Origin of the sequence: uncultured Aquimarina sp. (genome assembly GCF_947492405.1) — a bacterium.
Classification (GTDB): Bacteria; Bacteroidota; Bacteroidia; order Flavobacteriales; family Flavobacteriaceae; genus Aquimarina.
On the sequence record NZ_CANLMP010000003.1, the window covers coordinates 519,045 to 576,715 of the forward strand.

The 57,671-nt window shown below is 32.9% G+C and carries 48 protein-coding genes (2 of these 48 cut by a window edge); 36 read left to right on the plus strand and 12 right to left on the minus strand.

The genetic code is table 11. The annotated features are described in order from the left end of the window. From Q0829_RS13765 to Q0829_RS13810, 10 genes are all read left to right on the plus strand, one after another. Positions 1 to 700, plus strand: partial view of a PKD domain-containing protein gene (locus Q0829_RS13765; protein ID WP_298543897.1) — the 3' portion only. It extends 6,248 nt beyond the left edge of the window; 700 of the gene's 6,948 nt are visible here — the last part of the coding sequence; its start codon lies off the left edge, out of view; the stop codon is at positions 698 to 700. 205 nt (positions 701 to 905) lie between these two features. Next, entirely contained in the window at positions 906 to 4,307 is a 3,402-nt protein-coding gene (locus tag Q0829_RS13770; RefSeq protein WP_298543899.1) for a PKD domain-containing protein, read from the plus strand. Positions 4,308 to 4,494: 187 nt separating this feature from the next. Beyond that, complete coding sequence (locus Q0829_RS13775; protein WP_298543902.1) at positions 4,495 to 7,743, plus strand: RICIN domain-containing protein; 3,249 nt, start codon at positions 4,495 to 4,497, stop codon at positions 7,741 to 7,743. Between the two features lie 403 nt (positions 7,744 to 8,146). Then, a complete protein-coding gene (locus Q0829_RS13780) occupies positions 8,147 to 12,514 on the plus strand; it encodes a carbohydrate-binding protein (protein WP_298543903.1) in 4,368 nt (1,455 codons plus the stop codon). 216 nt (positions 12,515 to 12,730) lie between these two features. Beyond that, the gene (locus tag Q0829_RS13785) at positions 12,731 to 15,001 is read left to right on the plus strand and encodes a carbohydrate-binding protein (RefSeq protein ID WP_298543905.1); all 2,271 of its coding nucleotides are present in this window, start codon (positions 12,731 to 12,733) and stop codon (positions 14,999 to 15,001) included. Positions 15,002 to 15,367: 366 nt separating this feature from the next. After that, entirely contained in the window at positions 15,368 to 17,539 is a 2,172-nt protein-coding gene (locus tag Q0829_RS13790) for a glycoside hydrolase family 9 protein (protein WP_298543907.1), read from the plus strand. A 419-nt stretch (positions 17,540 to 17,958) separates the two neighbouring features. Beyond that, the gene (locus tag Q0829_RS13795; protein ID WP_298544388.1) at positions 17,959 to 19,350 is read left to right on the plus strand and encodes an MATE family efflux transporter; all 1,392 of its coding nucleotides are present in this window, start codon (positions 17,959 to 17,961) and stop codon (positions 19,348 to 19,350) included. A 142-nt stretch (positions 19,351 to 19,492) separates the two neighbouring features. Beyond that, entirely contained in the window at positions 19,493 to 20,563 is a 1,071-nt protein-coding gene (locus Q0829_RS13800; protein ID WP_298543911.1) for an OmpA family protein, read from the plus strand. 120 nt (positions 20,564 to 20,683) lie between these two features. Next, positions 20,684 to 20,911 carry a hypothetical protein gene (locus Q0829_RS13805; protein ID WP_298543913.1) on the plus strand — a complete coding sequence of 76 codons (228 nt, stop codon included), beginning with the start codon at positions 20,684 to 20,686 and terminating at the stop codon, positions 20,909 to 20,911. Between the two features lie 47 nt (positions 20,912 to 20,958). Continuing rightward, positions 20,959 to 21,525: a phosphatase PAP2 family protein gene (locus Q0829_RS13810; protein ID WP_298543916.1), complete on the plus strand. Its 567-nt coding sequence runs from the start codon at positions 20,959 to 20,961 to the stop codon at positions 21,523 to 21,525. Between the two features lie 21 nt (positions 21,526 to 21,546). On the opposite strand, the gene Q0829_RS13815 is transcribed toward Q0829_RS13810, so the two are convergent. Beyond that, positions 21,547 to 22,476 carry an expansin EXLX1 family cellulose-binding protein gene (locus tag Q0829_RS13815; RefSeq protein WP_298543919.1) on the minus strand — a complete coding sequence of 310 codons (930 nt, stop codon included), beginning with the start codon at positions 22,474 to 22,476 and terminating at the stop codon, positions 21,547 to 21,549. A gap of 71 nt (positions 22,477 to 22,547) precedes the next feature. Beyond that, positions 22,548 to 24,809 (minus strand): transglycosylase domain-containing protein, encoded by a 2,262-nt coding sequence (locus tag Q0829_RS13820; RefSeq protein ID WP_298543922.1) that lies wholly within the window; start codon positions 24,807 to 24,809, stop codon positions 22,548 to 22,550. Between the two features lie 292 nt (positions 24,810 to 25,101). Here Q0829_RS13820 and Q0829_RS13825 point away from each other — a divergent pair, with 292 nt between their 5' ends. Beyond that, positions 25,102 to 25,392 carry a hypothetical protein gene (locus tag Q0829_RS13825; RefSeq protein ID WP_366141999.1) on the plus strand — a complete coding sequence of 97 codons (291 nt, stop codon included), beginning with the start codon at positions 25,102 to 25,104 and terminating at the stop codon, positions 25,390 to 25,392. A 359-nt stretch (positions 25,393 to 25,751) separates the two neighbouring features. Next, positions 25,752 to 28,325: a M4 family metallopeptidase gene (locus tag Q0829_RS13830; RefSeq protein ID WP_298543924.1), complete on the plus strand. Its 2,574-nt coding sequence runs from the start codon at positions 25,752 to 25,754 to the stop codon at positions 28,323 to 28,325. A gap of 82 nt (positions 28,326 to 28,407) precedes the next feature. On the opposite strand, the gene meaB is transcribed toward Q0829_RS13830, so the two are convergent. Both meaB and Q0829_RS13840 read right to left on the minus strand, forming a co-directional pair. After that, on the minus strand, positions 28,408 to 29,463 hold the full coding sequence (gene meaB, locus Q0829_RS13835) for a methylmalonyl Co-A mutase-associated GTPase MeaB (RefSeq protein ID WP_298543926.1): 1,056 nt from the start codon (positions 29,461 to 29,463) through the stop codon (positions 28,408 to 28,410). A 93-nt stretch (positions 29,464 to 29,556) separates the two neighbouring features. Continuing rightward, positions 29,557 to 30,117, minus strand: a complete 561-nt coding sequence (locus Q0829_RS13840) for a DUF2911 domain-containing protein (RefSeq protein WP_298543927.1) — start codon at positions 30,115 to 30,117, stop codon at positions 29,557 to 29,559. A gap of 65 nt (positions 30,118 to 30,182) precedes the next feature. Here Q0829_RS13840 and Q0829_RS13845 point away from each other — a divergent pair, with 65 nt between their 5' ends. Next, the gene (locus tag Q0829_RS13845; protein ID WP_298543929.1) at positions 30,183 to 31,802 is read left to right on the plus strand and encodes an NAD(P)/FAD-dependent oxidoreductase; all 1,620 of its coding nucleotides are present in this window, start codon (positions 30,183 to 30,185) and stop codon (positions 31,800 to 31,802) included. 4 nt (positions 31,803 to 31,806) lie between these two features. Here the strand turns inward: Q0829_RS13845 and Q0829_RS13850 are convergent, their stop codons facing one another. After that, positions 31,807 to 32,031 (minus strand): hypothetical protein, encoded by a 225-nt coding sequence (locus Q0829_RS13850; RefSeq protein ID WP_298543932.1) that lies wholly within the window; start codon positions 32,029 to 32,031, stop codon positions 31,807 to 31,809. 280 nt (positions 32,032 to 32,311) lie between these two features. Here Q0829_RS13850 and Q0829_RS13855 point away from each other — a divergent pair, with 280 nt between their 5' ends. The 5 genes from Q0829_RS13855 to Q0829_RS13875 all read left to right on the plus strand — a co-directional run bounded on the left by Q0829_RS13855 (position 32,312) and on the right by Q0829_RS13875 (position 36,317). Beyond that, positions 32,312 to 32,803, plus strand: a complete 492-nt coding sequence (locus Q0829_RS13855; protein WP_118464003.1) for a sigma-70 family RNA polymerase sigma factor — start codon at positions 32,312 to 32,314, stop codon at positions 32,801 to 32,803. Then, entirely contained in the window at positions 32,787 to 33,398 is a 612-nt protein-coding gene (locus Q0829_RS13860; RefSeq protein WP_298543935.1) for a hypothetical protein, read from the plus strand. Before Q0829_RS13855 ends, Q0829_RS13860 begins: the two co-directional genes overlap by 17 nt. Further along, a complete protein-coding gene (locus tag Q0829_RS13865; protein WP_298543937.1) occupies positions 33,370 to 34,749 on the plus strand; it encodes a hypothetical protein in 1,380 nt (459 codons plus the stop codon). Before Q0829_RS13860 ends, Q0829_RS13865 begins: the two co-directional genes overlap by 29 nt. Before the next feature lie 266 nt (positions 34,750 to 35,015). Beyond that, positions 35,016 to 35,315, plus strand: coding sequence for a hypothetical protein (locus Q0829_RS13870; protein WP_298543938.1), 300 nt, complete (start codon positions 35,016 to 35,018; stop codon positions 35,313 to 35,315). A gap of 363 nt (positions 35,316 to 35,678) precedes the next feature. Next, positions 35,679 to 36,317 carry a hypothetical protein gene (locus Q0829_RS13875; RefSeq protein ID WP_298543941.1) on the plus strand — a complete coding sequence of 213 codons (639 nt, stop codon included), beginning with the start codon at positions 35,679 to 35,681 and terminating at the stop codon, positions 36,315 to 36,317. 98 nt (positions 36,318 to 36,415) lie between these two features. Here Q0829_RS13875 and Q0829_RS13880 read toward each other — a convergent pair whose 3' ends face one another. Then, the gene (locus Q0829_RS13880; protein ID WP_298543944.1) at positions 36,416 to 36,766 is read right to left on the minus strand and encodes a DUF6249 domain-containing protein; all 351 of its coding nucleotides are present in this window, start codon (positions 36,764 to 36,766) and stop codon (positions 36,416 to 36,418) included. Positions 36,767 to 36,917: 151 nt separating this feature from the next. Between Q0829_RS13880 and Q0829_RS13885 the strand changes: the two genes are divergently transcribed. The 7 genes from Q0829_RS13885 (at position 36,918) to Q0829_RS13915 (ending at position 42,277) form a co-directional block, all read left to right on the plus strand. Beyond that, entirely contained in the window at positions 36,918 to 37,505 is a 588-nt protein-coding gene (locus Q0829_RS13885; RefSeq protein ID WP_298543947.1) for an RNA polymerase sigma factor, read from the plus strand. After that, complete coding sequence (locus tag Q0829_RS13890; protein WP_298543949.1) at positions 37,489 to 37,875, plus strand: hypothetical protein; 387 nt, start codon at positions 37,489 to 37,491, stop codon at positions 37,873 to 37,875. Before Q0829_RS13885 ends, Q0829_RS13890 begins: the two co-directional genes overlap by 17 nt. A 90-nt stretch (positions 37,876 to 37,965) precedes the next feature. After that, positions 37,966 to 39,294, plus strand: a complete 1,329-nt coding sequence (locus tag Q0829_RS13895) for an NAD(P)-binding domain-containing protein (protein ID WP_298543951.1) — start codon at positions 37,966 to 37,968, stop codon at positions 39,292 to 39,294. After that, a complete protein-coding gene (locus Q0829_RS13900) occupies positions 39,294 to 39,983 on the plus strand; it encodes a peptidoglycan DD-metalloendopeptidase family protein (protein WP_298543955.1) in 690 nt (229 codons plus the stop codon). The genes Q0829_RS13895 and Q0829_RS13900 overlap by 1 nt, the downstream gene beginning before the upstream one ends. A gap of 356 nt (positions 39,984 to 40,339) precedes the next feature. Then, the gene (locus Q0829_RS13905) at positions 40,340 to 40,981 is read left to right on the plus strand and encodes a hypothetical protein (RefSeq protein ID WP_298543958.1); all 642 of its coding nucleotides are present in this window, start codon (positions 40,340 to 40,342) and stop codon (positions 40,979 to 40,981) included. A 352-nt stretch (positions 40,982 to 41,333) separates the two neighbouring features. Further along, positions 41,334 to 41,672 (plus strand): PadR family transcriptional regulator, encoded by a 339-nt coding sequence (locus Q0829_RS13910; protein ID WP_298543961.1) that lies wholly within the window; start codon positions 41,334 to 41,336, stop codon positions 41,670 to 41,672. Then, complete coding sequence (locus Q0829_RS13915) at positions 41,669 to 42,277, plus strand: hypothetical protein (protein WP_298543963.1); 609 nt, start codon at positions 41,669 to 41,671, stop codon at positions 42,275 to 42,277. Before Q0829_RS13910 ends, Q0829_RS13915 begins: the two co-directional genes overlap by 4 nt. Positions 42,278 to 42,356: 79 nt before the next feature. Here the strand turns inward: Q0829_RS13915 and secA are convergent, their stop codons facing one another. From secA to Q0829_RS13940, 5 genes are all read right to left on the minus strand, one after another. Further along, entirely contained in the window at positions 42,357 to 45,713 is a 3,357-nt protein-coding gene (secA, locus tag Q0829_RS13920; RefSeq protein WP_298543965.1) for a preprotein translocase subunit SecA, read from the minus strand. 234 nt (positions 45,714 to 45,947) lie between these two features. After that, entirely contained in the window at positions 45,948 to 46,169 is a 222-nt protein-coding gene (locus Q0829_RS13925; RefSeq protein ID WP_006989959.1) for a DUF2795 domain-containing protein, read from the minus strand. A 141-nt stretch (positions 46,170 to 46,310) separates the two neighbouring features. Continuing rightward, positions 46,311 to 46,886, minus strand: a complete 576-nt coding sequence (locus Q0829_RS13930) for a cob(I)yrinic acid a,c-diamide adenosyltransferase (RefSeq protein WP_298543968.1) — start codon at positions 46,884 to 46,886, stop codon at positions 46,311 to 46,313. 5 nt (positions 46,887 to 46,891) lie between these two features. Then, entirely contained in the window at positions 46,892 to 47,332 is a 441-nt protein-coding gene (locus tag Q0829_RS13935; RefSeq protein ID WP_298543970.1) for a GNAT family N-acetyltransferase, read from the minus strand. Between the two features lie 25 nt (positions 47,333 to 47,357). Further along, complete coding sequence (locus Q0829_RS13940) at positions 47,358 to 47,540, minus strand: hypothetical protein (RefSeq protein WP_298543972.1); 183 nt, start codon at positions 47,538 to 47,540, stop codon at positions 47,358 to 47,360. 165 nt (positions 47,541 to 47,705) lie between these two features. On the opposite strand from Q0829_RS13940, the gene recR reads away from it, so the two are divergent. From recR to Q0829_RS13970, 6 genes are all read left to right on the plus strand, one after another. Further along, a complete protein-coding gene (gene recR / locus Q0829_RS13945) occupies positions 47,706 to 48,326 on the plus strand; it encodes a recombination mediator RecR (RefSeq protein ID WP_298543974.1) in 621 nt (206 codons plus the stop codon). A gap of 45 nt (positions 48,327 to 48,371) precedes the next feature. Beyond that, positions 48,372 to 49,481 (plus strand): glycosyltransferase family 2 protein, encoded by a 1,110-nt coding sequence (locus tag Q0829_RS13950; RefSeq protein ID WP_366893339.1) that lies wholly within the window; start codon positions 48,372 to 48,374, stop codon positions 49,479 to 49,481. A 90-nt stretch (positions 49,482 to 49,571) separates the two neighbouring features. Then, a complete protein-coding gene (locus Q0829_RS13955; protein WP_298543977.1) occupies positions 49,572 to 50,915 on the plus strand; it encodes a dihydrolipoamide acetyltransferase family protein in 1,344 nt (447 codons plus the stop codon). 187 nt (positions 50,916 to 51,102) lie between these two features. Continuing rightward, on the plus strand, positions 51,103 to 51,867 hold the full coding sequence (locus tag Q0829_RS13960; RefSeq protein ID WP_298543980.1) for an SH3 domain-containing protein: 765 nt from the start codon (positions 51,103 to 51,105) through the stop codon (positions 51,865 to 51,867). Positions 51,868 to 52,089: 222 nt separating this feature from the next. After that, complete coding sequence (locus Q0829_RS13965) at positions 52,090 to 52,461, plus strand: nuclear transport factor 2 family protein (RefSeq protein WP_298543983.1); 372 nt, start codon at positions 52,090 to 52,092, stop codon at positions 52,459 to 52,461. A gap of 165 nt (positions 52,462 to 52,626) precedes the next feature. Further along, the gene (locus tag Q0829_RS13970; RefSeq protein ID WP_298543986.1) at positions 52,627 to 53,409 is read left to right on the plus strand and encodes an SH3 domain-containing protein; all 783 of its coding nucleotides are present in this window, start codon (positions 52,627 to 52,629) and stop codon (positions 53,407 to 53,409) included. 151 nt (positions 53,410 to 53,560) lie between these two features. Here the strand turns inward: Q0829_RS13970 and Q0829_RS13975 are convergent, their stop codons facing one another. Beyond that, entirely contained in the window at positions 53,561 to 54,370 is an 810-nt protein-coding gene (locus tag Q0829_RS13975) for a DUF1330 domain-containing protein (RefSeq protein WP_298543988.1), read from the minus strand. 87 nt (positions 54,371 to 54,457) lie between these two features. Between Q0829_RS13975 and Q0829_RS13980 the strand changes: the two genes are divergently transcribed. From Q0829_RS13980 to Q0829_RS14000, 5 genes are all read left to right on the plus strand, one after another. After that, a complete protein-coding gene (locus Q0829_RS13980; protein WP_298543990.1) occupies positions 54,458 to 54,817 on the plus strand; it encodes a helix-turn-helix domain-containing protein in 360 nt (119 codons plus the stop codon). 97 nt (positions 54,818 to 54,914) lie between these two features. Beyond that, entirely contained in the window at positions 54,915 to 55,514 is a 600-nt protein-coding gene (locus tag Q0829_RS13985; protein ID WP_298543992.1) for a Crp/Fnr family transcriptional regulator, read from the plus strand. A gap of 67 nt (positions 55,515 to 55,581) precedes the next feature. Continuing rightward, the gene (locus tag Q0829_RS13990; protein WP_298543995.1) at positions 55,582 to 56,478 is read left to right on the plus strand and encodes an alpha/beta fold hydrolase; all 897 of its coding nucleotides are present in this window, start codon (positions 55,582 to 55,584) and stop codon (positions 56,476 to 56,478) included. A 160-nt stretch (positions 56,479 to 56,638) separates the two neighbouring features. Beyond that, positions 56,639 to 57,118 carry a hypothetical protein gene (locus Q0829_RS13995; RefSeq protein WP_298543997.1) on the plus strand — a complete coding sequence of 160 codons (480 nt, stop codon included), beginning with the start codon at positions 56,639 to 56,641 and terminating at the stop codon, positions 57,116 to 57,118. A gap of 98 nt (positions 57,119 to 57,216) precedes the next feature. Next, positions 57,217 to 57,671: the 5' portion of a metallophosphoesterase gene (locus Q0829_RS14000; protein WP_298544000.1), read on the plus strand. 256 nt of this gene lie beyond the right edge of the window; 455 of the gene's 711 nt are visible here — the first part of the coding sequence; its start codon is at positions 57,217 to 57,219; the stop codon falls past the right edge of the window.

Consider the following 57,671-nt stretch of genomic DNA (forward strand, 5'->3'; position numbering starts at 1 on the left):
GCGTACTATTATTGTAAATGAATCAACAGGTACTACTGACTGTAGTTTTGGTGCCCCTATGAGTACTCCATTACCTGCATTACCAAATTTCTCCTATGATCATGTGTATGTTTTAGGAATAGGAGGACCAGATTTGAGTAATGTAACCAATTTTACAATTAATTGGGATTTACAAAATAATGGATTATGGCAAATGGCTATGAATACCAATAATGGTAATCCTAGTTGGTGGATAAATCTAATGACAAGTATAACCGAACAGACTTTTAATCAAACCGAGCCCACGATTACTTTTTCAGGAACGGGAATATCAAATTTTGATGGAGCTTATGATATAACTATGAACGGAGATAATTTTGTGCTGGTTTCCAAAAGCGGAGCATATACGATATACTTCAGTAACGAAAATAGTGCTCCAAATTGTGAAAGCTTATTAAAGGATCCATTTATAGAGGATGGTTTGGAGAAAGTGAAAGCATTTCCAAATCCTGTTACAGAGTATCTTACTATTCAAAGTGATCAAGATTTAAAAGGAAGTTTGATTAGGATTGTAGATATAAATGGAAAGATATTATCATCAAGAAACATTCAAAAAAGCTTAAAAACAATACGATTGGATATGAATATGTTCAAATCAGGGATGTACTTTATACAGATTAAGCACAATAAAAGAACAGTAATTAAACGAATTACTAAATAAAAAAACCAGCGTTAGATCTATAAAGGAAATAGATCTAACGCTGGTTACAAAATAAGAATCTAAAAAATAAACTTTCAAAAAAGAAATAATTTTTAACACTCAAAATAGAGTGATTTTAGAATCGGGGGATTCACAAGTAAGATTAGTTGGAATAATAATTATCAATTCAAATTTTGATTAACACACACAACTAACTCTTTTAAAAATGAAAACTAACATTAAAATTTTATTAATAGCGAGCTTGCTTTTTTGCACGCATCTATTCGCTCAAAAACAAAAAGCTGCTCCCATGGGTTTTGTATATGCAGAAGAAGAAAAATTCATGTTGGACGGCAGGCCTTATTATTTTTCTGGAGCCAATGTATATGATTTTTTTACATATGGATCTTCTAGCGGAGATATCGAAACACAATTCATGGATAAAGATCGTATCGATGAGCATATGCGAAGATTGTATAAAAATGGAATTAGGGTTGTAAGATTATGGGGGTTTAGTCACGAGGATTGGCATGGTTTTGAACCTCAGAAAGGAGTATATAGTGAAGCTCAATTTTCGTTATTTGATTATATCATTAAGTCCGCTGAAGCTAATGGTATTAAATTAATTGTTGCTTTAGAGAATTATTGGAATGATTACGGAGGTATTAAGGATCGTCTTAAATGGGAAGGGATCGATGTGCAAGGAGCAGGAGAACACGATCAAGGACAGTTTTTTACCAATGCATCTGCTTTACAAGGATATAAAGATTATGTAGAATATTTTCTTACGCGTGTGAATCATTATGATAATGTAGAATATAGAAATGATCCTACGATTTTAGCCTGGGAATTAATGAATGAGCCAAGATACCAGGGATTTGGAGATGATGTTACTTCTGATGTTCTTAGAGCTTGGGTTGATGATATGGGAGCTTTTATCAAAACGATTGATCCTAATCATTTACTAGGAACCGGTTTAGAAGCTCACGGAACCAAATATAATTTTGGTGGAGATGAAGGAAATGACTTTATAAAAATTCACGAATCCCCATACGTTGATTTTACTTCTGCCCATCCTTACATTAGAGAAAGTTGGTCCAATTTTACACTGGAACAAACGATGAAGTTGATGGAACAATGGGCAAATGAATCTCATAATATCATAAAAAAACCCTTGTACATAGGCGAATTTAATGTGGAGATCCAAGAGCGATATGAGTGGTGGGAAGAAATGTACACTTTTATTGAGGAAAATAAGATAGGAGCAAGTGGCTTCTGGTGGTTTCTTGATAACAACACGCCTAGAGATAAGTTTGCTGTATTCGAGGGCGATGTAGAAGTAGCTATTTATAAAGAACATGCCTTGAGAATGGAACAGATGTCAGGTGGAGAAGCTATTTACCTATCACTATTGTCTCCTAAGTCAGGAGATACATATGTAACAGGTAGTACCGTTCATATAGAAGCAAATCTATTGAATGAAAATAATACAATTATCAAAGTAGAGTTCTTTAGCAATGGTGAGTTGATAGGAGAAGATACAACAGCTCCTTATGAATTAGATATATCAGGACTACCAGACGGAAATTATAGAATTACTTCTGTAGCAACAGGAATTAATGGAATCACCAAAACATCAACACCAAGAAATATTCAAATAGGAGGAGATGGTGTATTGTCGTTAGAGTATAAGGATGCTTCTGAAGCAGCACTCACCAATGTGATCAAACCACACTTTCGGCTTTTTAATAATTCATCACAAAATGTATCCTATTCAGAACTTAGTATTCGGTATTGGTTCGAGACAGAAGTTGATTTACCTCTTAATTTTTTTATGGACTATGCAATGATAGGAAGTAGTAATGTTAAAGGGCAAATTATCAATACTGAAGGAAATAAACACTATTTGGAGATTACATTCGATCCAGCAGCAGGAATATTAGGAAGAAACGCAGGTTCCGGTAGAATGGAACCCAAAATAGCGAATAGTTCTTGGTCAGAAACAGATCAAACGAATGATTACTCATATGACGGTACCAAGAAAGAATTTGCAAAGTGGGAAAGAGTTGCTTTATATCTTAATGGGAAATTGGTAAGTGGTCTAGAGCCAGGAACAAATGTCAATACTCCAACAGCAGTAATTAATGCTTCTACTATTAGTGGAGATGGACCTTTATCGGTTACATTCGATGCATCAGGATCAACAGATCCTAATGGAGATACGCTTACTTACAATTGGGATTTTGGAAATGGAGATACCGCCACAGGAGTAACCACCTTATATGAGTTTACTGAATTTGGTGAAGCATTAGTTACATTAACGGTAAATGATGGAAACGGAAATTCGGATACAGAAACAATTACGATTATGGTAACCGATCCGAATGTTGCTCCCGTAGCTATATTTACAAGTGATACCGAAACAGGAATTGCGCCGGTACTGATTACTTTTGATGCTTCTGGATCTACAGATGCAGATAATGATATCTTATCTTATTTATGGGATTTCGGAAACGGAGATACTGCAACAGGAGCAATCGTTATATATCAATTTGAAACAATAGGAGAATTTGATGTGAAGCTTACCGTAAGCGACGGAAAAGCGGAGGATTCAATAACAAAAAAAATCATTATTTCTGATGGGAATCCTATTGCAAATGTTGTTGCTGATGTAATTTCAGGTCCTGCCCCTTTAGAGGTTACATTTGATGGTTCAGCGTCTATAGACCCTTCTGGTAATGCATTAAGTTATTCCTGGAATTTTGGAGACGGTACGACAGGAATAGGTCAAACAGTTGTACATACTTTCGATACAGTTGGATCTTATGTAGTAACGCTTGAAGTAAATAACGGACAAGGAGGAATAGATACGGATACGATCACCATTCAAGTACAAGAAATACTCCCAATTTCAGATATATCAGTAGAATATAAAGATGGAGGTAATGGTAATGCAACTGATAATATGATCAATCCTCACGTAAGAATCGTGAATAACAGTAACGCTGCCGTTTCTTATCAAGATATTACTATACGATATTGGTTTACTTCGGAAGATAATAGTATTCTTAATTTCTGGTGTGACTGGGCGCAATTAGGAACAGGATTTGTAAATGGAGCTTTTGGCCAACAAAATGGTATGGATTATCTCGAAATTTCATTTGCTGCTGCAGGATCTATTGCCTCACTTGGTACTTCAGGAGACATACAAACAAGATTTGCGAAAGCAAATTGGAGCAATTTTGACGAAAATGATGATTACTCATATCGATCGGTAGGAACAACATTCTCATCAAATCAAAACATAACATTGTATATCAATAATAGTTTGGTTTGGGGTGTAGAACCATCATCTTCTTTTGTTGCATCAAGCATCTTTGATGATATGAAAGTATTTCCAAATCCAACCAAGGATTTTGTAAATATTTCTGGCTTTGAAAAACTTAAAAATCCTGAGTTTAAGATGACTGATTTTGTTGGAAATGTAATAAAACACGAAAAATTGAAAGACCAACAAAAACAAGTTTCAATTTCATTTCAAGGATTACATCAGGGAATTTATTTCTTAGAAATTAAGGACACGGAAAGCCATCAAATAATAAGAAAGAAAATCTTCGTGAATAGATAATTTAAATGAAGTTTAAGGGGGATTTCCTCTATTTGCAATAAGAGATCCCTCTTCTTATCGTTTTCTATTATTCTAACTTTCTCTGAAATACCCAACGTATTCTTTATAAAAGAATACGAATACTAAAATGAAAACATACATAATAAATGTAAAAATTACTTTTAAAAACTAAACTCAACTAACAATCATGAAAAATTTGAAAACTCTTTTGCGGAAATGTATTTTGGTTTTCTTAGTAGCCGTAGTGTCATCTATGAACGCTAAGAACATTTATGTAGCAAAAAATGGGAATGACTCTAATTCCGGAACTCAAACCAGTCCATACAAGACCATAGCCAAAGCTTCTTCGGTAGCACAAGCTGGTGATATTATTATCATTGGACAAGGAACTTATGAAGAGACAATTAAGCCGCCTAGATCGGGTAGAGCTGGCCAACCAATCATCTACACAGCCAAAACTGGCGAAAAGGTAATAATCTCTGCAATGCAAGCTTTAAGTGGTTGGCAGAGAGATAATGGAGCAATCTATAAAATAAAAGTAGATTGGGATTTAGGTCAGGAAAACTTTGTAATGAATGGAAACACTGCGATGGATTTAGCCAGATGGCCTAATAATTCTGATGGTAAACCTTTTACGCTAAATTCTCGTCGAAACGATGGTGGTAGTGGTGCTAATGTGGTGAATGGTGCATTTTTAACATCATCCCAAATTCCTAACATTAACTGGACCGGAGGATCTGTTTTCTTTTATGGAGATAAACCTGGCTCAGGATGGATTGCTTGGAAATCATTTATTACTAGTAGTACGTCTGGAAGAGTAAATTTCAACTTAGATAAAAATCCAAATTGGATACGTACGTTTCATGCGCCAAAAGACAAAGGAGATTTTTATCTGGAAGGAGTAAAAGGGGCATTAGATTATCAAAATGAGTGGTGGTTTAATAGTCAAACAAAAGAATTATTTGTGCAAATGCCCGGTGGAGTAGCACCTAGTAACGGGTCTGTTCAAATGAGAAAAAGAAAAACAGGAATTGACCTTAATGGAAGGAGTTATATCGAAATTCGAAATCTTGCCGTTTTCGGAGGAGCTATTTTGTTAAAAACAAATTCTGATAATAATAAGTTATATGGGGTTTCTTCTTTTTATGGAAATCACACACAAGGAGTTTTTAGAGGTTTTAATGCCGGTAAACCTAGTGTAGAAGTGAATGGTACTAATAATGTTATTGAAAAATGTGAAATAGCTTTTAGTGCTGCAACAGGAGTGCGATTGGGAGGTAGATTCAATATCTTAAAAAATAATTACATCCATGATTTTAACTATTTAGGATCTTATGATGCTCCATTAGTAGCTAGAGGAGGAAATGATAATAAGATTATTGGAAATACAATCTTTAATGGAGGTAGAGATGGTATTAATTTTAATGGAAATCGTTGTGAAGTTGCTTATAATGATGTCTACAAAAGCAATTTAATCGCTGATGATTGTGCAACTTTTTATACCGTAGGTGGACCACAGAATACGGAAATACATCATAATTGGTTTCATGATAGTGCTTCTAGAGGTTCTAAGAGAAAAGCGGCAGGTATCTATCTAGATAATGATGCTGAAGCATTTTCTGTACATCATAATGTAGTGTGGAATGTAGAATGGACAGGAGTCCAAATTAACTGGAATGGTAAGGATATTGATATCTTTAATAATACTTTAGTGAAAACAGAAGGTGGAGCAATGGGAGCTTGGCATAAAGAAGGTACAGCTTTTTCAAATGTCAAAGTATGGAATAACATAGCCGATGTTAGGACTGAGGATGACCCTTCTACCCAGGAAGATGAAGGTACTTTCGAAAGAGATGCTGACAAACAAAACAACGTAATTACCAAGTTTGGATATACTAATTATGATGGTAATAAATTTACGTTAACATCAGGTTCTCCTGCTGTAAACGCAGGGAGGATAATTTCAGGTATAACTGACGACTTTGTTGGAGCAGCACCAGATGCTGGGGCTTATGAATTTGGAGGTGAAAATTGGGTTCCTGGAATTGACTGGAATCCTGTTTTAGGTCCTACAGGTAATGGTTGTTATGGATTACCAGGTGAAGACTGTAATGATACAACTGTTCCGGATGAGGTAGCATTTGTAAATGCAGTAACAACAATTCAACCTCAAACATCATACGATTTCGATATAAAATATAGTGCTCAAACAAATAGAGAGATTGTAGTTGAGTTCTGGTCTGCAACTAATTGGATAGCCCAAAAAATGGTTACTGTAGAAAAAGGATCTGGAACAGTGACGATTACCGTTGATCTTCCTTTAGCTCCAGAAATTGGGTCAGGGTATGTGTATAAAGCACATATAAGACCTGCTGGAACTACCTGGCAAGAAGCTTTAGATAGAGATCAAATCAATAATGTCACTGTAGAGGAACAAATACTCGAAGATAAAGTTTCGTTTAGTAATGCTCCTTTGAGTATTGTTCAGGCAAACTCATATCAGTTTAATATAAACTATGAAGCATCAACTGGTAGAGAAATTATAGTTGAGTTTTGGTCTTCTAACAATTGGATAGCACAACAAAACGAGATTGTTTCTAAAGGAACAGGTGTGAAATCAATTACAGTAAACCTTCCTAATCTACCGCAACCAGGATCAGGTTATGTTTACAAAACTCATATCCGTCCATTAAATAGTTCGTGGCAAGATGCAATTGATCGAGATCAAATCAATAATGTAACGGTCACAGCTGCATTTACTCAATTAATACCAAATGGTTCTTATCATATAGAATCTACACAATCTAATCAAAGATTGTTATCTAGAGCCCTTGATCAACACAGTGCAGTTATGAGTAGTCCATATTCATATAATGATCAAGTTTGGATTTTTGATCATAAAGGCGATGATGTGTATACTATACGAAATTTAGGAACTAATAGATTTTTAGAAGTCCCTTATGCTCGTTGCGGTAATGGAGAGAATGTTGCTACATGGACCGATGCAAATGACAATCATAAAAAATGGAAAATAACTAAAAATGGTACTGGTGTATTTAGTATGAAACCTGTGCATTGTATATCCAGTGCTTTGGATAGAGCAGCAGGTGCTATAAATGCTAATGTTCAAATTTGGGATTTCAATTCCGGAAATAATAACCAAAAATGGAAAATAATCTCGTTAGATAATAGAGAAAAACCAGTCGAGGAAAAGATTGAGCTTATATCGGTTTACCCTAACCCAGCAACAAATTCCATTACAATTCAAGGGGTGGAAGCGAACGATATTCTTATCATATATGATTTAATGGGTAAAATTATTAAACAAACTAAATCAACATCTAATAAAGAATCATTGATAATCTCAGATATAGCATCCGGAGCATATATTTTATCAGTATTTGGTAAAAGCAAAGTGCAATTTATAAAAGACTAAATACTGTATAATAACTCATTCTTATTACACGAAAGAAATGTGAAAAAAAACAGTTAATTAAAAGTTAAAAAAACAATGATTAACAGTAGGACGGAAGTCCATTTGACCTGATAAGATGCCAAAAGCAATTATTACTAATTGATCAAATACAAATCGAATTCTAAATATATTTTAACGAATTCTATTTCATGGAGGTCACTTAATAGTTTTGTGAAAAACGACAAGCTTATGAAATCTTAAATTCGAGAAGTTTTAAATTATTGTATACGTGTTAAAAGCTGTTAACTAGGTAGTTATTGATCTTTTTAACATAAAATTAAATATAATATAAAACGTTCTTTGAATACTTACACTAACAAAATAAATATCTTAAAACCAAACACACACACAAACAATTCAAATCATGAAACTAACTAAACTAAACGTTTTACTAGCATTCTTGTTTCTTGGGTTTTTGCTTCAAGCACAAACACCAGAAGGAGAATTAAAAAGATGGCACAAGGTCACTTTAACTTTTAACGGCCCTAATACATCAGAGACTGCGAACCCAAATCCATTTTCGGATTATAGATTAGAAGTAACATTTACACATTCAGGAAGTAATAGAAGTTATAAAGTACCGGGTTATTTTGCGGCTTGCGGAAATGCAGAAAATAATAGTTGTAATTCCGGAAACAAATGGAGAGTAAACTTTGCGCCAGATCAAACAGGAACTTGGAATTGGTCCGCATCCTTTGTGTCTGGATCTAATGTTGCTATTAATGGTGGAGGATCTAATGCCGGATTTATGAATGGTGATACCGGAACTTTTAATATTACAGAATCAGATAAATCTGGTAGAGATTTTAGAAGCAAGTATCTTGGTAGACTAAAATATGTAGGAGAACACTATTTAAGACATATCGGTACAAACCCAAATAATCCTAATGGAAATTGGTTTGTAAAAGCAGGAGCTGATTCGCCAGAAAATGCACTGAATTATGTAGATTTTGACGCTACTCCTAGCTATAACAATAATCTTAATAAAATAGGGAGCAAAACGTGGCAACCGCATCAAAGAGACTACGTGGCAAATGACGCCAGTTCATATACCTGGGATAGTGGAAAAGGAACTGAAATTTTAGGGATGTTAAACTATCTTTCTGGACAAGGAGCTAATGTAATGTCTTTCTTAACCTGGAATTCTAGTGGAGATGGAGGAGCTGTTTTTCCACATACATTAAAAGTTTCTTTACAAGAATATGGCAACACGGCCCGTAATCAACAATGGAATAAAGTAAATAAAGATCGTTTTGATGTTTCCAAAATGGCTCAATGGGAAAAAGTAATGGAATATGCCGATAAAAAAGGTATTTATTTACATTTTAAAACCATGGAGACAGAAAATGATAATCTAATGGACGGAAATGGTTTTGGTCGTCAAAGAAAGTTATATTATCGTGAATTAATCGCAAGATTTGGCCACCATTTAGCCCTTAATTGGAATCTAACAGAAGAAACAACATTAACAGATAATGTGGTAAAAGCTACAGCAACTTATATCAAAAATGTAGACCCATATGATCATAATATAGTGATTCACACATATCCAAATCAGCAAGATCAAAGATATAATCCATTGTTAGGAAATAGTTCAGACTTAACCGGTGCTTCTATACAAACTGGGAAGAATAATGTTCACAATGATGTGAGAAGATGGTTAGAAAAATCTAGAAATTCTGGTAAAAAATGGGTAGTGGCTAATGACGAACAAGGACCAGCTTCAACAGGGGTTAGAATTTCTGACAAAGAAGTAAGACATAGAATCTTGTGGGCTACACTAATGGCTGGAGGAACAGGAGTTGAATATTATAGTGGATATACAAATGACGATGGTGATATCAATGGAAATGACCACCGAAAGAGAGGTAATAAGTATAAAGAAGGTGGTTATGCACTTAATTTCTTTAATCGTTATCTCCAGTCTGATATGGTAAATATGGTAAGTTCTGATGGTGTAACTTCAGATAATAACGACTATGTATTTGCAAAATCAGGTAGTATCTATGCTGCTTATCGACCAAATGGTGGTTCCACAGGATTAAGCTTGCCTGGAGGAAATAATAAATATGATGTACAATGGTACAATCCTCGTTCTGGAGGTAATTTGTCTGCAAAACAAACTTTAGGAGGTAATTTAGTTGCGCCTGATAATAATGATTGGGTAGCTCTTATTACCAATAAAGATGGAAACAATGGTGGAGGTGATGGAAATTGCGGAACAATTTCAATGCTAGCAATTTCTGATTTCCCAACGATTGCAGTGCCAGGTTTTTCACCTGCTTATAAGGATAATACAAGAAATGCATTAGCAATTGATGCCTCTCAATACAAAGATAAATTTGCCGCTGCAGAAGCTACTTTTAACGGAGAAACTGGTACCTATGATATTAAGTTAACAACACTTACAGAAACCGATGGAGAATCTACGTATAGAGTTTCTATAGATGGTAAGGAAATAGGTGAATTCATAAACCCAGCATCTAGTACTGATTACTCACCATCAGGTACAACTTTCACGGGTATACAAATCAAAAAAGGAGATAAAATAAGAGTAGCGTTTAATTCGCATACTAATGGAAATATTCCAGAAGGTAATGGTACAGCTTACTCGAGAGGAAGATGGACGGCACTAGATTTTACCTGCACTGATGGCGGTGGAGGAGATGGCGGCGGTGATGGTGATTGCGTAGCTTTAGAGCAAAATGGAGTTGTAGCTGTAGAGGCCGAACATTTTGATAGTCAATCCAAAACAAACGATAGAGAGTGGTATGTACTAGATGGCACTGGATCAACACCAACACCAGATCCTGATCCTGATCATTCTTCTGGAGCAAGTGGTGGTGGATATTTAGAGATCTTACCAGATACCAGAGTTACACATAGTGATCCACTTGTTAATGGAGTTAGTTTTAGTAATACTCCAGGACAAGTAGCAATCATTAACTATAAAGTAAAATTTACAACTCCAGGAAAATACTTTGTATGGGTAAGAGCGCATTCTACCGGATCAGAAGATAATGGAATCCACGTAGGTATTGATGGGAATTGGCCAGCATCAGGAGCTAGAATGCAATGGTGTGCAGGTAAAAACCAATGGACTTGGGAGAGTAAACAACGTACCAATGCCAATCATTGTGGAGAAGCGCAAAAAATATATATAGATGTGCCTTCTGCAGGTATCCATACGATTTCTTTCTCTATGAGAGAAGATGGATTCGAAATGGATAAATTCGTGTTATCTAAAAGTTATACAAAACCAACAGGAAATGGTCCTGATGAGGTATTAGTAGATTGCGGAGATGAAAACAAACCTCCTCAAGTATCGATAACTTCTCCTGTAAATGGAGCTAGTTATGAAATTGGTCAAACTATTCCTTTAGTAGCGAACGCATCAGATACTGACGGTACCATTACTAAAGTTGAATTTTTCATCAATAACAACTTGACTGCTACAGAGCAAGTAATACCTTATGAAACTTCTACTACAATTACTAATCCTGGAGATTATACCATAACTGCTAAAGCAACTGATAATGATGGGGCTGTTACTACGTCTCAATCTATAAATATAACTGTTGAAGATGATTCGGTTCCACCTACAGATGCCATTGATATACCAGGATCTTTTGAAGCAGAAAATTTTGAGATAAAATCTGGTAGCGTACGTATAGAAAATACTCCTGGAACTACTTCCGACAAGAACTTAGGATTTATTAGGAATGGAGATTTCGTTGATTATACAGTAAATGTGGAGTCTAGCAGTGAATATACATTTGATATCTATGCTTCGAGTAAAGGTACAGGAGGAAAAGTAGATATCGTTGAATCCGGAACTGTTGTTGGTTCTATAGATATTCCCGTAACGGGACAATGGCATAGTTATAAGAAATACTCTGCTACTGTTTCTTTATCCTCAGGAGAGAAAATACTTAGATTATCATTTAATGGAGGATCTGGATATCTGTATAATATTGATAAAATTGTTACGACAAAGATTCAACCTGTAGAACAAACGGTTACTTTATCTCCAATACATGATGCATTTTTACAGGGATCATCCCGAAATAACTCTGATATGATCCGTGTAGAACTAAATAAAAGAACAGGATACCTTATGTTTGATCTGTCTTCTATCAATGGAACTATTACAAAGGCTGATCTTAAGTTTACAGTATATTCTGATGCAGGGAACGGAAACATAAGTGTTAATAAGGGTAACAGTAATAATTGGACAGAGACGAATCTCTCTAACTCCAATAAACCAGTAAAAGGTGTTCAATTAGGAACGTTAAATGCTAATTTCCCAGTTGGAAGTACTAAGACGATACCATTAAAGACAGCCCAGATTTCAGGGAATAAACTTTCATTAATTATAGATGCGCTTTCAGGTAATGATTTTGCATTTGCATCTAAGGAAAACGGATCGGTTACTCAAGCGCAATTAGTGATTACTTATGACACCAATAGAAGTGATAATATTGATGATTCTAATGAGATTACTTTTTATCCAAATCCTGTAGTCGATGTAATTAATATTTCTGGAGAAACTGCAGGGAAGACTATCAAAATTTATAATACTATTGGGGTTCTTGTAAAACAAGTGGTACTAGAAGAAAGTCAAAATACGATCGATATGAGCGATGTGTCATCAGGAATCTATATCATTAATATTTTAGAAGCTGGTAAAACGAATAAGGTTCTTTCTGCTAAGAAAGTATTGAAACGTTAAGTAAACCCTTTAATCATTATCAAATCGATGATAAAGTTTTAGGGATAGAAGAGTAAAGTAATAAACGATGGATAATGATATCGTTTGCTATTAACTTTGGAGATAATAACACAATCCGAAAATGATTAATGATCATTTCTAGAATTGTGTTATTATTTCTCTTCTTAAAACTTTTTAGATTTTATTCGAATTGATAAAACAAATATGTTCTTAATCATGAAAAATAATATAAATCCATTATTAACCTTGTTGTTATGTTTTGTAACGATAAGTGTTTTTGCACAACCAACTCCTCCCGCTGGAAAAAAGTGGGAAAAGATAGATGTGATGTCTGATGAATTTAATGGGGTCTCTCTTAATACTACTAAATGGGCAATAAATAGTCCACAATGGGAAGGTAGACGACCTGCCAGATTTGAAACATCTTCTGTGTCAGTTTCGGATGGAAATTTAAAAATTTCAGCTTCAAAAAAAACAAATCCTTTTAGTGGATGGACACATAATGGTGGTCTTGTAAGATCTAATACCAGAAACCTATATGGATACTATGAGACGCGTATGAAAGCTAATAAAACTTTTATGTCTTCTACATTTTGGCTAATTAATAAGAGAAATGAATTTACTGGATGTGATTTTAGAACCACAGAATTAGATATCACAGAAACTGTGGGGGTTAATTCTAACGGGGCAAGCTGGGTAAATAACACTATTAGAAATATGAACTCTAATACACATAGCAGAGGGACTAATTGTAATAGCACACCAGTAGGTCAACAAGGAAACAAAGCTCCGCTTGGAGAAGAATCTTGGAAGAATTATCATACCTATGGAGTCTGGTGGAAAAGTAAAAGTGAAATTTTATTCTATTTAGATGGTAAATTTGTTGGGCAAATAAAACCACCAGCAGATTTTAATCTTCCTATGTACTTGCGAATGGTGGTAGAGACATATGATTGGAACCCACCAAAAGATGGTCAGGACGGAATAAATAATTCTCTTAATGATCGTACCACATACTACGATTGGGTTCGTTCATATAAATTAGTTGACGATAATACTCCAAATAATCCACCAACGGTTAAACTAACAGCGCCATCAAATGGTACTACTTATCAAGTTGGTCAAAATGTTTCATTAACTGCTGATGCATCGGATACGGATGGTAGTATTTCCAAAGTAGAATTTTTTGTGAATAATAATTTGGTTGCTACTGAACAAGTTTTACCATATGCAAGTGCTACTACTATTACTAATCCAGGAAACTATACAATTGTTGCAAAGGCTACAGATAATAATGGTGCAGTTACGACATCACAATCAGTAAATATTACTATTAAGGATGATTCAGTTCCGCCAGTGGATATTATTAGTATTCCCGGATCTTTTGAAGCAGAAAATTTCGAGTCAAAATCTGGAAGTGTGCGTATCGAAAATACTCCAGGAACAAACTCAGCTAAGAATTTAGGATATATTAAGAATGGGGATTTTACAGAGTATACTGCAAACGTCGATACAACTAGTGAATATACCTTGGATGTATATGCTTCTAGTCAAGGAACAGGAGGTAAAGTAGATATCCTGGAATCAGGTTCTGTTGTAGGTTCAATAAACATTCCGGTTACAGGACAATGGCATAGTTATAAGAAATATTCTACTACAGTTTCTCTATCTTCAGGAGAGAAAATACTTAGGTTATCTTTTAAAGGAGGATCTGGTTATTTATATAATATTGATAAGGTGGTAACAACAAAAATCCAACCCGTAGAACAGACGATTGTATTATCTCCAATCCATGACGCGTATCTACAAGGGTCAACTAGATATAACTCTGATATGTTACGAATTGAAAAAAATAAGCGTTCAGGATATTTAATGTTTGACCTTTCTTCAATTAATGGGGTTGTAACAAAAGCTGATCTTAAATTTACAGTGTATTCTGATGCTGGAAATGGTAATGTTACTGTCCATAAAGGAAATAATAATAATTGGACAGAAACTAATTTATCAAACTCTAATAAACCGGGAAAAGGAACTCAATTAGGAACGTTAAACTCTAATTTTCTAATAGGTAGTACTAAAACAATACCGTTGAAAACAGCACAGATTTCAGGAAATAAACTTTCATTAATTATTGATGCACTTTCGGGGAATGACTTTGCATTTGCATCCAAAGAAAACGGATCTGTTGCTAAACCCACCTTGATTATTACGTATACCACTAATAGAAATAATGTAAGTAATACTAATGATATTAGGTTGTATCCTAATCCGGTCATAAATACAATTAGTTTCTCTGGAAATGATATCACAGGTAAAATAGTTAAGATATTTAATGTTACAGGAGTATTAATGAAGAAAGCTACCTTAGGAGATGGTAAAAATACTATAGATATAAGTGATTTGTCATCTGGATATTATATTGTCAATGTTTTAGAAGCAGAAAAAACCAATAAAATAATCACTTCTAAAAAAGTGATTAAACAATAATTCAACCACAAACTCAACTGTGGGAAAGGGCTGTCTGAATGTAGACAGCCTTTTCTTTGTATTTGATAAATAAATGAGCATTCCAATTATATTTTGATTCGAAGATGAAAGAAAACATTTGATCTTTTGCTTTTACATACTAAATAAACGTAGCGTAGATATAATTAGGATACGCTTACTGCATAAACCTAATAGTTAATTGTAGGAATTTGTTTGAAGAAAAAGTAGGATATTCTTATAACTATCTTAACAATTAGGCATTAAGTAAAAACGCTACAATAATCAATTTATCCCTGTCGTTTGAAGGCTATTATACCAACAAAAAAATATTAAACTAACAAATTGTAAACACAAATCACTTTTGAAATGAAAAAAAATCAACAAAACTTATTTTTATTATTTTTCACATTATGCTTTGGGCAGTACATTATTGCACAACACAATTACGGAGAAGCTTTACAAAAATCAATCTTATTTTATGAGGCGCAACAATCGGGAGAGCTTCCAGATTGGAATAGAATTAGCTGGCGAAGCGATGCTGGTGTAAATGATGGTCAAGACGTAGGGCTAGATTTAACCGGAGGATGGTTTGACGCAGGAGATCATATCAAATTTGGTTTTCCAATGGCGTTTTCTGTAACTGCATTAAACTGGGGTTTTCTAGAATACAAAGATGGTTATGATGCTGTGAATCAAACGGAACATTTTAAACGAAACATTAAATGGGTAACCGATTATTTTATTAAATGTCACCCTACTAAGTTCGAATTTTATGCTCAAGTTTCTAAAAAAGGACAAGATCATAGCTTTTGGATGCCAGCAGAAATGATAGATGTTCATCCTCAATATGGACAAAGAGAGTCTTTCAAATTAGACACGAGTCATCCGGGAACAGAAGTGGTTTGTGAAACAGCAGCTGCATTAGCATCTGCTAGTATTATTTTTAAAGATAGTGATCCTGCCTATAGTGCTACCTTATTACAACACGCTAAAGATCTATATGAATTTGGCGAAACTTATAAAGGGAAATATACAGAAGAAGGAGGAATCCCCGCTGTAGGAACGTATTCTTCAGGTGGATTTGAAGATGAATTATCTTGGGGAGCATTATGGTTATATAAGGCAACAGGTGATAATACATATCTCCAAAAAGCAGAAACAAATTATTCTGAACCAGATTATTTATGGAGTTTTGTTTGGGATGATAAACGATATGGCAATATGGTTTTATTAGCTCAAATTACAGGAAAACAAAACTATATAGATAACGTAGAAAGACATCTGCAATTTTGGGTTGATAATGGAAACGGAGTGACATATTCTCCAGGTGGTCAAGCGCACCTAACCGAATGGGGATCATTACGTCATTCTATGAATGCGGCTTTAACAGCCTTGATTTATAGTGATAACGTCAATTCTCCTAATAAGCAAGTATACCATGACTTCGCAGTAGATCAAATTAAATATGCATTGGGAGATAATCCTAATAATAGAAGTTTGGTTACTGGTTTTGGAGTAAATCCACCAACAAAACCACATCATAGAGGACAACATTCTAGTTGGACAAGAAGTGAGAGTATTCCAGAAGAGTCCAGACATACCTTATGGGGAGCTCTTATGGGTGGACCAGGAAGCCCCGACGATGTTTTTGTCGAAAATCGGTCTGATTTTCAAGCAAACGAAGTGGCTTGTGATTACAATGCCTGTTATCAAGGAGTATTAGCAAGAATGGTAATGGAATTTGGAGGAACAGAGTTAAACAATTTTCCGCAAGAAGAAACTGCTGGGGTTGAGTTCTTAAATGAAACAAAGATCAATAGTGAGTCCGGAAGGTTTACCGAATTAGCAATCTGGTTGAACAATAGATCGGCTTGGCCAGCAAGAATACCTGGTAGTCTTACAGCTCGTTATTTTATTGATATTACAGAAGGAGTAGATGCAGGATACGCTTCTGATGATTATGAAATTACAGCTAGAGGTAATGGAAGTGCTACAGGAGGATTACAACCTTGGAATCCAGAGAATAATATTTATTATGTAGAAGTAGCTATTGATCAAAATAATATGCCTTTTCCTGGAGGGCAAGGAGAGCATAGGAAAGAGATTCAAGTAAGAGTTTCTGTTCCGAATAATGCTCAGGAAAATGCTTGGGATCCTTTTAATGATTTTTCTTACGAAGGCTTAAGTAGTACTCTTATTGAATCAGAAAAAGTTCCTATTTATGTAGATGGAGTATTAGTTTGGGGAATTGAACCTTCAGCTTCGTTATCTGTAGATGAATTCAATAAATCCGGGCTTGTAGTATACCCAAATCCATCAAAAGATATATTAAATCTATCTGGTAAAACTTCAGTATTACAAAATGGAAAAATTGTAGTCTCCGGAATTCTCGGTAATACAATTTATAGTAGATCGTTAACAAATACTATTTCCGGTGAGGTTTCTATTAATACATCTGATTTTGCACCGGGGGTCTATTTTCTTACTATAACTACAGAAGGAGGTAAGCGTTTGACTTCTAGATTTATAAAAAAATAATAAAGATCTAGTACCAAATAATCAACAAAAACGTATAATAAGAATTAAAGCTGAACGATAATATCATCGTTCAGCTTTTTTAATTTTAATGATATTTCCGTCCCCATTTTTAACATAAAAATTATATGTTATATAGATTCGATATTCCATATTAAATTGTGAAACGAATTCTTTTTGATTAAGCGCGTATTCTAGTTTTAAGTCTTCAAATAATAACTTTAAATTATGAGTAGGCTAGTTAGCGAACTATTTTAGCGTTTTGATAGATAAGATTTAGTAAAACTAACTAAATTATAACAAACTCAATAATAGAAAAGGCTGTTCATATAATGGACAGCCTTTTCCTTTGCTATAAAGTTGAGTTAATGATTGGATATTCCAAAAAGGAATCTCCTTATCTTTGGCAGCGCCAAAAAGAAATAATGTTACAACAGTACACAAAAGAATTTAGCTATAATCTAAGATTAGCAGCACCTGTTATGCTGGGAATGTTAGGACATACTTTTGTGGGATTAATTGATAATATTATGGTTGGGCAGTTAGGTACCGCAGAATTAGCAGCAGTATCTTTAGGAAATAGCTTTATGTTTATTGCAATGTCTTTAGGGATTGGATTTTCTACAGCAATTACTCCTCTTGTAGCAGAAGCAGATGGAGAGGATAATTTTAATAAAGGTAAATCAGCATTTAAACACGGATTGTTTTTATGTACTACACTCGGAGTAGTTTTGTTTCTTGGAGTATTAATTGCAAAACCATTGATGTACTTAATGAAACAGCCTGTTGAGGTTGTAGAGTTGGCAATTCCTTATTTGGATTTGGTTGCAGTTTCTTTAATTCCTTTAATAATTTTTCAGGCTTTTAAACAGTTTTCAGATGGATTATCTATGACAAGATATCCAATGTATGCGACTTTGGTAGCTAATATTGTAAATGTAGTTTTAAATTATTTATTGATTTTCGGAAAATTCGGTTTTCCTGAGATGGGTATTGTTGGTGCCGCAGTCGGGACATTAGTGTCTAGGTTAGTTATGGTATTATTTTTATGGATTTTTCTTAAATACAAAGAAAAGTCAAAAGCGTACGTTACCCACATTAAATTCTTCGTTCTTCAGAGTAGTATGCTAAAAAAAATAATAACATTAGGTTTTCCGTCGGCATTACAGATGTTTTTTGAAGTTGCTATTTTTACTTCAGCCATTTGGATTTCAGGAATTTTAGGTAAAAATCCACAAGCAGCTAATCAGATCGCGTTAAATCTATCAGCAATGACATTTATGGTGGCTATGGGATTAAGTGTGGCAGCAATGGTACGTGTGGGAAATCAAAAAGGATTGTTGCAGTATAAAGAATTAAGAAGAATTGCATTTTCAATTTTTTTACTGACGTTTTTTATCGAAATCGTATTTGCCTTATGTTTTATTATTTTTAATAACATATTACCTGAGATTTATCTAGACGTTAAAGATGTGGAGAATTTTGCGGACAATACAGAGGTAATCGGTATTGCAGCTAAACTTTTAATAATTGCTGCTTTGTTTCAGATATCGGATGGTATACAAGTGGTCGTTCTTGGCGCGCTTAGAGGTTTGCAGGATGTGAAAATACCTACTGTAATCACTTTTTTTGCATATTGGATTATAGGTTTTCCAATAAGTTATTATTTAGGTTTACATACAGAATACAAGAGTTCTGGTATCTGGATAGGCTTATTGGCAGGATTAACGACATCAGCAATATTGCTATATATTAGATTTAATTATTTGAGTAAAGATTTAGTGCTGAAAAAAGGTAATGTAACTTCCTTGTAATAATCTTTTTTAATAGCTACAATATAGAGAGTTTTACTCCGTTTCTTTTTTTGGACTAGTTTTTGTTACTTGTCAAACTATATTTCATATTAAGAAATATTTAACTATATTTCGAATATAACTAAAACCGAAAAGAAAAGAGATGAATAGCCCAAAATCTAACCTTTACCTTTTACTTATTGTAATTTTTGCCATAGGCCTTAGCAACAAAGCCTTATCACAGAATTTAATTCCAAATCCAAGTTTTGAAAACACAAATGCAGCAGTCAAAAAACTAAAACATGAAATGCGGAATTTTGGAGTTATAGCTAATTGGAAAGCATTGACTAATTCTCCAGATGCACATCATCCAGGAGTGAGTGAAGTAAAGTTCGATCATAAAGCTCCAGATTTTTTAAAACAATTTGGTTCTCAAGAACCAAGAACAGGAGAATCAAAAGTAGGATTATATGTGACTGGTAATAATACAAAAGAATCCATTGTAGCCAAACTGGTTAATCCTTTAAAGGCTGGAAAATACTATTATTTTCATATGTATGTCTCTCTAGGAGAAGGAAGAGTAAGTAATTCTTGTACTTCTTCAATTGGATCTTATTTTACAGCTAGAGTTCCTAGATTTACCGAAACATCTAAATATAAATTGCATATAGAATCATCAGAGATGATTTGTGATACCAAAGAATGGACTAAGGTTTGTGGTGTTTATAGAGCCAAAGGAACAGAGAAGTATATTTCGCTTGGTTATTTTTCGGATAATCCGAATGGAAAATCCTTAAAAGGAGGACCATTTAGCGATGCATATTATTATATAGATGATGTAGAATTAAGAGAAATGCAAGATGTGCAAGGTGTAGCTGTAGATAATATTTGTAATATGGCTTTAGACTTTTCTGATATTGAGTATTTGATAGGTGAAAGTGAAGTGTATGAAGAAATTAAAGCTGCATTAGATTCCTATTTACAATACCTTAAAGTATTCAAATTTGATAGTATCAAAATAGTCGGACATGCTAATGATTCTGAAATTGAGTTTGAAAATGAAATTCTTTCATCTGCAAGAGCAGGTTTTGTCAGAGAATATTTGGTAGAAAATGGAATAGATGAGACCTTAATTGAGCATGTTGGAGTAAGTAATACAGAACCGAAAGAAGGAGAAGGAATAGATAATACGGAGTTAGGATCTAACGCTAGAGTTCAGATTATTATAGAATAAACAGTAATAAATAAGATATATGTAAGATAGAGGTAAATTTTAATTTAAAATTTACCTCTATCTGTTTTTGCTACTTTGAATGTAAACTTCGTAGCTTTGCTTAACATAATTTTTTAGCATATGAGTTTTCCAAAATTCTTATTAGGTGATAATACAGATTATCCAGACGCCATTTTTGTAATACATACCGAATTCCCCAGATTTATTATAAATCTACAGAACGATGAAGTAGAGTGGTTGGAAGAATTCGATAAAAGTGACGAAAAAGAATTAGAAAGCGAAGCCGAGAACTTATTTCAAGAAGCAAATGATTTTTATGATCGTGAGATAGAACGTTATGAAGAGTAATGATAATTTACTGTTTTTAAATTGATATGGTAATTACTTAATAGTGTATGGAAGAATTAATACAATTAGATAAGGAACTGTTTTTATATCTTAATAATTTGGGTTCCCCTTTCTGGGATGGTTTTTGGTTATTCATGACCGAGAAACTATACCAAATTCCATTGTATGTTTTACTTTTATATTTTTTCTATAAATATTTCGGAATTAAAGGAACTATTATCACTCTTGTTATTGTGGCTGCTTTAATAGCTGCATCAGATCAGTTATCAAACTTATTTAAAAACGTACTATTTATGAGGCCTAGACCTTGTAGAGCAGAAGGTGTTGGAGAGTTTACTCGATTTATTGCCGAAAGATGTGGGCGACATGGATATTTTTCTGCGCATGCCGCAAGCTCGATGGCATTGGCGTTTTTTACAGGATTAGCTTTACAAAAAAGATTGAAATATATCTTTCCATTTATGGTAGTTTGGTCAATTGTTGTTAGTTATAGTAGAATTTATGTTGGTGTTCACTATCCTGGAGATATTATTACTGGTATGGCTATTGGTATCCTTTTAGGAGTAGGAGCATACAGACTACATACTTTTTTGGTTAAAAAATATGTAACTTAAAATTGTTAACTGTCCTTTTCATTATCGTTTAACTATTTTCATAGTCTTTTTCTCTTCTAATAAAAGATAATATATGCCATTACTATAAGATGATATGTCTATTTCTTTTCCAAAGCCTTGATCTAATGTTTTTCCAGAACTGTTTACTAATTTCCATTTACGAGCGTTTTCTGTGAGATGTATAATACTTGATGTAGGATTGGGATATAGCATTATTTCTCCAGAGGTATTCAATTCTGGTATAGAAAGTATTTGATTGCATTCTTCTGGAGTAGAGAATTGAAGTCCGGTATCAAAATCTTCGTTTAGGTTCAGTACGATGTTTTCAAAGATCAGCTCTTCTCCCAAAATTGAAGTTATCCTTAGATTCATTGGTGATGGAATTCCAGAAGTTTCTATAAAAAAATTATATAACTCTCTATTCGTATTTTTCCATGTGTTGTCGGGTAATTGATACTCCATTTTAGAGATTGCGTGATTGATATCTCTAAATTGGATAGCTGTCCAGAATTCACTGGAACCTTCTTTAAAATTAATTTTGATAGTTTCGCCATTAAGCATTGTTTCGCAGGGTACAAACTTCCAGGATATTGGTACTCTGCCGTCAATAACTTCAGCAATCATAGCAAAGGCATCCATTGTCATATCTACATCACCAGAAGCACACTCCGGACAGCGATCTACTACATTTAGAATAACACTTCCTTTTATTCCGGTTACTTCGATACAAGATCCACAAGCATTGCTGCTGTCATAATCAATATTGTTTAAAGCACAATGCATATAATCTCCTGTGGCCACAGGTAAAGAACAATTACCAAAAACACCTCCTGCTACACCATCATAAAATGTACCCTCACCAGTATGTATATCATTATTGCACTCCTGAGCAGAAGTTTTTATAATAGACACAACTAATAAAAAACAATAAATGTAGATATATGATTTCATTTTTATTTGGTTAGATTTCATTAACATTCATAATAGCTTACCTAGTGTATCCTTAACTTATTTTTTAGGTTTCACCTATTTTTGAATTTCTTCTTTCTCTTCTTTTTACTAAAAAGCCTTTTCAGGAAATTATCACGTTTTTCTGGTTGACAATCCAGATCTTCTAAAACGTTATTTGATGTTTTTTCGAAACTACTTTTAGTAATAGTATCAAAATCCGGGTTTTCATTCATCTTTTGATAAAGCTTACCAAAAATAGGTAAGGCGGAGTTAGCACCTTGTCCTTGGGCTGTTGTTTTAAATCCAATAGCATAATTGTCATTACCAACCCAGGTTACCGTAACAAGTTTTGGCGTAATTCCCACAAACCAACCGTCTTTATTATCCTGAGTAGTGCCGGTTTTTCCTGCGATATCATTTTTAAGACCATAGGTGGTTCTTAATCTAGTTGCTGTACCTTTATCGACTGTGGATTTCATCATTTCTAATATCACTTGTCTTGTATAATCACTAAAAGCCGGTTCTTCTGATATCTCTGGTTCAAACGAAGCTATGATATTACCCTGTTTATCTTCTATTCTAGTAATATAAAATGGTCGAACTCCTTTAGAATTGTTCGCATAACTGGCATAAGCTCCAGCCAATTCTTTTATTTTAATCCCGGCAGTTCCTAGTGCTATTGATGGTTGATCAGGAAGCTCTTCAGTGATCCCCATTTTCTTAATCTGATCAAAAACTTTTGGAATACCTACTTCACCTATTACTTTTACGGCAATTGTATTTACAGAATTACTTAAAGCCGTTTCTAAGTTGTAGTTTAGATAAGGGTCTTTTTCTTCGGATGCGTTTTTTGGTGTCCAATCTTTTAGGTTGGTATAGGTCACTTCTTTTAATGGAAAATAAGTACATGGTTTCATACCATTTTCTATCGCTGCGGTATATACAAATGGTTTAAAAGTGGAGCCTACTTGTCTTTTACTCTGGGATACGTGATCATATTTAAAATACCTATAATCAATACCTCCCAAATATGCTCTGACTGCTCCGTTAGACGGATCAATAGCGATCATCCCTGAGTTTAGAAACTTTAGATAATGTTGTAAACTATCTCTGGTAGAAACCTTTTTAGTGATGTTTCCTTGCCAATCGAATAGTTCCATCTCTCGTTTTATTGAAAAAGAATCTGTAATCTGTTTTTGGCTAAGACCTTGTTCTTTATATTTTTGGTAAATCGGTAATTGTTTCAATGCATTATCGATCAAATTTGTATTTATTTTCCAGGGAGCTTTTTTACCATATTCTTTTTCGTATGTTTTTTGCAAACTTTGTAAATGCTCTTTCATTACTTCTTCTGCTAATGATTGCATTTTATAATCCAGGGTAGTATGGATGATTAATCCATCTTTGTAGATGTCATATACACTGCTATCGGCTTTTTTATATTTTTTTAAGATCTCATTAAGTTCTTTTTTTACTTCTTCTCTAAAGTAAGGAGCCAACCCAAGATCATGATTAAAATATTGATAATCCAAAACAATGTTTTGGTTCATTATTCGGTCAGAAACATCTTGAGTAATGTATTCATATTTTGTCATTTGTTGCAAAACAACATCTCTTCTTAACTGGCTACGCTCTGGAAAAAGTCTTGGATTGTAGCTATGATTGGCCTTTAAACTACCAATTAATGTACAGGCTTCTGATAAGGTAAGTTCTTTAGTAGATTTATTAAAAAACTTTTGTGAAGCACTCTCTATTCCATATGTGTTGTCAGGAAATGGGACCGTGTTGAAGTATTGAGTAAGAACTTCTTCTTTACTATATATATCTTCAATACGTTTGGCTATAATAGATTCTTTGAGTTTGTTAACGACAATGCTAAAAGCTCCATAATCTTTTCTTCCAAAAATGTTTTTTACTAACTGAAGTGTAATTGTACTTCCACCTCCAGAAGATTTATCCCTAAATAAAATTGTTTTAAAAAATACTCTAAGCAAACTTACATTATCTACACCATCATGCTCATAAAATCGAACATCTTCAGTAGCAATCAAGGCATCGATTAGATGTTTAGGAAGATCCTCATAAACAATAGGTTGTCTGTCATAGACAAAATATTTACCAATCAGACGGTTATCTTTATCTAGTACTTGAGTAGCTTCAGCCTGTTTTAGAGAACTTAATTCATTCTTGCTTGGGATTTTCCCCCAAAAACCAAAATAAATACTTCCATAAAAAATAATAAAGACTAAAAAAAAGCTTCCTAAGACAATTAATGGCCACTTAATCCATCTTTTTTGTAATAATTGATGCATCATAGTTATATGACTACTCATAACGTAAAAAACAGCTTATTATTGAGTAGATAACTATGATATGATTTTAGAATTTACTTTTAACTTTTATCTTCTTGGAGTATAAGGCAAACGCCTACTTTTTTTGAAGTTTATTTATTAAAAATTTGATTTTTTTATTTTAAATTGTAGTAGTTAATAATGTATCGTAATATCAAAGAAAATTATTTGAAGCATACCAAGGAAAAAGCTTCAAAGTGTATTGTGTAAAATAACATATAATAAAATCTTTTTTACTATTTATTAGTGAAGTAACCAACTAAATCTGCGCACTATGAAAAGAGTAATTGTTGACTACAAAAAATTGAACAAAGATATTTTGAATCTTTTAGTAGAAAAATTTCCTGATGGCTACTCAGACCGGGATATTATTTATTTTAAAAATCATCATAATGACAGTATTGAAGCGGTAGAGGTAAAAACCGACGATACTATTTATTTGGTAAAAATAAGCGAGCGCCTTGCTGGTGTGATGCAAGATTATGACGATAATACATCGGATACAGATATTCCTGTTACCGTGACAAATGAGCAGGTAGCAGAAAGTACGGATCTTGATGACTGATAGCTTTTTTTGGTATAAATTAACCATTGATTGTCAGAGGAAACTTCATAATCTCGTAAAATTAATTCTCGAATTTCATGTAGCCCGGTATTTTTAAGTTTATTGCCGTAAGAATACTTCTAGAGATAAACTTACTTATACTAGTGGATAAGGATATATTGTTTTTTTTAAATTGGGTTTTTCCTGAAATCTTCAACTTTTTTTGGATACAATAGATATAAAAAAGAAAAGAGAAATCATTGAGTAAAACGAAAATAAATAAAACTACTTTTAGGGTTTATTTATTTTCACTTGTTTATTAATAATATGTTAATAGACTTTTCTTATATAATATCTAACTCAACAATAATAAGCAAACTATGAAATTAAAAATTACTGTAAAAACTATTTTGTCAATGGTCTTGGTATTGAGTTCTGCATTAATAAATGCGCAGAATACTCAAAAATCAATTGCAAAATTACAGCAGGAAACTAACGCTGTCTTAACAATCAATAAAAATTCTGGATTAGCAGAATTTGTAAAGTTTCCTGCAGAAAAAACCATGAAAGTAAAAGGGGCAACTCTTGAGCAGAAGACAATAAATTTTTTGAAAGAGTTCAAATCTCTTTATAATATTGAATCTATTGAACATTCATTGGTTATAGAAAAAACTAAAAAAGATAATTATGGTTTAGATCATGTTATCTTAAAACAACAATATAATGGGGTTCCAGTTTATGGAGGAGAACTAAGATTTCATTTTGACTCAAACAAAAATATTACTTCAATAAATGGAAAAGTTGTACCAACTATTAAATTGAATACAACTCCGGCTTTGAGTGAATCAGAATCAAATTCTATTGCACTTTCTGCGATAGGAAGTCAAGGATTAAATAAATCAGGAGCCGAATTAAAAGTAAATAAAAATACACTTTGTATCTATCAAAAAGATTTGATCAAAGGAGGTGCTGGACCACTTTCTCTGGTATATCATATAGAAGTAAGAAATGATAATGATGTTAGGGAGTATGTTTTTATAAATGCACAGACAGGTGAAATAGTAGAACAAATAACCGGAATAGCACATGCTCTTGATAGAGTGTTGTATGAAGAAAACACAAGCAATCTCGTTTGGCAAGAGGGAGACGCTTTTCCAGGTACATTAGATCAGTGGCAAGAAACTGAATTAGCAGCAGCAGAGCATACCTATAATTTTTTCAAAAACGCTTTTGGATATCTTTCTTATGATGGACAAGATGCGCAGATGATAACTATTAATAATAATCCGAATATAAGTTGCCCCAATGCAAATTGGAATGGCGTATCGGCTAATTATTGCACAGGTACTGCAGCTGATGATGTAGTCGCACACGAGTGGGGACACGCTTATACCGAATATACCAGTAATTTAATCTATGCATATGAATCAGGTGCTATTAATGAATCATTTTCTGATATCTGGGGAGAGACTGTTGATTTGTTAAATGATTATCGAGACGAAGGAGAAGATGTTTCACTTCGTACAGGTTGTGATACCTCATTAAGATGGATGATGGGCGAAGATGCTTCTGCTTTTGGGGGCGCTATTAGAGATATGTGGAATCCTAATTGTGAAGGAGATCCAGGAAAAGTAATAGATTTTAATTATCTGTGTGGTACTGCTGATAGTGGAGGTGTTCATATTAATTCTGGGATCCCTAATCATATGTATGCATTACTGGTTGATGGAGGAACATTTAATGGACAAACTATTAATGCTATTGGATTAACAAAAGCTGCCCATATATTTTGGAGAGCTCAAAGTAATTATTTAACACTTATAAGTAATTTTGAAAACTTGGCTGATGCAATTGAAGCTTCTGCTACGGATCTTATAGGTATTGATCTAGAAGGTCTTTCTACCACGACTCCAATTGGGGTTTCTGGAGAAATTATTACTGCGGCAGATGTGTTGGAAGTAGAGAAAGCAGTATTGGCAGTAGAACTAAGAACGCCAAATAACTGTGGTTATGAACCATTATTATCTAATTCGGGGATTAGCCTTTGTGATAATGCATTAACGAATGCTATCTTTTTTGAAGATTGGGAATCAGGAACTGCTGGATGGATAATGGAGCAACTTCCTGAAAACGCTAGCGATTGGGAACCAAGAGACTGGGTTTTAGAATCTTCTCTTCCAAACGGACGCGAAGGACAAGGTATATTTGGTTCGGACCCTATTAATGGTGATTGTAGAATCAACTTTCAAAACGGTATTATACGTCTACAGAGTCCAGTTATAAACATTCCGGTAGTTCCTGAAGGAGGTATTTTTGAGTTGGCATTTAACCATTTAGTAGCTACAGAAGCTACATGGGATGGCGGTAATATTAAGTATAGTTTAGATGGAGGAGCTTGGACCCTAATACCGCTAACAGCATTTAGTGAAAGTCCTTATAATAATACATTAAAAACAACTGCAGAAGGAAATGATAATCCACTTCAGGGTGAAAGTGCTTTTACTGGTGCAGATGAAGGTTCGAATACGGGAAGCTGGGGAAGAAGTTTGATTGATTTATCCTCTATTGGAGTAAACGATAATTCTACTATTCAATTTCGATTCGAAATGGGAACTGATGGTTGTAATGGATTGTTTGGTTGGTATATTGATGAAATTACACTATTTAATTGTGCTCAAACTACATTATCAGTTGCAGATAATGAGTTTATATCTAAAAATATAAGCGTATATCCAGTTCCTTCGGATGGGATTGTTAATTTAAGAAAACTAACAAATATCAATTTAATAAAAGCTGAGATATATGACATTAATGGTAGAATGTTAAAGGCAATTGATCTTTCAGATATTACTATCGAAAAGGCAATTGATATTTCTGATTTAACAAGAGGAGTTTATTTTATGTCTATTACAACAGAAAGTGTTGACGGAGTAATTAGAATTGTAAAAGAATAAAGTATATAATCAATTATAAGTAATAGTTTAAACACGGCATTATAAATTAAGTTATGATGCCGTTTTACTTTTCTTACAAAACTTATTTATTAAGTGATAATAAATATCTAGCAGCTGCAAACGGTGTAATTTTATGTTGTTGTACAGCTTCGATTTGATTTAATAAAGCTTTTTGGATCGTAGGTTGATTATAAAAAGAGCTTTTTAGCTGTTCTTCTATAGTTTGCAATAGCCAAAATTTATTTTGTTGGATTCTATTTTTTTCAAAGTAACCATTGTTAGAAGAAACTTCTAGATATCGTAAAATTAACTCCCAAACTTCTTCTATACCGGTATGTTTAAGTGCACTGCACATAAGTACTTCTGGTGACCAGCTACTTTCTGCCAAAGGATATAAATGTAATGCTTTTCTAAATTGATTTTTAGCTTCTCGAGCGCGTTTTAGGTTATCTCCATCAGCTTTATTAATAACGATCGCATCAGCCATTTCTATAATACCTCTTTTTATTCCTTGCAATTCATCACCCGCTCCAGCTAATTTTAATAAAAGAAAGAAATCAACCATTCCGTGCACAGCAGTTTCACTTTGACCAACCCCAACTGTTTCAATAATAATCACATCATATCCTGCAGCTTCACAGAGAATAATGGACTCACGAGTTTTTTGAGCTACACCTCCCAAAGAACTTCCCGAAGGTGAAGGTCTGATAAAAGCTTCAGGGGATCTTACTAATGATTCCATTCTGGTTTTATCCCCTAAGATACTACCTCTAGAAATGGTGCTACTAGGATCTACTGCTAATACGGCTACCTTTTTACCTTTTTCTATAAGTAAATTGCCTAAAGCTTCGATAAAAGTGCTTTTGCCTACACCTGGAACCCCAGTAATTCCTATTCTTATAGAGTTATTTGAGTGAGGTAAACATTTTTCTATAAGCTCTTGCGCTTTTTTACGATGTTTTTCCTGAGTACTTTCTACTAGAGTGATTCCTTTACTTAAAGATGTGGTGCTTTTGGAAACAATCCCTTGGAATATATCGGGTATGGAAACCTCTTTCTGTTGTAATTTTTTAAATCGATCAATAGCATCCTGATTAGTTCCAGAAGGTATTTTAGAAGATTGATCCTGATGTTCCATATCATTTTTATTCACAATGTATCTTTACAACAAATTTATAAATTCATTTGAGTAAACTTGTTATTATTTCAGGTATTACAAAGAGAAAAAGATCTATTTTAATTTTATGGGAACTGCAATTGCAGTTTGATCCCATGCCAGATACATAATCGTAAAATCATTGGCTTCCTGAAAATAAATAGAAAATTGTTCGACAACATTGAGTAATCGCTGAACCGGAACCTCTATAGTTAAGACATCATATTCGGGCTTATGAGAAGGCTTTCCATCTGTGAAATTTACACCCCAATCATATTCACGATTATTAAAAATAACTTTCCATGAATTCTCACCCGGAATTGTCCATAAACTATATGTGCCGGCCTCCAATTCGGTGCCATCCACAAGAATGTTTTTATCAGTAGTAAAGGTTGTAGCTTCATTGGCTCCAGTTCGCCATACTTGATCAAAAGGAACTAAATCTCCAAAAATTACTCTTTCTTTTTTAAAAGGTCTATTGTAAAAAATGGTAAAATTAGCTTCTCTACTTTTATGTGTTATTGTCTGCTCAGGACTATGTTTTTTAGTATTAGATCTTAGTATAGATCTTCCTGCAACACCAATAACTACTATTCCGATAATAATGATGAGAGATCTTTTTAGAAGCTTTGACATGTCTTGAGATTTGATGATTAAAGATAATTTATTTTGCCTATGAAAGTACATATAATTGCTTACTTTTGAGCTCTTACTCCTGGTTTATGGTCGAAAAATCCTATAAAAAATTTACTTCAGATATTATATTTACGGATGATACTTACGTGATCATTGGTTCAGGAGTTGGAGGTCTGTGTACCGCTGTTTTTCTAGCCAAAGCAGGAAAAAAAGTTGTAGTGTTAGAACAGCACTATACGCCTGGTGGATTTACGCATACTTTCAAAAGACGTAAAGGCTTGGTTTGGGATGTAGGAGTCCATTATGTGGGGAATATGAAAGAGAATTCGGGATTAAGAAGAATTTTTAATTATTTGTCAGATAATAAATTAGAATGGGATCCAATGGGGGATCCTTACGATGTAGCATATATCGAAGGTCGTAAGTTTGAATTCGTTGGTGGTAAAGAAAATTTTAGGAAGAAGTTTTACGAATATTTTCCAAATGATAAAGTGGCAATTGATAAATATCTAAAGTTGTTACAAAAGTCAACTAAAAAAAACCTTTTGTATTTTATGCAAAAGGCTTTTCCAAGTTTGTTAAGTATACTACTAGGACCATTATTCAGAAGGATACAAAAACCAATTGCTAGTAAAACAACTTATGAGGTTCTTAGTCGTATAACAGATAATCAGGAGTTGATAGCGGTATTATGTGCTCAATGTGGGAACTATGGATTATCTCCTAAAGAAAGTAGTTTTGCCTCACATTGTATTGTGATCAATCATTTTATGGAAGGAGGCTATTACCCAAGAGGAGGTGCTAATCGTATCCATGAAACTATTGTTGATAATTTAGAATCACTAGGAGTTCAGGTATTTATTAAGGCAAAAGTAGAAAAAATCATTACTAAGGGTAGATCTGTAAAAGGGTTATTAATTAACGGTAATGAGTATGCTTGCAAAAGAGTTATAAGTAATGCAGGAGCTCAGAATACGTTTCAAAAATTACTTGACCCATCTGTTAATAAGAAAAAACATGTTGATTTTAAGAAAATTAACCCTTCTACCTGTCACCTTTGTCTGTATATTGGGCTTAATAAAAGCGATCAAGAGTTAAAACTACCAAAATATAATATCTGGTGGTATACCGATAAGGATACAGATAGTATTCTTAATGATAAAGAGAATTTGTCAAATGATAAATTAACATTTGCTTATATATCATTCCCATCCGCTAAAGATAGTCTTTGGTCATCTGAACATCCGAATCAGGCAACCATACAACTGATAGGTAGAGCTTGGTATGAGGATTTTAGTGAATATGAAGATGAGCCTTGGTTAAATAGAGGAGAAGCATATGAAAAGATCAAAGAAAGGTTTAAAACTAAAGGATTGTCATTATTAAAAGAATTATATCCACATATAGACGAACATATTATTCACACCGAAGTTTCTACTCCGGTTTCCACTCGAAAATTTAGTAATTATAGTCAAGGAGAAATTTACGGTGTTACTCATGCTCCCGAACGCTATCGAACCAGAGTCTTACGTCCTAGAACGCATGTAAAAGGATTATACCTTACCGGTCAGGATATTACACTAGTAGGAGTAGGAGGTGCTATGGGTAGTGGGATATTAACAGCTACTACTATAATAAAATGGAATATGAGTAAGCAATTTAAGGAAATAGCCGCAAAATACTAGTTCGTTATATTCGATTAATTACTCTATTAAAATTCATTACAGTTACTGCACAAGCATTTCTTTGAGTTACCAATGCATCTAATATAGATTTAGGTAATTGTTTTGTTTCTAGAAAAGTATCGATACGATTGATGATATCTTTAGAGCAGTCTACATTGTTTTTTATAAGGTTAATCACCTTCTCTAACTCCCTTGGATTCTGATCGTCATTTTTATATGGTTGGTACATTTTTATTAAGGTGTTGATTAATTGCTTATTAGTATCTATTAACGAAAATTACTTACTCAATAAGGCGTTAATTTTTTATTAATATTTTGATATTCAGTAGTTTCAGTTATTTTGAATATTTTTATCTTTAATTTTGCAACAAGTAAGTATTGAAAGTCGTCTTTAGAAGAGAATAGTAATTAGAACAGTTTTAAAGAAGTAATCACTAACCAAAATTCGGATAAGTTTGTTACAGAGCGAGCTAATAGAACAATGTAGGGCTAATGATCGTAAAGCGCAGATGAAGCTTTATAATAAGTACTGTGATGGTATGTATTATGTTGCATTACGATTTCTTAAAGATCCCTTTGAGGCAGAAGAGGCTATGCAAGAGTCTTTCATAAAAGCCTTTATGAAACTCCATCAATTTACAGGCGATGTTACTTTTGGTGCATGGCTTAAACGGATCGTGATTAATAAGAGTATTGATATGCTCAAAGCAAAAAAAATGAATATGGTTGCTATTAATGAACAAGTCATGGGTACAGTAGAGGAAATGGATGATTGGTCCGTGTCCGATTCGACTACTGTGGATGAGGTAAAAAGTGCAATAGAAAGATTACCAGAAAAATATAAATATGCCGTAATGCTATTTTTAATAGAAGGGTACGATCATAAAGAAATTAGCGAGATATTAGATATTACACCGGTTGCTTCCAGAACTTTAGTACATAGAGGAAAGAAACAGCTTCAGGATCAATTAAAACATTTGAGAGATGGGACAGGATATTAGAGAGTTGCTGAAACAGGATAACAAGATTCCTTCAGAACGATTGGCAGAAGGTCACCAGAACCGGTTTATGGCTAGGTTAGAAGAAGAACTTCCTAAAAAAGCAAGAAAGTTTAATTACGGTTGGTTAAGAATAGCCGCGAGTGTAGTTGTAATACTATCCGTTTCCATGTTAGCTTTTAATGAGTTTGGGAATAATGGTATAGATGGAACTCAGGTTGTTGATGTCGATGCACAAGAATCAAAGAATGCTACTGTTGTGTTAACTAAGCAGACTTCGTCATTGGCTGAGATGTTTCCGGAGTATGAAGAAGCAGAGAACTATTTATTGACAGGGATAAAATTTCAATTATCTCAGATCAATGTAGATGATTCTAACAGAGATTTGGTAGAAAGCTTTATGAAACGATTAGAGAACCTAAATAAAGAATATTTAGATCTTAATAAAGAATTGATAGAAGTGGGGCCTAATGTACAGAGTGCTGAAGCGATGATAGAAAATTTAACGCTTAGACTCTCCCTTTTAAAAAGACTAAAAGACAAACTAAAAGAATTAGAAAAAATTGAAAATGAAAATTACATTGATATACAAGCTTAATATTATTACACTTAGTCTAGTATGTTTTTCTGGAGTACTTGCACAGAATAGACAAGATAAATTGAGTGAGAAGTTTGTAGTAAATAAGGATGTTACAGTTCATCTTAATACCAGTCATACAGAAGTTGTTTTCGAAACTTGGAATAAAAATTCCGTGGAAATAGAAGCATATATCGAAGGTGATGATATTACAGAAGACAATAAAGAACGTTTCTTGCAAAACTGGCGAATAGAAGCATTGGGTAATAGTCGCGAAATTACCATAAATTCTATTACTGGTAACTTTTGGTCAGGAAATGTATCCGCCTCTAATACAAAGAACGCTGATTTACCAGAATTCAGAAGGTTGGAGCCTGTTATTTCGGATATGTTAAGACCTATTCTAAAGAATATGAAAAACAACCCAATGCCAAGTGCATTGTCTGAAAACTTGGCAAGTATGAATTTTGATACGAATAAGTTTAAGGAAAATGAGGAAAAATATATCCAGCAGTGGGGAGACCAGATTAAGGAAAAGTTTGGCGATAATTATGAAAGTGTTGTAAAAAATTGGACAAAAGAATTAAATAAAAATACTTCGCAAATCCAATCGAATGGATCAATTACTTCTCAGGATTGGGCAGGAGAAGAATTTGCTCGAAGAATGCAAGCTTGGGCTTCTCAATTTTCAGGAGATTTAGAAATAACTCAAACAAATGGATCTAATGTTACGGTATATAGATATAGTTCTAGAATGAATAATTCCGGAGCCATAAATAGGATTGTAAAGGTTAGATTACCAAAAGAGGCGTTGCTTAAACTGAATATTAGACATGGTAATGTCAAATTAGCAGAAAAAACAATCAATATGATTGCCTCTTTGTCTCATACTAGTCTGGAAGCTAATGTAATAGATGGAGATCGTACATTTATAAGAACTTCATATTCTCCTGTACTTATTAAACAATGGAATAATGGTAGATTGGCTGTTAATTATGTGAAAAATTGCAGAATTCAGAATGCTAAGAATCTTAGAATAAATGCAGACTCTAGTAATATTTTTATTCAGGAATTAGAAGAGAATGCAGCAATCTCTGGAAGTTTTGGAGCAATTACAGTTGCAAATCTTTCGGAATCATTTTCTACGCTGGATTTAGCAATAGAGAATAGTGATTTTAAGTTAAACCTTCCTGAGGCTGCTTTTAATATAGCTTATAGCGGTGTACAAAGTAGGATCTCTATACCTAAAACTATGGAGGCAAATGCAAGAAGAAATTTTGGGAATGTATTTGTAAATGGGTTTAACAAAACTCGAGATACTGATAAAGTAATTACAATAAACGCTAAGTATAGCGATATCATACTACAATAATTTTTTATAATAATGTGTTAATTATTGAAAAGCTCTGCTAATCAGTTTAGTAGGGCTTTTTTTATTGGCCAATTTTACCTGTATAAATGTTTTTTCTTGTAAATATAGGATTACACTTTTAAATTTTCGTAATATCTATTTGTGCATTTCGTCGGATATAGAAAAACTTAAGCTAAAAATCTTTAAGACTCTTTTTATCACTCTCTTTTTGTGGTAAATTTAAAGTGGGAAAATACAAATCATATCAATCTAATTTTAAGTAGCTTATGAAAAAATTATTACTAATTTTTTCTTTAATGTGTGCTACAGTTTTGTTTGGAAATAATGGGAATGACGAAAGCCTCATCGTTAGCCGTAATGGAAACATTATTACTGTAGTGGATTTTAAAGATGGGGACAAAGTCAAATTATTCGAGTTAAGAACAGGTAAGATTATTACCTACAAAACTAAACGAGGAATCTTCGATCTAAGCCAGCTTCCAGCTGGGAAATATCTTTTAATTGATAAAAATGGACGAAAAGTAATTGTCGAGAAACGAATCGATCCAGAGTTTTTTGTTAAATGATTATAGACTAGAAAACACATATTTGTGTAAGTAAATTACCACTAAACTGTTAATTTTATTCACATATTACACTAGGTATTAATGTTTTTTTAAGAAAACTATAATTGTAAGAAAAACGTTTTTTGGTTTGTTTGTCTAACATATTGTGCGTTTAATCTATGTTTTAATAATTTTTAAAAAAATAAAGATTTGATAATCAGTAGTTTAGGTGTTTAAAACTGTAGAAATTAACTTTTTTGTGTCATTGGTCGAAAATCAAAAACGTTTGATCTAAAAGTTAGTTATTTTTTTCGGGAAACGATAATTTAACAATATTATTGTATGGTAATCACGTAATAATATTACAACTAAAAATTCCAGACAATGAGAACTTTAGCATTTATTTTCAGCTTACTTTTCTTCACAAACCTTAATGCAAGGATTGAGGATAATAATTTGGAAATTGCTAGAGAAGGATTAGTTGTTGTTGTGGTAGATTTTAAAGAAGGTGATAAAATTAAGTTATTTGAAGTAGAAACAGGTGATCATATCCTGTCCAAAACAAGAGGTCAAATCGATCTTAGTCAGTTACCATCTGGTAAATACTTATTGGAAAACAATGAAGGTAAATCTGTAGTGATTGAGAAAACTGATTTAGATATTTTTATAGAAGAAGAATTAGGAACAGATTACATAGTTGAAGTTGATAGTGATTCAATGCCGATTAACGATAAGAGTGTAGAAGAAGAATTAGAAGAGTATTATTTAACTTCAGAAGTTAATCCTTTATCAATAACAAGAGAAGGAGATCTTATTACAGTAGTTGATTTTGAAGAAGGGGATAAAATTAAATTATTTGAAGTTGTAGATAAGGTTCATATTTTATCTAAGACAACAAAATTAGTAGATCTTACACAATTACCTACTGGTAAGTATATATTAGAAAACGATAGAGGACAAGCCGTTATGATAGAGAAGTTTGATGTAGAGCTTCAATACGAAGATACGGTAGCATATAATTAGAAGATTAAATTTATTTTATTAATCATAGAATAAGTAGAATTTGGGGGAAAGACCTATCAGAAATGATAGGTCTTTATAGTTTTATAATATTGGATAGCTTATTTGTCTAAACTATTGGTCATTTTAAAACCAGTAAATAATCCTGCACCAGCCATTAAAAAGATGGTTCCTGGATATGCTACTTCACCATCTACTCCTAACGTATAGCGTAGTATTCCAGCTATAAAAATGCCTAAACCAATACCCATTAATAGTAATGAGAAGTTAAGAATAAAAACTTTCCAAATAGGCGTCACCCTTTTCTCTTTACTACTATAAAATATGGATGCATCGGCTCCCTTATCAATAAGAGCCATACGCTCTTTGTTTCTGGCAGTAACAAATAAATAAAAAACACCAAAAATGCATCCAAATATTGATAATGGTATTAGTACTTCGATAAAACTCATAATTTTTAGATTTAAAAAATTTAACTGTTCGTTTTTTTACTATGACGCCATAGATAAGAACTCGGTTACAAAAAATCTTGAAAAAAAATATTTTGTATCTTTTTTGTAATTGGATGTAACCATAGGTAAAAATGTATCGTCTAATGTGTAAATGAACCATCAGTCAGATCGATACTATATTAAACAGGTACTAGAAGGAGAGGTAAATGCTTTTTCTAACTTGGTAGAGCGTTACCAAAGCTTAGTGTACACGATAGTGTTTAGAATGATCAGAAATAAGGAAGAAGCTGAAGAGATAGCACAAGATACCTTTATAAAGGCTTACAAATCTTTATCTGAGTATAGAGGAGAAGCTAAATTCTCTACCTGGCTATACACTATTGCCTATCGCAAAAGCTTGGATGTAATAAAGAAAAATAAACGTTTTGTAGCTACAGAACTCATAGAAGAAATAAGTGAAGGAGAAGTAGGTACGGTTAATGATGCATTAAGTTATTTGCAAGATATAGAAAGAAAACAAGTTATATTAGATAGTATACTTAAGCTTCCGGAAGAAGAGTCAGCAATTATAACGCTGTATTATTTTGAAGAGAAAAGCGTAAAAGAAATCAAAGAAATTGTTGGTTTGACAGAAGATAATATAAAAATAAAGCTATACCGTAGTAGAAAAAAACTATATTCGATACTTAAGTATCATATTTCACCAGAAATTAATGCTAATAATGGAAGAGCAATATAAAGATATTAAGAGATTAGTAAAAGAAGTGGGGACAGAACATCCGTCAGTGGATTTTTTGCAAAATGTGATGAGTGAAATCAAGATCGCTTCAGTAAATAAATCTATTACCTACCAACCATTAATATCCAAAAAAACTTGGTTAGTGATGGGAATATTAATTATTGGCTTATTAATTTCTCTACCATTCTTTTCTGAAGAAACATCGATTTTGGATAAGGTGGATTTTTCATTTTTAAATGGATTTAAGAGCCCATTTGCTGGTTTTAAACTTCATAGTGCCACAACGTACGGGATCATATTCCTTGCAGTTTTATTTATGGTGCAAATTACTGTACTTAAAAGAAGGATAGATAAGATGTACTCCATGTAAATTGAATCGTTTTTCTATCGAAAATCATAAAATACTTTTTAAACTTCAATACATTCTTTATTTTACATACTTCATTTGGTAGCATACAGTATGAAAAGAAGAATATGTATTATTGGAGCAGGGCCTAGTGGCATTACTGCGCTTAAAAACCTAAAAGATAAAAACTTAGAGGTTGTCGTGTATGACCGCAATAAAGAAGTCGGTGGTAACTGGATTTTCTCAGAAGATATTAGCCATTCCAGTGTATTCGAAACCACTCATATCATTAGTTCTAAAACCTTATCTCAATATGAAGATTTTACGTTTGATGATTTCGATACTACAGTAGCAGATTATCCGTCTCATGACGAGTTAAGAAGATATTTTCAGGCGTATGCCAGACACTTTGGACTCTATCCATATATAGAATTTGAAACTACAGTAAAACATTGTGAACGAATTAGTAGTGAAGAATGGAGTATTGCAATTTTACAAAATGGAAAAGAAAGAACGGAATCATTTACAGATGTAGTAGTTTGTAATGGTCATCATTCTGTTCCTAGAATACCTCGATATCCAGGTCAATTCTCTGGAGAATTTATGCATTCTCATACTTATAAAAAAGCAGCGCCGTTTTCGGATAAAAGAGTATTGGTAATTGGTGGAGGTAATTCTGCCTGTGACGTCGCCGTAGAAACCAGTAGAGTAAGTAAGAAAACTGCAATTAGTTGGAGAAGAGGATATAGAATTATTCCTAAATTCTTTTTTGGGCTGCCTTCAGATATTGTAGGAGCTAGATCTTCCTGGCTTCCGGTAAAAATCCGAAGCTGGTTTAATGATAGGTTGCTAAATATTATGTTAGGCAAGAATAAGTTATATGGTCTGCAGGAAGTGAAAACAAAGTTTGGAGAAACGCATCCAACTATAAATGATGAGCTTTTATATAAAGTACGACATGGAAAAGTACATCCAAAAGTAGATATAGAAAAACTGAATGATAAAACAGTATACTTTAAAGACGGAACAAAAGAAGATTTTGATGTGATTATTGCATGCACAGGTTATGTACTGAAGCATTCATTCTTTGATACATCCTTAATTGACTATAGTAAAGGTCAGGTTCCATTATATCTTAAAATGTTTCACGAAGAATATCATAATTTATTTTTTATTGGAATGTTTCAGCCTTTGGGATGCATTTGGCCTGGATCAGAATTACAAAGTAAAGTATTAGCTAATTACTTAACTAATGCGTGGAAAATGCCAATAAATATTAATAAACTATGTGAGCGAGAAGTAACGCATCCTCATTATAAACAAATTGATACGCCCAGACATACAATAACTGTGGATTATCATAAGTTTAGAAAAGCACTATTAAAACAATTACCTAAAAATTGGATTTCTAAAGAACCAAAAAAGATTTCAAAAAGCGCCTAATGAACAATATGTCATTCCCTCAATTTATCCAAAGTCTATCTCAAAGTTTCATTCCTGTTATTGATTCAGGATTTTCTAAAGAACACTATAGTTTTATAGATTTATCGATAAGTAATAAAAAATTAGAAGTCGTAGATGTATCTTCTTCAAAAGCCTTTGAAGAGTATATAAATGAATATTTAATGCTAAATAAAGCAAAGGTAGCTTATGGAGGTTATAATGAAATACGAGGTATATATAATAGAAGTAAACATTTTAATCAACAAAACCCAGAAACCGAACGTAATATTCATATAGGATTAGATGTTTGGTGTGATGCAGAAACTTCAGTACTTGTTCCCTTAGCCGGAACCATTCACAGTTTTCAGAATAATAAGAATTTTGGAGATTATGGTCCGACGATTATTATGAAACACATAATTCAGGATGTTAGTTTTTATACCTTATATGGACACTTAACCGAAAAGTCTATTGAGAATATAGAAATAGGTCAGTGTTTTGAAACTGGGGATGTTTTGGCTACACTTGGGGATGCATTGGTAAATGGCGATTATGCACCACATTTGCACTTTCAGATTATAAAAGATTTACAGGGAAATATGGGGGATTATCCAGGAGTATCTAATAAAATGGATTTAGCGTATTATTTAGAAAACTGCCCAGATCCGAATTTACTATTGAAGATTTGATATAATTATTGCAATTAGCTTATAAATATTTTTGAATTAATCATAAGTATACAAGAAATTTCATCCTTTTTTGTCTGATGAATGTAGTTTCAATTTTAATTAAAAAGGTGCTTCTGAACGGGGAATGTGTGTTTTTTGACGATGAAAACTATTGTTTCATCTTAATTTTTGTTTACTTACAATTTTTAATATACTGAAAATCAATAATTTAAATTTTATTTAACATATTTTTGGTAGTTTAACGAAAATACGGACTATTTCATCTAAAAGTCTGATTGTTAGTTGGTAGCATAAGTTTTTAACAGTATACTTGTATGGTAAAACCGTAATACTTTAACTTCTAAGCCCCCAAAATTATGAAAGTTATAACCTTAATATTCAGTCTGTTTTTATCTATTTCAATTTCTGCTAATACAAATAATGCACTAGCAGTTTATCAAGACGGCTTAACTGTAGAAGTGGTTGATTTTGAAGAAGGAGATAAATTGAAATTGTTTGAACTAGAAACTGGAGATCATATATTATCAAAATCTTATTCACGTATAGATCTAAGTCAATTACCAATTGGTTCTTACTTATTAGAGAACAATCAAGGTCAGTCTATAGTGATAGATCGTCAGGAAGAAAAACTAATGATTGAAGGAGCTGTCATTTTACAGGAAGAAGAGTTTGTTGTTGAAGAAGGAGATAACATTGCTTTGGACGAAAATGTAGATGTGATTACTGAAGAGGTAACTGTTGAAGATTATATAAGTCCTAAAGAAAATCAATTAACTATCCAGAGAGAAGGTAGTCTTGTTGTGGTATTAAATTTTGAAGAAGGAGATAAATTAAAGTTATTCGAAGTTAAGGATACGATTCACGTTTTATCAAAAACAACAAATGTTATAGATCTTAGTCAATTACCTGTGGGTGTATACCTTCTTGAAAATAGTAAAGGTGATTCTGTAATTATAGAAAAGTTTACTGAAGCTCAAAACAGTGTTACGGATTTATAATAGATTAAGAAATAAAGGGGAAACGAAAAGGCGGGTTCATTTTGAACCCGCTTTTTTGTTTAATAAAATGTAGAATATTTTTATTCATAATCTCTTTCAAAACGTATTTATTGTCTTCTCTACTCTAATTACCTTCTTGGATTAACAAAATAGTTCAGAGACCTTCAAAAAAGAATCCATTCGTTGTGGTTTTATAGTGACATACTATAATAGTTGTGATTTCAATCATCTTATTGTTCTTATTTCAATAACTAAAAATTAGTGATGTAATAATCAATAGCAATATTTTTCATAAGATTAAAAAATAATACATAGAATTATGATGTATTGTATTTTTATGTATATTTGAACTATGTATTCAAAAGAGCTACTCAAAGGAACCTTATCTGTTATTATTCTTAATCTATTATCAGAAAAAGGTAGAATGTACGGTTATGAAATTTTTCAGCAAGTAAAAGAACGATCTGATGGTAAAATATTATTAAAGGATGGTTCTTTATACCCTGCGTTACAAAAAATGAAAAAAGATGGTTTGTTGATTTGTGAAGAAGAATATATTGGAAAAAGAGTTAGAAAATATTATCTATTGACATCAAAAGGAGAAGAGAAGAAAGTGTCTTATATAGAAGAGCTTAAAGATTTTATGATAACTCTTAATAATGTTGTTTTTCCAAAGCTTGATGCTATATGAAACTAAGTATTGAACAAGAAGAAAAGATTAAAGATTTTGTTGATAAGCAAGGTCTAAGAATACAAGCTCTAAAAGATGATATTTTAGATCACTTATGTTGTGTAGTAGAAAGTGAGCTGAAAGCTGGTAAAACATTCGATCAATCATTACAGGATGCTATATTAGAATTAGCACCCAATGGACTGATTGATCTAGAACGTAAAACATTTTTTTTATTAAACTCAAAACGAATTATTATGATGAAAAAACTAATGTATTTTATTGGATTTGTTGGGGCGTTAACCTTAACTACAGGAATCACTTTTAAGATATTGTGGTATCCCGGAGCTAATAAGCTTTTTATAACTGGTTTTCTGTTGCTATTATTGGTTTTTGTACCAATGCTCGCTTTTGATAAATATAAAGTTGCAATTGCGAAAACGCTTTCTGAACGATTAAAAATTATATTAGGTTGTGTGTCTGGTGTTATCGTAGGACTGTCTGGATTATTTAAGCTTATGCATTGGATGGGAGCAGAAGTTTTGTTGTTAGCGGGAGCTTTTGTTTTTGCTATTGGATATTTACCATTTTTATTCTTCACAATGTATAAGCGAGCACTTGCCTAGAGGGATAATATAAAAGTAAACTAAAAAACCTGAAGCATCGCTTCAGGTTTTTTTAGTTTCTATAGATATTTTTCGAAACCTACTCACTCACAAGTACCCATTCTCCTTTTTCAATTAAAGGAATGGCTTGTTTGTATTTAACGGTTTTGTTTTCTCCACTCATAACGTGTTTGATAGTAACTTTGTCATTACGACCAATTTTAGGTTGTTCGCGAACAATAGTCTCGGTTACTTGTTGTCGTTGTTGTGTTTGCCCTGCAGCTCTGTTTTGTGCAGCACGTTCATCCATATTAGGGATTTCTTCTTTAGAAGTTTCTAGATTTTCTTTTCTACGTACTTGGCGTGCTTCAGAAATATCCTGAGTATTACCAGTTGGTAATTCTCCTTTGAATAAGAAAGAAATAACATCCTTGTTTACTTCTTCGATCATTGATTTGAACAATTCAAAAGCTTCGAATTTATAAATTAATAAAGGATCTTTCTGCTCATGAACGGCTAATTGTACACTCTGTTTTAGCTCATCCATTTTACGAAGGTGAGTTTTCCAGGCATCATCAATGATAGCTAAAGTAATATTCTTTTCGAAATCCGTAATTAACTGTTTTCCTTCACTTTCGTATGCTTTCTCCAGATTTGTAGCAACGTTTAGACTTTTTACACCATCTGTAAAAGGAACTAAAATACGCTCATACTTACTAGCAGGATCTTCATACACTTGTTTGATTACGGGGTATGCAGCTTCAGCATTACGCTTCATCTTGTCCTGATAATGCTCATAGGCAGCTTTATAGACTTCTCCAGCAATTTTCTGAGCATCCATTTTTTCGAACTCTTCTACCGTAATAGGACTACTCATGGAGAAGTAACGAATTAATTCAAACTCAAAGTTTTTAAAATCCTGTGCATTTTTATTTCCTTCAGTAATCACCTCTGCAGTATCATAGATCATATTGGCAAGATCCACACGAAGACGCTCACCATATAGGGCGTGATATCTACGCTTGTATACTACTTCACGCTGTGCATTCATTACATCGTCATACTCCAGTAATCGTTTACGAACACCAAAGTTGTTTTCTTCTACTTTTTTCTGAGCTCTTTCTATAGATTTAGAAATCATAGAATGTTGGATCACTTCACCTTCTTTTAGTCCCATTCTATCCATCATCTTAGCGATACGCTCTGACCCGAATAAACGCATCAAGTTATCTTCTAGAGATACATAGAAATTAGAACTACCTGGATCTCCCTGACGACCAGCACGACCACGTAATTGTCTATCTACACGTCTAGAATCATGACGTTCTGTACCTATGATTGCTAAACCACCAGCAGCTTTTACTTCGTCACTTAATTTAATATCTGTTCCACGACCAGCCATGTTCGTTGCAATTGTTACAACTCCTGGATTACCAGCTTCGGCAACAATATCGGCTTCTTTTTTATGAAGCTTCGCATTCAGTACGTTATGAGGAACTTTACGAATAGTAAGCATTCTACCTAGTAGCTCTGAAATTTCTACAGAAGTAGTACCAATTAGTACAGGTCTTCCTGCACGAGATAATTCAGTTACTTCTTCGATAACTGCATTGTATTTTTCGCGCTTGGTTTTGTAAACCAAATCTTCTTTATCTTTTCTGGCAATAGGTCTGTTTGTCGGAATTTCTACCACATCCAATTTGTAGATTTCCCAAAGTTCTCCGGCCTCGGTAACAGCTGTACCAGTCATACCAGATAGTTTGCCATACATACGGAAGTAATTCTGTAGTGTTACTGTAGCAAATGTCTGGGTAGCATCTTCAATCTTTACATTTTCTTTTGCTTCAATCGCCTGATGAAGTCCATCGCTATAACGACGACCATCCATAATACGTCCGGTTTGTTCATCAACGATTTTTACTTTGTTATCCATTACTACATATTCTACATCTTTTTCGAATAATGAATATGCTTTTAGTAATTGTCTTAACGTATGGATACGCTCACTCTTTACGCTGTATTCTCTAAATAGATCTTCTTTCTTTTCAGCTTCATCTGTTTTGGATAACCCAAGATCTTCGATTTTAGCAATTTCCATCCCAATTTGAGGTAGTACAAAGAAATCAGGGTTTTCTTTACCAGAAAGATAATCAACACCTTTATCTGTTAGATCGATTTGATTGTTCTTTTCTTCGATCACGTAATATAGGTCTGCATCAATCTTATGCATCTCACGGTTATTATCCTGCATGTAGAAATTCTCCGTCTTCTGAAGTAACATTTTTACTCCTTCTTCACTTAAGAATTTAATTAACGCTTTGTTTTTAGGAATACCTCTATATACCTGCAGTAATTTGAAACCACCTTCTTTAGTGTCTCCTTCTTTGATCAGCTTTTTTGCTTCTGCAAGAACTGTTGTTAAATATTTTTGCTGTACTCCAACGATATCAGCGATTTTTGGTTTTAACTCATCAAATTCATGAATATCTCCTTTTGGAATTGGTCCAGAAATAATTAACGGGGTTCTCGCATCATCAATTAATACAGAATCTACCTCATCTATGATGGCGTAGTTATGTGGTCGTTGTACCAGATCTTCTGGGGCATGAGACATATTATCTCTCAGGTAATCAAAGCCAAATTCGTTATTAGTCCCGTAAGTAATATCAGCATTATATGCTGCTCTACGTTCTGCGGAGTTTGGTCTATGATTGTCAATACAATCTACTGTTAATCCATGAAATTGGAAAATTGGTGCCATCCATTCGCTATCACGACGTGCCAGATAATCATTTACTGTAACTAAGTGAACACCATTACCAGATAATGCATTGAGGTAAACAGGAAGCGTTGCTACTAATGTTTTACCTTCTCCTGTTTGCATCTCTGCTACTTTTCCTTCGTGCAGGGCGATACCACCAATTAGCTGTACATCATAATGTACCATATCCCATTTTACTTCTTTTCCTGCAGCATCCCAGCTTGTAGACCAAATAGCTTGATCTCCGTCTAGAGTGATATGCTCTCTGTCGCCAGAAAGTTCGCGATCATAAGCGGTAGCTTCTACAGTAATTGTATCATTTTCGGCAAATCTTTTAGCAGTTTCTTTTATTACTGCAAAAGCTTGAGGTAAGATTTCATTTAATGCTTTCTCAGTGGCTTCATATGCATCTTTCTTTAATTTATCGATTTCTGCATAGATATCTTCTTTTCTATCGATATCTTCTGTTGCATCTGCTTCTTCAGTAAGTGTATCAATTTTAGCATTGATATCAGCACGAGCTTCATTGATAATGTTTTTAAACTCTAATGTTTTGGCACGTAGTTCATTATCAGAAAGTGCTGCGATAGCTTGTTCTTGCTTTTTGATCAATTCAACCTTTGGTTGGATTTCTTTTATATCTTTTTTGGATTTATCTCCAACAAATACTTTTAATACCGAATCTAAAACTCCCATGGTTTATGGTTATGTGTTTTTTTATGAGACTTTAATTTTGAAAATGAGATTAACTTATTGATCCTGCGAAGGTTTTTTAAGTTAAACTCCAATTCTTGGAATATAGTGTAATCTCAACGCCTCAAGGGCAATATTATACAATACTTTACAGGCTATATACTAGCTTAAAAAGTGGCGTAATTTACGCAAAAAAAAAGCCTCTTGCGAGACTTTTAATACTATTTAAATATTTTTTTAATATTCATCCTCATTCCAAAGATAATCTTCGTCAGTAGGATAATCGGGCCATATCTCTTCTATAGAATCATACGAATCTCCTTCATCTTCAATAGATTGTAGGTTTTCCACAACCTCTAGCGGTGCTCCCGTACGAATTGCATAGTCAATTAACTCATCTTTGGTTGCTGGCCAAGGTGCATCACTTAAATAAGATGCTAATTCTAAAGTCCAATACATATGCTTACTGGTTTAATTTTTTTTGCAAAAATAATTTTTTAGTTTAAAAAGTCAAGTAAAAAATTAATTATTTAAACAATAATTATAAGAACGTGATTTTTCGGGTATTACCCTTAACTTATTTTTAGGCTTTCAAAAAGGCTAAGAATTTTTCTTAGGAATCCATTGTATTTCATCTGCCTGCAAATCGTTGGACAACTTTCGTGCCAGTACAAATAGATAGTCAGATAGTCGGTTTAAGTACTGTAAAGTAGTCTCTTCAAAAGGCTCTAATTCATATAACGCTGTGGCTAAACGCTCGGCTCTTCTACATACACAGCGTGCAATGTGACAGAATGACACTGTTTGGTGCCCTCCAGGCAATACAAAGTGTGTCATGGGAGGTAACAACTCATTCATTCGATCCATTTCGGTTTCTAAAAGTACTATGTCTTCTGCAGAGATAGTTGGGATATTCAGTCGTTTTTGTCCACTCTTTAGTATAGCTTTCTCTGGATCAGTAGCTAGTACTGCTCCAACAGTAAATAATTTATCCTGGATATTAATTAATACGTTTTTGCTTAACTCATCTATTCGTTGATCTCTAATCAATCCAATATATGAGTTTAATTCATCTACAGTGCCGTAGCTATCAATGCGGATGTGGTGTTTCGGAACTCTGGTACCTCCAAATAATGCTGTAGTACCTTTATCTCCTGTTTTTGTATATATTTTCATAGTCGCTAATTATTTTTTACTAATAAAAGTACTTTTTTATTGTATGTTTTACGACACCATTCGTATTTAGAAAAGATTTCGGTTGGAACTTTTTTAGAAAGCTCCTTAACCTCTTTAAAATCGAATTTTTCGTAGAAATTTTTAAGATGCCCAAAAGGTAAACACCAAATATTTTTATTAGTCTTATTTTGATGTATTAAGTTAAGAACAATTGCGTTAGCAATACCTTTTTTTCTATACTCTTCTGATACGTACATACCTCCTAACTCAAGATTATCGCTGTCAATAGGCACTAATCTTCCTAGTCCACATGGATAGCCATTAAATTCTGCAACGGCTATATATTCTTTATTAAAATCAGAAACTGTGAAACTTAATTTTTGATAAGTGTCATTAATCCAGTCAATTTCTTCAAATTTAGCTTTCCTTATATGTATCGGATTCATAGTTTTTAGAGAAAGATCACTTTTCTTAACCTTTCGTTTCTTCTCTTTTTTCTGATTTTTTAAAATAATTCTTTCTAAAATCTCTCTTATCCCTATTATACAATTTTTTTTTGTTTCGTCCAGAATTCCAACGTACAACAAAAAATAATAACGCTATTCCTATAACGACTAATACTAATTGGGTTTCTTCAGAAAGTGTATCGAACATGATTTCTTCTTTTGTGGTAAAAGTAGTAAAATAGTATGGGATTTTGTTAGTTTTGAGTCTGTGGGTTAATGAGTTGGTGAGAGAATAGATGATTCGTTATATACTTCTATACTCCATTACTCAAATATTCAAATACTCACGACTATTTATTACATTTGTACCGCTATGGAATTTTCTTCAAAATTATTAGAAAACGCAGTATATGAGATGTCGCAGTTACCAGGTATTGGTAAACGAACAGCATTACGATTAGTATTACATCTGCTAAGACAGCCAGAAACACAGACGCAACATTTAGTAAAAGCATTAGGTACACTGAGAGAAGAGGTAAAGTTTTGTAAAAAGTGCCACAGCATTAGTGATGTAGAAGTTTGTGATATCTGTAGTAATCCCAATAGAATTCATGATATAATTTGTGTAGTAGAAGATATTAGAGATGTCATGGCGATTGAGAGTACAAGTCAATATCGAGGGTTGTATCATGTTTTAGGAGGGAAAATAAGTCCAATGGATGGTATTGGACCTCATAATCTTAAAATAGATACCTTAATTGAAAAAGCAAAATCCGGTGAAATAAAAGAATTAATCTTTGCATTAAGTGCCACTATGGAAGGTGATACTACTAATTTTTATATTTATAAACAACTAGAAGGTATAGAGATAAAAATAGCAACGATTGCAAGAGGAATTGGTGTAAATGACGAATTAGAATATGCTGATGAGGTAACTTTAGGAAGAAGTATCATCAATAGAATTCCGTTTGAAAATGCCTTGAAGAACTCGTAATATGTATCACTTTTAAAACCTGATCTTCTGAAACTATCCGTCGTCATCCTCAATTATAATGTACGTTATTTTTTAGAGCTATGTATCCTTAGTGTTCAAAAAGCTATAACTACCTTGGACGCAGAAATTATCGTAATTGATAATAACTCACCCGATGATAGTTGCGCAATGGTCAGAGAACGTTTTCCTGATAGCATATTAATTGAAAACAAAGAAAATATTGGTTTCTCTAAGGCTAATAATCAAGGAGTTGCTGTAGCTAAAGGAGAATATATATGTATTCTGAATCCTGATACTGTAGTCGCAGAAGATACTTTTATTAATATACTTGAAATTTTTAAAGATTTACCAAGTATTGGTATGGCTGGGCCAAAATTAATAAGTGGGGTAGGTGTTTTTCATCCAGAAAGCAAAAGAAATATTCCATCGCCTTTAACATCATTCGGAAGACTTTTTAAAATAAGATTAGGTAAGGTCAAAAATTATTATTCAGACCATATTCCTATTGATGGTATCGGTAATGTTGATATTCTCGTAGGAGCTTTTATATTGGTCAAAAAAGAAAATTATAAATCTGTTGGAGGTTTTGACGAAGATTATTTTATGTATGGAGAAGATATTGATCTATCCTATAAAATAAAAAAGAAAGGACTGGAAAACTATTATATAGGCACAATACCCGTGATCCATTATAAAGGCGAAAGTACTGATCGAAATGCGGAGTACATCAAACGCTTTTATGGAGCGATGCGATTGTTTTATCAAAAACATTTTAGAAGCAATTGGTTTTTAGATTTTGTTGTATCGGTTGGAATACGACTAACCTCTGTAATGCAATCGTTCAAAAATAATCATAAAGAAAAACGAGTGATAGATCGATATTATCTGGTTTCAGAAAACAATAAATTAAAACAGAAGCTTACCAATGTTTTACAAAAAGAAGTACAATTTATTTCCTTAGAATCTGCGGATAATTTGGGATATACTAATAACGAACTTATATTTGATAATGAGTTGATGAGCTTTAGTGAGATTATCAGTTCCATGCAGCGGCTAAAGAAGTCCAATATGACTTTTAAGATCAGACCTATAGGATGTAATTTTATATTAGGAAGTGATTTTAGTGATGGAAAAGGTGAAGTGATTACTTTTTAAAGAAACTTTAATAAAGAAAAATTAATTTAAGATCTTAACTTTTATTAATTTCGCAAAAAATATAACTAATAAATACCTTTGATTAAGAATATGGCAAAATTTGAGCTTAAACTTCCGAAGATGGGTGAGAGTGTTGCAGAGGCAACAATAACAACTTGGTTAAAAGAAGTTGGAGAAACTATCGAGATGGACGATGCAGTATTAGAAATTGCTACGGACAAGGTAGATAGTGAAGTTCCTTGTGAAGTAGAAGGTGTATTGGTTGAAAAACTTTTTGAAGTTGATGATGTTGTAAAAGTTGGTCAAACGATCGCTATTATCGAAACAGAAGGAGAAGGTACTGTAGAAGCAGCTCCACAGGAATCCAAAGAAGAAGTAGCTTCAGCTCCTGAAGCAGCAGCAGTAATCGAAAACGATATGGCTGCAATAAAAGAAACCGCGACTCCTAAAGCAGATTTTTCAGAGAGTTCTAAGTTTTATTCTCCATTAGTAAAAAATATCGCTGCAGCAGAAGGAATTTCTGTAGCAGAACTAGAAAATATATCCGGAACAGGAAAAGATGGTAGAGTTACCAAAAATGATATCCTACAATTTGTAGAAGACCGCAAAGCGGGTAAAACTACGGTAACTCCTGTTGCACCAGCTGTGACAGAACAAAAAACGGCTCCTAAAACAGCTATTAAGAAAACAGAAGCTCCAAAAGCTGCGCCCGTAGTTGCATCGGGAGAAGATGAGATTATAGAAATGACCAGGATGGGTAAACTTATTGCACATCATATGGTAGAATCTGTACAAACTTCTGCGCACGTACAATCGTTTATCGAAGCTGATGTGACCAATATCTGGAATTGGAGAAAGAAGGTAAAAGGAGATTTCATGAAGAGAGAAGGAGAGAACCTAACCTTTACTCCTATATTTATGGAAGCTGTGGCAAAAGCCATCAGAGATTTTCCGATGATCAATATTTCTGTTTCTGGTGATACTGTGATCAAAAAGAAAAATATCAATTTAGGTATGGCAGCGGCCTTAGCTGATGGTAATTTAATTGTTCCGGTAATTAAAAATGCAGATCAGTTAAATCTGGTTGGGATGACCAAAGCAGTAAATGATTTGGCAAACCGTGCTCGTACTAATGCATTAAAACCTGATGATATCCAAGGGGGAACATATACGGTGACCAATGTGGGAACATTTGGTAGTATTATGGGGACACCAATTATCAACCAGCCGCAAGTAGCGATTTTAGCATTAGGAGCGATCCGTAAAGTGCCAGCAGTTATAGAAACACCAGATGGAGATTTTATAGGTATCCGTTATAAAATGTTCTTATCTCACTCTTATGACCATAGAGTTGTAAACGGAGCATTAGGTGGACAATTTGTACAACGTGTAAAGGATTACCTGGAAGCTTTTGATGTAAATAGAGAGTTTTAAAATTCGCATTGAACCGCGTAATACTAAGCTGTCACAATGAGCTTGTCGAAGTGTAATACGGAATAGTAATAGATTAAACCACGACTAATAAAGTCGTGGTTTTTTATTTCACTGAAAACCGTGTAATCTATTTACAAGATATTATTCATATTTACTTATTAAATCAAATTTTTTAATAGGAGTAAAAATGAAACAAGTTGTATTGATTGTCTTAATTCTTTCTTGTTCTAGTATATCATACAGTCAAAACCAATTGTTTATTGAAGGTAAGAATATTTGGGTTCGGGAAACTCCAGTAGATGGGAAAGTGCTTATGAAATTAAATACAGGAGATACGTGTTTGGTTTTAGGCAAGTCAAATGAACAGGTGATAAAAGGAAATAAGGATTTTTGGTATCAAATCGAACATAATGGAGAAATAGGTTGGGTTTTTGGTTCTCAAACTTCAATCCGACAAAAGGCAGCAATAAATAATTTTGAGCCATTTTTGAAATATTTCCTTACTACTTCTTTTTTTGGAAAACGTATTAATAGTCTTATCAAAGTTAAATCGCATCATATAAATCCGTTTGTAAAAAAAGAAATAGGTGTATATCGATTTTTTAATCCAGGCTCTGCATGTGTATTGGCAAGTTTTGAATCTTATATACCCGTACATCCGAAAATAGATTTTCTTTCTATTTACAAAAATGAGTCTCCTAAAAATGGTTTTTGTGATGAAAGTAAAGACCCAGATGGAGTATACTATTCAGAAATAGATAAATTGCCTACCTATGCTGATATTGAAAAAGGAGGTTCTGAACGGATTAATATCCCTGCGAAGTATCGAAATGGCTCGAAAATTAAAGTAGATATTTTAAAAGATGAATGGATTGTTAAAACAATGTACTTTATAATAGCTGATCATAAATGGTGGTTGGTTCTAATTGATGATTGTGATTGTTCTGCTTGATGCCTAATCATTCCTCTTGGTATTAATATGTTTTATGAATCCTTAATCTTTGATAATTAAAGTCAAATGAAGGGTAAGGTTTGGCTTTATATAAGCAATAGCGGTTTGAGTGCTTACTCAAACCGTTTTTGATTTTAAATAATTATATTGGTATCCGAAAAGTAATTGTGCGTAAATCCGCTACTGCTCATATACAAACTGCTATGTATAATAAGAAAAATAATGAATCCAGAAGAATTTGTTAAATCATATGAAAAAGCTTTAGGAACTCAGGATTGGAACGTAGTTGAGCCTTTAGTTTCCGAAAATGTAAGTGTTACCTTTTCTAATGGAACGATTCACATTGGGAAAGAAAATGTTCGAAAAGCATTTGAGAAAAATTTTTCTTTAATTAAGAATGAGAAATATGCTGTCGAAAATATTAAATGGTTAGTAAAAGATAAAAAATATGCTGTCTATTTATTCGAATTTAATTGGACTGGAATTATAGGTGGAAAATCTGAATCTGGAAATGGAATTGGAACATCTGTTTTAATAAAAGAAAATACTAGATGGAAATTATTAACTGAACATTTGGGAAGAAAATCAGATTGAATTTGAATAGAAAACCAGGTAACAAAGACGTGTATAGCTCGTCGCGACTGAATTCCTTAAAATGAATTTCCTGTAATTTGCTATCTTCAGGATATCACGGAAAAGTCTGTTGAACATTTTCCGAAACGAGCCAAATTTCAAAACTAGATATTTAAAAAAACTTGTATGAGTAATAAAAAACACTTCTTTTTATTTTTTTTATTTTCGATAATAGGATTTGCCAATTCTCAAACTGATAACTCTATTTTTTATGTAAGTGCAAAAAGCGGATTAACTATAAGGGAAAAACCAAACTTAGATTCGCAAAAAATAGGAGTTATAACGTATAAATCTGCCGTTAAAGTTTTGAAGGTTCTAGATAATAATATGATATATATTTATGATAATAAACTTAAAATTAAGGCGAATTGGGTTCGAATTGAGAATCCTAATGATCCAAATATTGAGTCCTATGTTTTTGGGGGGTACTTAAAGCAAAAAGAATATTTTGAAAAACCCATATTTGATTTGTCAAATTGGGAATTATATGAAAACGAAGAACTGGGTTTAAGTTTAAAACAACCTAAAGATTGGATGAACTTTACTGTTAAAAATATAGGTTACAAAAATTGGAAGGAAAATTTTATTCTTATAACTCACGAAGACAATGAAGATCCTACACAAATAATTATAAGTAAATATAAAACACCAATCAAAAAGATTTTAAAAGATAAAGGTTTTACTGGTGGTTTTGAAAAAATACAAGAAATCTATATAAATAAAAAACTTATAATCAAACGTACTTTATATTTTGATCATGGCTGTTCGTTAATACAGTATTTTCATGAAATAAGTAATTCTATGACCGGAATAGTTGAGATATCAGGTGTATGTATATCTCACCAAAAAGATTATGATGAAACTAAAATAAAAGTTGCAGAAAGCGTTAATTTTCTAAATAACTTATAATAGATTAATAAAATTGAAACCTATTTTAAAAAAATAAAACAACATACTACACTGTATAACAAAACATAGTTGCCTTTGAGCCAGTAATGATTGTTATGTTGAACATTATAACTCTCAAACTGACTCAATAAATATTTAATGGAGATACTAACTATTGTAAAATTACCTTACCATGTATCATCTCGATACGCTGAATAGCTTTATCAAATAAAGGTTTCGCCTTTGCTTTAAATTCTGGATTATTAACCATTTCATCAAAATCAGATAAATTGTCCCACTCAACAATTCCTACCATTTGTGGATTAAGTACAGTTTTAGATTTAGGTGCATTCGAGATTGGACTTAAATTAGCCTTAAAAACAGGCTCAGGTTTTCCATAAGTCTTCTTAATAGGAGCAGAAACCTTAAAATATTCCCCTAACGATTTCTGCCCATTTGGTTTTAGCCAGGCAAGAAAAAACTCGTATGATTTATCCGCCATAAACGTAATTGAAGTATCTTCTTTAACCGTTACAAACGACTGCCCAAAATCTTTAAAAGCAGAATTACGCAGAGGAAACAGTTCTTTCAAACGTGAATCAGCAATGGTCTTTTCGTAAACTTGGATACTGGGCCATTCAAATAAAACAAGCATTGTTGGTTTTTCAAGAATTCCACCATCTTTTAAATCTGTAACATTGAAAGATGCAATGTTCTTTCCTCCATATTCTGAAATAATTGGACCTGCCTTCGGGAAATATTGCTTAAAAAGAACTTCTTGTTTGTTTTTAATAATATTAGCATAAGCAATCTCATAAACTTTATCCTTTTTTAAAACTACATTCAAGGATTTTGGAATATTCAAATTTTCACCTTCAGACTTGACAGAAGTTACCTGGCTAATCTCTTTTTGTTTTTGTGCACCACAGGAATTTACATTCAGGGATATGGCAGTCAAAACTACAAATAATGTGATTTTCATAAACTGTTTTTTTAAAGTTACAAGACAAATTTATTTACTTTATATTTACAATAATAAAAGTTATATACATACAAAAAAGTTCGTACTATGAGAAAGGAAACTTCAACCAATTTTGAAAATCAACAAATCCTTGAAATGTCTTGTGGACTTACTTATGCAGTTGAACTATTGAGTGGTAGGTGGAAGGTTAATATCCTATGGAATTTAGAAAAAGGAATTAACAGATATGGGCGAATGAAAAAGAACATTTCTGGGATTTCTGAAAAGATGTTAACTCAGCGTTTGAGAGATATGGAAAATGATGGGCTTATAATTCGGAAGGATTTCAAAACAATACCACCGCACGTAGAATATTACTTATCGAATGCAGGTAAGCAGTTAGTACCTGTTTTACACCAATTGTGCATGTGGGGAACCAATGTTCGCGAAATTACCAGGAAAAATTAACATTAAAAAGAGATACAACATTGGCTATAAGTAATTACAGAATTTTGTGCTAAACTACGCAACTAGTTATAGTCGAGAGATGTTGAAAATAATTTGAATGAAGGAAAAGGCATATCAACAATATTTAGATTCATACTTAAAAATTTGCCCTCAATTAAAAAAGGATGAGTTAAATTTCATACGAGATAATCTTTCAATTACACAACTTGAAAAAAGACAGTTTTACTTGAAAAGTGGACAAATCCAAAAGGAAATGAGTTTTGTACATCAAGGTCTGCTAAAAAGCTATTATATAGATAAACAAGGTAAAAAAGTTACCATCTCTTTTATCGATGAGAATTTTTATGCTGCGGATTATCCTTCGTTTATACAGCAAAAACCTTCAAAATATTATATCGAAACTATTGAGCCAACTATAATGGTGAATTTGTCTTATGCTGCCATGCAAAAAGCATATAAGAACTATAAAAACTTTGAAAATTATGGGAGGTTAATTGCCGAACAAATCTTGCTAAAAAAACAAGATAGAATTGAAAGTTTTTTGTTTGAAAATGCAGAAGAAAGATATATTCGTTTTATTAAGAAGAATCAAAATATACTGCCTAGAATAAGTGTTTCAGATTTATCATCATATTTAGGCATTGAAAGACAATCGCTAACTAGAATAAGAAAAAAGTTGATTCAGCAAGATGTTTGACACAAATGTGTCAGGAAAAAAACAAATGAATGCTCCATATTTACGTAGTAACTTAAATACTTAAAATATGAACAACTTCAGATATACAGTAGTGCTTTTAACAATCTTATTTACTTCATCTTGTGCTTTTAACCATAAGTTTCACTATCCAGTAAAAATAAATCGAAATGTAGACGATCTAGGAGTTTTTAGTTATGGAAAGGATACACTACTATTCAAATATAACAAAACAACTAAGGCCATAAATATTGATAATAAAAATGGGATTTCTCAACATCCTAATTTCTCTATAGAAGCTTTTGACTTTATGAGCGAAAGTAACAATAAACTTCACGGATGGTTATTAAAACCTAAAAACATTATACCAAAAGTAACAATCGTTCATTTTCACGGAAGTGCTATGGATATTTTGACTCAGTATCAAGCAATCAGTCCGTTAATTGATTACGGATTTCAAATCATCACTTTTGACTATAGTGGTTATGGTTTTTCAGAAGGAAAATCCACACGCAAAAATATACTTGAAGATGCTTATTCATTTTTAAATTTTGCTAAAAATCACCAACAAATAAAAGGTAGTAAGCTGATTTTATACGGGCAATCTTATGGTGGTTATTTAGTAGCAGTTATAGGTTCTAATAGACAATATGATATTGACGGAATTGTAATTGAGGGAGCGTTTACAAGTCATAAAGCAGAAGCGAAATATGAAGTTCCTTTTTGGGGTAATTTAGTTAAAAATGAAAAACACGCAGACAAGGAAATTAAGAAAAATCGAAAACCAATTTTGATTATACATAGCCGAGAAGATAAAAAAGTACCTCTAAAATTTGGAAAGAGAATTTTTGAAAACGCAAATGAACCCAAAGAATTTTTCGAAATAGACAAACCTCATATTTTGGGACTTCAGTGTTATTCAAAAGAAATATCCGAAAAGATTAACAAGATGCTGAATAAAAATTAAAAGAACTTAATCAGAAACTAAAGGGCCGCATTAGAAAATAAAAATTATAAGGTAGACTTAGCTTGTTTTTGGACAAAGACAATCAATAGCAGTGTAACAAATTCAATAATATAGATACTAATTAAATAGCATGTAATTTTTAAGACTAAATTTAATACTCATGACAATTAATGAAGCATCTAAATTTTTTAAAAATCTCGTTACAGAGACAGATGTAACGTCTGAGGAAAGGGTGTATAAAAAATTCATTACCATACTATCGCAGTTAGAAAATAGAGATTTGTCTGAAGATCAATTACGAGGGGTAGAAGACAAATTGGATGTATTTGATGTAGACATACCTAGAGAAAATAGAAAAAAATACTACGGTAAAAAACTTACCGAATTCTCAAACTATATAAAAAAAGAACTCTCTCTAATATCAGAAGAGTATTATATGACCGTGGGTATGAGCATCGGGATGTCCCTTGGAATGAGTTTGGGAATGACCTTTGGGGTGATTTTTGGAGAATCTAATGGATTAATTTACGGAATGACTTTCGGGATGGCGATTGGAATGTCTATTGGACTTGCAATTGGTGCATCCATGGATGCGAAAGCAAAGAAAGAAGGTAAAGTGCTAAGTCTGAAATGTAAGTGAGAACTTTAAGAAATAGACTTATCATAAAATAAAGAAGTCTTAGTCAAAGAAGCTTATTGATATTGAAAAACTTCAAATAAAATTCTTACATTTCCGTTGTGATCAAAAAGATAGCCTACATCACCGATGTACATATAGATGAAGAGTTTCCTAAAAGTGTTGGCGTAGATTCCAGACAAAACTGGAAAACTATTCTAAAAGATGTAGCGTCAAGAAATATTGATGAGGTGATCTATGGTGGAGATATCGGAGAGAAATCATCAAATTCCTGGTTTTTTGAAACATTACAAGATTATAAACTCTCTATTTCTTTAGGAAATCACGACGACTTTTCTGAAGTAATACAACATTACAAAAATGATGCTCATACAGATTCTAAGGAACTTTTTTATAGTTGGGAAAATGAATTCTTTAAATTCGTTTTTTTGGATTCCAGTACAGAGGTTATCAGTGATACACAACTAATATGGTTGCATAACGAGTTGATTACCTCAAAAAAAATACTATTATATATTCATCATCCTATCGTGCCAATTCCCGCTATTATTGATAA

Coding starts and splice junctions, on each gene's coding strand:
- Q0829_RS13770 (WP_298543899.1), top strand. CDS start 906: ATGAAAACTAACATTAAAATTTTATTAATAGCGAGCTTGCTTTTTTGC.
- Q0829_RS13775 (WP_298543902.1), top strand. CDS start 4,495: ATGAAAAATTTGAAAACTCTTTTGCGGAAATGTATTTTGGTTTTCTTA.
- Q0829_RS13780 (WP_298543903.1), top strand. CDS start 8,147: ATGAAACTAACTAAACTAAACGTTTTACTAGCATTCTTGTTTCTTGGG.
- Q0829_RS13785 (WP_298543905.1), top strand. CDS start 12,731: ATGAAAAATAATATAAATCCATTATTAACCTTGTTGTTATGTTTTGTA.
- Q0829_RS13790 (WP_298543907.1), top strand. CDS start 15,368: ATGAAAAAAAATCAACAAAACTTATTTTTATTATTTTTCACATTATGC.
- Q0829_RS13800 (WP_298543911.1), top strand. CDS start 19,493: ATGAATAGCCCAAAATCTAACCTTTACCTTTTACTTATTGTAATTTTT.
- Q0829_RS13805 (WP_298543913.1), top strand. CDS start 20,684: ATGAGTTTTCCAAAATTCTTATTAGGTGATAATACAGATTATCCAGAC.
- Q0829_RS13810 (WP_298543916.1), top strand. CDS start 20,959: ATGGAAGAATTAATACAATTAGATAAGGAACTGTTTTTATATCTTAAT.
- Q0829_RS13815 (WP_298543919.1), bottom strand. CDS start 22,476: ATGAAATCATATATCTACATTTATTGTTTTTTATTAGTTGTGTCTATT.
- Q0829_RS13820 (WP_298543922.1), bottom strand. CDS start 24,809: ATGAGTAGTCATATAACTATGATGCATCAATTATTACAAAAAAGATGG.
- Q0829_RS13825 (WP_366141999.1), top strand. CDS start 25,102: ATGAAAAGAGTAATTGTTGACTACAAAAAATTGAACAAAGATATTTTG.
- Q0829_RS13830 (WP_298543924.1), top strand. CDS start 25,752: ATGAAATTAAAAATTACTGTAAAAACTATTTTGTCAATGGTCTTGGTA.
- meaB (WP_298543926.1), bottom strand. CDS start 29,463: ATGGAACATCAGGATCAATCTTCTAAAATACCTTCTGGAACTAATCAG.
- Q0829_RS13840 (WP_298543927.1), bottom strand. CDS start 30,117: ATGTCAAAGCTTCTAAAAAGATCTCTCATCATTATTATCGGAATAGTA.
- Q0829_RS13850 (WP_298543932.1), bottom strand. CDS start 32,031: ATGTACCAACCATATAAAAATGACGATCAGAATCCAAGGGAGTTAGAG.
- Q0829_RS13855 (WP_118464003.1), top strand. CDS start 32,312: ATGAAGCTTTATAATAAGTACTGTGATGGTATGTATTATGTTGCATTA.
- Q0829_RS13860 (WP_298543935.1), top strand. CDS start 32,787: ATGGGACAGGATATTAGAGAGTTGCTGAAACAGGATAACAAGATTCCT.
- Q0829_RS13865 (WP_298543937.1), top strand. CDS start 33,370: ATGAAAATTACATTGATATACAAGCTTAATATTATTACACTTAGTCTA.
- Q0829_RS13870 (WP_298543938.1), top strand. CDS start 35,016: ATGAAAAAATTATTACTAATTTTTTCTTTAATGTGTGCTACAGTTTTG.
- Q0829_RS13875 (WP_298543941.1), top strand. CDS start 35,679: ATGAGAACTTTAGCATTTATTTTCAGCTTACTTTTCTTCACAAACCTT.
- Q0829_RS13880 (WP_298543944.1), bottom strand. CDS start 36,766: ATGAGTTTTATCGAAGTACTAATACCATTATCAATATTTGGATGCATT.
- Q0829_RS13885 (WP_298543947.1), top strand. CDS start 36,918: ATGAACCATCAGTCAGATCGATACTATATTAAACAGGTACTAGAAGGA.
- Q0829_RS13890 (WP_298543949.1), top strand. CDS start 37,489: ATGGAAGAGCAATATAAAGATATTAAGAGATTAGTAAAAGAAGTGGGG.
- Q0829_RS13895 (WP_298543951.1), top strand. CDS start 37,966: ATGAAAAGAAGAATATGTATTATTGGAGCAGGGCCTAGTGGCATTACT.
- Q0829_RS13900 (WP_298543955.1), top strand. CDS start 39,294: ATGAACAATATGTCATTCCCTCAATTTATCCAAAGTCTATCTCAAAGT.
- Q0829_RS13905 (WP_298543958.1), top strand. CDS start 40,340: ATGAAAGTTATAACCTTAATATTCAGTCTGTTTTTATCTATTTCAATT.
- Q0829_RS13910 (WP_298543961.1), top strand. CDS start 41,334: ATGTATTCAAAAGAGCTACTCAAAGGAACCTTATCTGTTATTATTCTT.
- Q0829_RS13915 (WP_298543963.1), top strand. CDS start 41,669: ATGAAACTAAGTATTGAACAAGAAGAAAAGATTAAAGATTTTGTTGAT.
- secA (WP_298543965.1), bottom strand. CDS start 45,713: ATGGGAGTTTTAGATTCGGTATTAAAAGTATTTGTTGGAGATAAATCC.
- Q0829_RS13925 (WP_006989959.1), bottom strand. CDS start 46,169: ATGTATTGGACTTTAGAATTAGCATCTTATTTAAGTGATGCACCTTGG.
- Q0829_RS13930 (WP_298543968.1), bottom strand. CDS start 46,886: ATGAAAATATATACAAAAACAGGAGATAAAGGTACTACAGCATTATTT.
- Q0829_RS13935 (WP_298543970.1), bottom strand. CDS start 47,332: ATGAATCCGATACATATAAGGAAAGCTAAATTTGAAGAAATTGACTGG.
- Q0829_RS13940 (WP_298543972.1), bottom strand. CDS start 47,540: ATGTTCGATACACTTTCTGAAGAAACCCAATTAGTATTAGTCGTTATA.
- recR (WP_298543974.1), top strand. CDS start 47,706: ATGGAATTTTCTTCAAAATTATTAGAAAACGCAGTATATGAGATGTCG.
- Q0829_RS13955 (WP_298543977.1), top strand. CDS start 49,572: ATGGCAAAATTTGAGCTTAAACTTCCGAAGATGGGTGAGAGTGTTGCA.
- Q0829_RS13960 (WP_298543980.1), top strand. CDS start 51,103: ATGAAACAAGTTGTATTGATTGTCTTAATTCTTTCTTGTTCTAGTATA.
- Q0829_RS13965 (WP_298543983.1), top strand. CDS start 52,090: ATGAATCCAGAAGAATTTGTTAAATCATATGAAAAAGCTTTAGGAACT.
- Q0829_RS13970 (WP_298543986.1), top strand. CDS start 52,627: ATGAGTAATAAAAAACACTTCTTTTTATTTTTTTTATTTTCGATAATA.
- Q0829_RS13975 (WP_298543988.1), bottom strand. CDS start 54,370: ATGAAAATCACATTATTTGTAGTTTTGACTGCCATATCCCTGAATGTA.
- Q0829_RS13980 (WP_298543990.1), top strand. CDS start 54,458: ATGAGAAAGGAAACTTCAACCAATTTTGAAAATCAACAAATCCTTGAA.
- Q0829_RS13985 (WP_298543992.1), top strand. CDS start 54,915: ATGAAGGAAAAGGCATATCAACAATATTTAGATTCATACTTAAAAATT.
- Q0829_RS13990 (WP_298543995.1), top strand. CDS start 55,582: ATGAACAACTTCAGATATACAGTAGTGCTTTTAACAATCTTATTTACT.
- Q0829_RS13995 (WP_298543997.1), top strand. CDS start 56,639: ATGACAATTAATGAAGCATCTAAATTTTTTAAAAATCTCGTTACAGAG.